This is a genomic window from Paraburkholderia sp. RL18-101-BIB-B (assembly GCF_046026985.1).
Classification (GTDB): domain Bacteria; phylum Pseudomonadota; class Gammaproteobacteria; order Burkholderiales; family Burkholderiaceae; genus Paraburkholderia.
The window spans coordinates 1-57,318 of record NZ_JARESV010000029.1 but is presented as its reverse complement, the minus strand read 5'-3'; the positions used below and the strand labels follow the sequence as shown (position 1 = coordinate 57,318).

At 63.6% G+C, this 57,318-nt stretch carries 48 protein-coding genes and 1 pseudogene; 34 read left to right on the top strand and 15 right to left on the bottom strand.

What is annotated here, in order from left to right; all coding sequences use genetic code 11:
- Window positions 1-225: 225 nt before the first annotated feature.
- Together P0D73_RS30845 and P0D73_RS30840 are read right to left on the bottom strand one after the other, a co-directional pair.
- Window positions 226-420 (bottom strand): zinc-finger domain-containing protein, encoded by a 195-nt coding sequence (locus tag P0D73_RS30845; RefSeq protein ID WP_042321180.1) that lies wholly within the window; start codon window positions 418-420, stop codon window positions 226-228.
- 62 nt (window positions 421-482) lie between these two features.
- Window positions 483-1,406 carry a branched-chain amino acid transaminase gene (locus P0D73_RS30840; protein ID WP_132373238.1) on the bottom strand — a complete coding sequence of 308 codons (924 nt, stop codon included), beginning with the start codon at window positions 1,404-1,406 and terminating at the stop codon, window positions 483-485.
- Between the two features lie 307 nt (window positions 1,407-1,713).
- Between P0D73_RS30840 and P0D73_RS30835 the strand changes: the two genes are divergently transcribed.
- The 9 genes from P0D73_RS30835 to P0D73_RS30795 all read left to right on the top strand — a co-directional run bounded on the left by P0D73_RS30835 (window position 1,714) and on the right by P0D73_RS30795 (window position 11,586).
- Window positions 1,714-2,460 carry an AzlC family ABC transporter permease gene (locus P0D73_RS30835; RefSeq protein ID WP_132373240.1) on the top strand — a complete coding sequence of 249 codons (747 nt, stop codon included), beginning with the start codon at window positions 1,714-1,716 and terminating at the stop codon, window positions 2,458-2,460.
- Window positions 2,457-2,780 (top strand): AzlD domain-containing protein, encoded by a 324-nt coding sequence (locus P0D73_RS30830; RefSeq protein ID WP_408287690.1) that lies wholly within the window; start codon window positions 2,457-2,459, stop codon window positions 2,778-2,780. Before P0D73_RS30835 ends, P0D73_RS30830 begins: the two co-directional genes overlap by 4 nt.
- Before the next feature lie 271 nt (window positions 2,781-3,051).
- Window positions 3,052-4,245: a phosphoglycerate kinase gene (locus P0D73_RS30825; RefSeq protein ID WP_408181851.1), complete on the top strand. Its 1,194-nt coding sequence runs from the start codon at window positions 3,052-3,054 to the stop codon at window positions 4,243-4,245.
- 454 nt (window positions 4,246-4,699) lie between these two features.
- The gene (gene pyk, locus P0D73_RS30820; protein WP_408181853.1) at window positions 4,700-6,136 is read left to right on the top strand and encodes a pyruvate kinase; all 1,437 of its coding nucleotides are present in this window, start codon (window positions 4,700-4,702) and stop codon (window positions 6,134-6,136) included.
- A gap of 326 nt (window positions 6,137-6,462) precedes the next feature.
- Window positions 6,463-7,527 (top strand): class II fructose-bisphosphate aldolase, encoded by a 1,065-nt coding sequence (gene fba, locus P0D73_RS30815; RefSeq protein WP_132373248.1) that lies wholly within the window; start codon window positions 6,463-6,465, stop codon window positions 7,525-7,527.
- Between the two features lie 132 nt (window positions 7,528-7,659).
- A complete protein-coding gene (locus P0D73_RS30810) occupies window positions 7,660-8,550 on the top strand; it encodes a phosphoribosylaminoimidazolesuccinocarboxamide synthase (protein ID WP_408287686.1) in 891 nt (296 codons plus the stop codon).
- A 156-nt stretch (window positions 8,551-8,706) separates the two neighbouring features.
- A complete protein-coding gene (gene purE / locus P0D73_RS30805; RefSeq protein ID WP_132373250.1) occupies window positions 8,707-9,225 on the top strand; it encodes a 5-(carboxyamino)imidazole ribonucleotide mutase in 519 nt (172 codons plus the stop codon).
- A gap of 113 nt (window positions 9,226-9,338) precedes the next feature.
- Window positions 9,339-10,535 carry a 5-(carboxyamino)imidazole ribonucleotide synthase gene (locus P0D73_RS30800; protein ID WP_408181859.1) on the top strand — a complete coding sequence of 399 codons (1,197 nt, stop codon included), beginning with the start codon at window positions 9,339-9,341 and terminating at the stop codon, window positions 10,533-10,535.
- 10 nt (window positions 10,536-10,545) lie between these two features.
- Window positions 10,546-11,586, top strand: coding sequence for an L-threonylcarbamoyladenylate synthase (locus P0D73_RS30795; protein WP_408181861.1), 1,041 nt, complete (start codon window positions 10,546-10,548; stop codon window positions 11,584-11,586).
- Between the two features lie 779 nt (window positions 11,587-12,365).
- On the opposite strand, the gene P0D73_RS30790 is transcribed toward P0D73_RS30795, so the two are convergent.
- From P0D73_RS30790 to dacB, 3 genes are all read right to left on the bottom strand, one after another.
- Window positions 12,366-13,616, bottom strand: coding sequence for an SGNH/GDSL hydrolase family protein (locus P0D73_RS30790; RefSeq protein WP_408434311.1), 1,251 nt, complete (start codon window positions 13,614-13,616; stop codon window positions 12,366-12,368).
- Between the two features lie 94 nt (window positions 13,617-13,710).
- Window positions 13,711-14,673 (bottom strand): sterol desaturase family protein, encoded by a 963-nt coding sequence (locus tag P0D73_RS30785; protein ID WP_408287678.1) that lies wholly within the window; start codon window positions 14,671-14,673, stop codon window positions 13,711-13,713.
- A 186-nt stretch (window positions 14,674-14,859) separates the two neighbouring features.
- Entirely contained in the window at window positions 14,860-16,614 is a 1,755-nt protein-coding gene (dacB, locus tag P0D73_RS30780; RefSeq protein WP_408434308.1) for a D-alanyl-D-alanine carboxypeptidase/D-alanyl-D-alanine endopeptidase, read from the bottom strand.
- Between the two features lie 221 nt (window positions 16,615-16,835).
- Here dacB and P0D73_RS30775 point away from each other — a divergent pair, with 221 nt between their 5' ends.
- From P0D73_RS30775 to P0D73_RS30750, 6 genes are all read left to right on the top strand, one after another.
- Window positions 16,836-17,498: a response regulator gene (locus tag P0D73_RS30775; RefSeq protein WP_132373262.1), complete on the top strand. Its 663-nt coding sequence runs from the start codon at window positions 16,836-16,838 to the stop codon at window positions 17,496-17,498.
- 4 nt (window positions 17,499-17,502) lie between these two features.
- Entirely contained in the window at window positions 17,503-18,804 is a 1,302-nt protein-coding gene (locus P0D73_RS30770) for an ATP-binding protein (protein WP_408287674.1), read from the top strand.
- Window positions 18,805-18,959: 155 nt separating this feature from the next.
- Window positions 18,960-20,480: a DegQ family serine endoprotease gene (locus P0D73_RS30765; protein ID WP_132373266.1), complete on the top strand. Its 1,521-nt coding sequence runs from the start codon at window positions 18,960-18,962 to the stop codon at window positions 20,478-20,480.
- Between the two features lie 302 nt (window positions 20,481-20,782).
- Window positions 20,783-21,277 (top strand): peptidase associated/transthyretin-like domain-containing protein, encoded by a 495-nt coding sequence (locus tag P0D73_RS30760; RefSeq protein WP_132373268.1) that lies wholly within the window; start codon window positions 20,783-20,785, stop codon window positions 21,275-21,277.
- A gap of 151 nt (window positions 21,278-21,428) precedes the next feature.
- Window positions 21,429-21,821: a DUF427 domain-containing protein gene (locus P0D73_RS30755; protein ID WP_132373270.1), complete on the top strand. Its 393-nt coding sequence runs from the start codon at window positions 21,429-21,431 to the stop codon at window positions 21,819-21,821.
- A 33-nt stretch (window positions 21,822-21,854) separates the two neighbouring features.
- The gene (locus tag P0D73_RS30750) at window positions 21,855-22,616 is read left to right on the top strand and encodes an SRPBCC family protein (protein WP_408287668.1); all 762 of its coding nucleotides are present in this window, start codon (window positions 21,855-21,857) and stop codon (window positions 22,614-22,616) included.
- Between the two features lie 136 nt (window positions 22,617-22,752).
- Here the strand turns inward: P0D73_RS30750 and P0D73_RS30745 are convergent, their stop codons facing one another.
- A complete protein-coding gene (locus P0D73_RS30745) occupies window positions 22,753-23,763 on the bottom strand; it encodes a helix-turn-helix domain-containing protein (RefSeq protein WP_408434305.1) in 1,011 nt (336 codons plus the stop codon).
- Window positions 23,764-23,930: 167 nt separating this feature from the next.
- Here P0D73_RS30745 and P0D73_RS30740 point away from each other — a divergent pair, with 167 nt between their 5' ends.
- Window positions 23,931-24,563 carry a cysteine hydrolase family protein gene (locus P0D73_RS30740; RefSeq protein ID WP_408287663.1) on the top strand — a complete coding sequence of 211 codons (633 nt, stop codon included), beginning with the start codon at window positions 23,931-23,933 and terminating at the stop codon, window positions 24,561-24,563.
- 137 nt (window positions 24,564-24,700) lie between these two features.
- Here P0D73_RS30740 and P0D73_RS30735 read toward each other — a convergent pair whose 3' ends face one another.
- A complete protein-coding gene (locus tag P0D73_RS30735; protein WP_408287820.1) occupies window positions 24,701-25,360 on the bottom strand; it encodes a TetR family transcriptional regulator in 660 nt (219 codons plus the stop codon).
- 430 nt (window positions 25,361-25,790) lie between these two features.
- Between P0D73_RS30735 and P0D73_RS30730 the strand changes: the two genes are divergently transcribed.
- Genes P0D73_RS30730 through P0D73_RS30720 form a run of 3 tightly spaced genes read left to right on the top strand, consistent with a single transcriptional unit; the run spans window position 25,791 to window position 31,827 of the window.
- Entirely contained in the window at window positions 25,791-27,023 is a 1,233-nt protein-coding gene (locus P0D73_RS30730) for an efflux RND transporter periplasmic adaptor subunit (protein ID WP_132373278.1), read from the top strand.
- An 18-nt stretch (window positions 27,024-27,041) separates the two neighbouring features.
- The gene (locus P0D73_RS30725; RefSeq protein WP_132373280.1) at window positions 27,042-30,263 is read left to right on the top strand and encodes an efflux RND transporter permease subunit; all 3,222 of its coding nucleotides are present in this window, start codon (window positions 27,042-27,044) and stop codon (window positions 30,261-30,263) included.
- 1 nt (window position 30,264) lies between these two features.
- On the top strand, window positions 30,265-31,827 hold the full coding sequence (locus tag P0D73_RS30720; protein WP_132373282.1) for an efflux transporter outer membrane subunit: 1,563 nt from the start codon (window positions 30,265-30,267) through the stop codon (window positions 31,825-31,827).
- 155 nt (window positions 31,828-31,982) lie between these two features.
- Here P0D73_RS30720 and P0D73_RS30715 read toward each other — a convergent pair whose 3' ends face one another.
- Window positions 31,983-33,392, bottom strand: a complete 1,410-nt coding sequence (locus P0D73_RS30715) for a nucleobase:cation symporter-2 family protein (RefSeq protein WP_132373284.1) — start codon at window positions 33,390-33,392, stop codon at window positions 31,983-31,985.
- Between the two features lie 426 nt (window positions 33,393-33,818).
- Here P0D73_RS30715 and P0D73_RS30710 point away from each other — a divergent pair, with 426 nt between their 5' ends.
- The 3 genes from P0D73_RS30710 to fghA all read left to right on the top strand — a co-directional run bounded on the left by P0D73_RS30710 (window position 33,819) and on the right by fghA (window position 37,449).
- On the top strand, window positions 33,819-35,249 hold the full coding sequence (locus P0D73_RS30710; protein WP_408434301.1) for a xylulokinase: 1,431 nt from the start codon (window positions 33,819-33,821) through the stop codon (window positions 35,247-35,249).
- Between the two features lie 226 nt (window positions 35,250-35,475).
- Window positions 35,476-36,582, top strand: coding sequence for an S-(hydroxymethyl)glutathione dehydrogenase/class III alcohol dehydrogenase (locus P0D73_RS30705; RefSeq protein WP_132373288.1), 1,107 nt, complete (start codon window positions 35,476-35,478; stop codon window positions 36,580-36,582).
- 15 nt (window positions 36,583-36,597) lie between these two features.
- A complete protein-coding gene (gene fghA, locus P0D73_RS30700; RefSeq protein ID WP_408317898.1) occupies window positions 36,598-37,449 on the top strand; it encodes an S-formylglutathione hydrolase in 852 nt (283 codons plus the stop codon).
- A 59-nt stretch (window positions 37,450-37,508) separates the two neighbouring features.
- Here fghA and P0D73_RS30695 read toward each other — a convergent pair whose 3' ends face one another.
- From P0D73_RS30695 to P0D73_RS30680, 4 genes are all read right to left on the bottom strand, one after another.
- Complete coding sequence (locus P0D73_RS30695) at window positions 37,509-38,291, bottom strand: metal ABC transporter permease (protein ID WP_408434298.1); 783 nt, start codon at window positions 38,289-38,291, stop codon at window positions 37,509-37,511.
- Window positions 38,284-39,225, bottom strand: coding sequence for an ABC transporter ATP-binding protein (locus P0D73_RS30690; protein ID WP_408287651.1), 942 nt, complete (start codon window positions 39,223-39,225; stop codon window positions 38,284-38,286). Before P0D73_RS30690 ends, P0D73_RS30695 begins: the two co-directional genes overlap by 8 nt.
- Window positions 39,222-40,187 carry a metal ABC transporter solute-binding protein gene (locus P0D73_RS30685; RefSeq protein WP_408182287.1) on the bottom strand — a complete coding sequence of 322 codons (966 nt, stop codon included), beginning with the start codon at window positions 40,185-40,187 and terminating at the stop codon, window positions 39,222-39,224. The genes P0D73_RS30690 and P0D73_RS30685 overlap by 4 nt, the downstream gene beginning before the upstream one ends.
- Before the next feature lie 61 nt (window positions 40,188-40,248).
- Complete coding sequence (locus tag P0D73_RS30680) at window positions 40,249-40,743, bottom strand: Fur family transcriptional regulator (protein ID WP_132373298.1); 495 nt, start codon at window positions 40,741-40,743, stop codon at window positions 40,249-40,251.
- 326 nt (window positions 40,744-41,069) lie between these two features.
- On the opposite strand from P0D73_RS30680, the gene P0D73_RS30675 reads away from it, so the two are divergent.
- From P0D73_RS30675 to P0D73_RS30645, 7 genes are all read left to right on the top strand, one after another.
- Window positions 41,070-41,852: an L-iditol 2-dehydrogenase gene (locus P0D73_RS30675; protein WP_408287646.1), complete on the top strand. Its 783-nt coding sequence runs from the start codon at window positions 41,070-41,072 to the stop codon at window positions 41,850-41,852.
- A 72-nt stretch (window positions 41,853-41,924) separates the two neighbouring features.
- Complete coding sequence (locus P0D73_RS30670; protein ID WP_132373302.1) at window positions 41,925-43,247, top strand: ABC transporter substrate-binding protein; 1,323 nt, start codon at window positions 41,925-41,927, stop codon at window positions 43,245-43,247.
- Window positions 43,248-43,411: 164 nt separating this feature from the next.
- Complete coding sequence (locus P0D73_RS30665) at window positions 43,412-44,347, top strand: carbohydrate ABC transporter permease (RefSeq protein WP_408182283.1); 936 nt, start codon at window positions 43,412-43,414, stop codon at window positions 44,345-44,347.
- A 38-nt stretch (window positions 44,348-44,385) separates the two neighbouring features.
- Window positions 44,386-45,219: a carbohydrate ABC transporter permease gene (locus P0D73_RS30660; RefSeq protein ID WP_085966707.1), complete on the top strand. Its 834-nt coding sequence runs from the start codon at window positions 44,386-44,388 to the stop codon at window positions 45,217-45,219.
- On the top strand, window positions 45,216-45,929 hold the full coding sequence (locus P0D73_RS30655) for an HAD family hydrolase (protein ID WP_408317893.1): 714 nt from the start codon (window positions 45,216-45,218) through the stop codon (window positions 45,927-45,929). The genes P0D73_RS30660 and P0D73_RS30655 overlap by 4 nt, the downstream gene beginning before the upstream one ends.
- 105 nt (window positions 45,930-46,034) lie before the next feature.
- A complete protein-coding gene (locus P0D73_RS30650) occupies window positions 46,035-47,144 on the top strand; it encodes an ABC transporter ATP-binding protein (protein WP_408434294.1) in 1,110 nt (369 codons plus the stop codon).
- 58 nt (window positions 47,145-47,202) lie between these two features.
- Complete coding sequence (locus tag P0D73_RS30645) at window positions 47,203-47,499, top strand: DUF1330 domain-containing protein (RefSeq protein ID WP_408182282.1); 297 nt, start codon at window positions 47,203-47,205, stop codon at window positions 47,497-47,499.
- A gap of 18 nt (window positions 47,500-47,517) precedes the next feature.
- Here P0D73_RS30645 and P0D73_RS30640 read toward each other — a convergent pair whose 3' ends face one another.
- The 3 genes from P0D73_RS30640 to dalD all read right to left on the bottom strand — a co-directional run bounded on the left by P0D73_RS30640 (window position 47,518) and on the right by dalD (window position 51,588).
- Window positions 47,518-48,465: a sugar-binding transcriptional regulator gene (locus P0D73_RS30640; protein ID WP_408317889.1), complete on the bottom strand. Its 948-nt coding sequence runs from the start codon at window positions 48,463-48,465 to the stop codon at window positions 47,518-47,520.
- 90 nt (window positions 48,466-48,555) lie between these two features.
- On the bottom strand, window positions 48,556-50,037 hold the full coding sequence (gene xylB / locus P0D73_RS30635) for a xylulokinase (RefSeq protein ID WP_408182280.1): 1,482 nt from the start codon (window positions 50,035-50,037) through the stop codon (window positions 48,556-48,558).
- A 138-nt stretch (window positions 50,038-50,175) separates the two neighbouring features.
- Window positions 50,176-51,588 (bottom strand): D-arabinitol 4-dehydrogenase, encoded by a 1,413-nt coding sequence (gene dalD / locus P0D73_RS30630; RefSeq protein WP_408434291.1) that lies wholly within the window; start codon window positions 51,586-51,588, stop codon window positions 50,176-50,178.
- 383 nt (window positions 51,589-51,971) lie between these two features.
- Here dalD and P0D73_RS30625 point away from each other — a divergent pair, with 383 nt between their 5' ends.
- From P0D73_RS30625 to P0D73_RS30605, 5 genes and pseudogenes are all read left to right on the top strand, one after another.
- Window positions 51,972-52,952: an AraC family transcriptional regulator gene (locus P0D73_RS30625; protein ID WP_408434288.1), complete on the top strand. Its 981-nt coding sequence runs from the start codon at window positions 51,972-51,974 to the stop codon at window positions 52,950-52,952.
- 52 nt (window positions 52,953-53,004) lie between these two features.
- A pseudogene (locus tag P0D73_RS30620) lies at window positions 53,005-53,760 on the top strand (ATP-binding cassette domain-containing protein); the annotation flags it as partial.
- Between the two features lie 50 nt (window positions 53,761-53,810).
- Window positions 53,811-54,899: an MDR/zinc-dependent alcohol dehydrogenase-like family protein gene (locus P0D73_RS30615; RefSeq protein WP_408434286.1), complete on the top strand. Its 1,089-nt coding sequence runs from the start codon at window positions 53,811-53,813 to the stop codon at window positions 54,897-54,899.
- A 46-nt stretch (window positions 54,900-54,945) separates the two neighbouring features.
- Entirely contained in the window at window positions 54,946-56,490 is a 1,545-nt protein-coding gene (locus P0D73_RS30610; protein ID WP_408182273.1) for an FGGY-family carbohydrate kinase, read from the top strand.
- Window positions 56,487-57,224: an SDR family oxidoreductase gene (locus P0D73_RS30605; RefSeq protein WP_408287630.1), complete on the top strand. Its 738-nt coding sequence runs from the start codon at window positions 56,487-56,489 to the stop codon at window positions 57,222-57,224. The genes P0D73_RS30610 and P0D73_RS30605 overlap by 4 nt, the downstream gene beginning before the upstream one ends.
- Window positions 57,225-57,318 lie beyond the last annotated feature (94 nt).

The window sequence follows — 57,318 nt, the reverse complement described above, 5'->3', positions numbered from 1 at the left end:
GCGGCGGCGGCGCTGCTGTGACGTGCCTGCTTTCGGATCGGGCGGCGAGTTCGCGTTGGTGTGATCACCGTTTGCTGCGCCACCGCCGCTGGTCCGTCGCACGACAAACCAGACCGCGCAACATGCAATCGATCACGAAGCGAACCCCGCAACGCAACCCGCAGCGAAGCGGGCAGCCGACCCGGCAAGCGTCGCCACACGCAACCAGTGCTCAATGCGCCGTGTTCAATGACCTCTGACCACTTCGCCGTCGCGCAGCTTGTAACGCGTGCTGCAGTACGGGCACTTGGCTTCGCCGTGCGTGACGTCGATAAAGACACGCGGATGCGCGCTCCAGCGCGGCATGGCCGGATTCGGGCAGTACGCCGGCAGGTCTTTTGCCGACAGTTCGACCAGCGGCATTTCCTTGATTTCGCTCATGAGACGTTCTCGTTGTATGCAGGGTGCGTGCGGTGCGCCGGTGAAGCCCGGCGCAGCGCGCGTTAGATCTTGGTCAGCCAGTGCGCGTACTTGTCGCTCTTGCCGTTCACGATGTCGAAGAAGCCTGTTTGCAGCTTCTCGGTGATCGGGCCGCGTGCGCCCGAGCCGATCGTGCGGTTGTCGAGTTCGCGGATCGGCGTGACTTCGGCGGCGGTGCCCGTGAAGAACGCTTCGTCGCAGGTATAGACCTCGTCGCGCGTGATGCGCTTTTCGATCACCTGGATGCCCGCGTCGCGCGCCAGCGTGATGACCGTGTCGCGCGTGATGCCGTCGAGGCACGACGACAGGTCCGGCGTGTACAGCTTGCCGTTGTTCACAAGGAAGAAGTTTTCGCCCGAGCCTTCCGACACGTAACCGTCCACGTCGAGCAGCAGCGCTTCGTCGTAGCCGTCGGCGATGGCTTCCTGGTTGGCGAGGATCGAGTTCACGTACCAGCCCGACGCCTTGGCGCGGACCATCGACACATTCACGTGATGGCGCGTGAACGACGAGGTCTTCACGCGGATGCCCTTGGCGATGCCGTCTTCACCGAGGTAAGCGCCCCACGGCCAGGCCGCGATCGCCACGTGGATGGTGTTGCCCTTGGCCGACACGCCGAGCTTTTCCGAGCCGACCCAGATGATCGGGCGCAGGTAGCAGGACTCGAGCTTGTTTTCGCGGACCACTTCGCATTGCGCGGCGGCGAGCGTTTCGTGGTCGAACGGCACGTCCATCTGAAAGATCTTGGCCGAGTTCAGCAGACGCTTGGTGTGTTCCTGCAGCCGGAAAATCGCGGTGCCGCCGTCCGCCGTCTTGTAGGCGCGTACGCCCTCGAAGACGCCCATGCCGTAATGCAGCGTGTGGGTAAGCACGTGGATCTTGGCATCGCGCCAGTCGATGAGCTTGCCATCCATCCAGATCTTGCCGTCGCGGTCGGCCATTGACATACGATTCTCCAACTGGTGCGTTATGAGTGCCCCACACCTGGCGCTTCGCGTCAGGCCCCGACGGGGCAGGAAAACCTGGGACGGTCCGGTGTTTTCCAGTGAGGTGTGCCCCAAGGGGACTTCCTTCGGGGCGTAGCGAGGACGTCATTTTAGCGTCTTTTGCACACGGAACGGGCATTTGGCCGTATTCCGGACGCTATAATCCGGCACACGCATAATTCAAATCCGAATGCGCCAGCGGGTGCTTGACGACCTGGCGCTGACTTCCCATCGTTGCAGCGCCCTTGCGCGCCCGCGTTTCGCCCCCATGCTCGCTCGCCTGTCAGATATCGATCGCCGTGCCTTCCGCGAAGGCGCGCGCGACTATTCGCCCACGCTGATGGCGATTTTCTCCTGGGGCCTCGTCACCGGCATTGCCATGAGCAAATCGGTGCTCACGTTGCCGCAGGCGCTCACCATGTCGCTGCTCTGCTACGCCGGGTCGTCGCAACTGGCGGTGCTGCCGCTGCTCGCCGCCAAGCTGCCGGTCTGGACCGTGCTGCTCACGGCAGCGATGGTCAATACGCGTTTCGTGATCTTCAGCGTTGGTCTCGCGCCGCATTTTTCCTATCTGTCGATGTGGCGGCGTATCGTGCTCGGCTACTTCAACGGCGACGTGATTTATTTGCTGTTCCAGAAGAAGAGCTTCCCGACCGGCTATGTGCCGGGCAAGGAAGCGTATTTCTGGGGCATGGCGATATGCAGCTGGCTGTCGTGGCAGGTGTCGTCGATTGCCGGCATTTTGCTGGCGAGCCTGATTCCCGATAACTGGGGCCTCGCGCTGGCGGGCACGCTGGCGTTGCTGCCCATCATGGTGTCGGCGATCGCGACGCGCTCCACGCTGGTCGCGGTCAGCGTCGCCGGCGTGGTGTCGCTGCTCGCATTCGACCTGCCGTACCGGCTCGCGCTGCCGCTCGCGGTGATCGCGGCGATCGTCGCCGGCAGCGCCGCCGACCTGATGGTCGAGCGCGCCGACTTGCGCCGCATCCGTAACAGCGCCGGAGATTCCCGATGACATCCACACAGATCTGGCTGGCCATTTTCGGCATGACAGTCGTCACCGCCCTGACACGCGCGATGTTTCTAATCGGCGGCGAGCGCACCGTTTTGCCGGCGCGGGTTCAGCGCATGCTCCGCTATGCGCCGGCCGCGGCGCTCGCCGCCGTGGTCCTGCCGGACGTGCTGGCAACGCCCGACGGCCTGTCCTTCGCGCCGTCGAACCATGAGTTCTACGCCGCGCTGTCAGGTCTTGCGTGGTTTTTGTGGCGGCGCACCATGCTCGGCACGATTGTCGTCGGAATGGTTGTGTTCACGTTGTTGCGCCTCTTCATGTGATTGAAGAAGCGGGAAATGTTGCGTTGCGGAATCGGCGCCGTATCCTCCAAATACGGGACATTCGCCCGGTCGCGGGTCAGAAGGCTGTGTGGATCAGTTAAAATGGTTGTTTCCGGGATGAGCGCGCCGCTGCAAGGCGCGCGGGCCGCGGCCCTGCCGCCGGCACCCGATTCAGTGGAGCCGCTGCCGTGCCTGAGCGCTGGAGTTCACCGCGCTTGAGTGCCGCGCGTCGTCCGCCACCGCCTTCTCATCAACTCGCACACACACGCCCATGAACAAGGTATTGCGTCTCTCCGATCTGATCGCCGAAGGCAAGCTATCCGGCAAACGCGTGTTCATCCGCGCCGATCTGAACGTGCCGCAGGACGATCAAGGCAACATCACCGAAGACACCCGTATCCGCGCCTCCGTGCCGGCCATCAAGGCTGCGCTCGACGCAGGCGCCGCCGTGATGGTCACGTCGCACCTGGGCCGTCCGACCGAGGGCGACTTCAAGCCGGAAGATTCGCTGGCGCCGGTTGCGAAGCGTCTGGCCGAACTGCTTGGCCGTGACGTGCCGCTGGTGGCGAACTGGGTCGAAAACGGCGTGAACGTCGCGCCGGGCTCGGTCGTGCTGCTGGAAAACTGCCGCGTCAACAAGGGCGAGAAGAAGGATTCCGACGAGCTCGCGCAAAAAATGGCGAAGCTCTGCGACATCTACGTGAACGACGCGTTCGGCACCGCGCACCGCGCCGAAGCGACCACGCATGGCATCGCCAAATACGCGCCCATCGCGTGCGCCGGCCCGTTGCTGGCCGCCGAGCTCGAAGCGCTCGGCAAGGCGCTGGGCGCGCCGAAGCGTCCGCTGGTGGCGATCGTCGCCGGCTCGAAGGTGTCGACCAAACTGACCATTCTGAAGTCGCTCGCCGACAAGGTCGATCAACTGATCGTGGGCGGCGGCATCGCCAACACGTTCATGCTGGCCGCCGGCCTGAAGATCGGCAAGTCGCTCGCCGAAGCCGATCTGCTGAACGAAGCCAAAGCCATTATCGACGCCGCGAAAGCGCGCGGCGCCTCTGTGCCGATCCCGACCGACGTGGTCACGGCCAAGGAGTTTTCGCCGACCGCCAAGGCCGAGGTCAAGGCCGTCGCCGACGTTCAAGACGACGACATGATTCTCGACATCGGACCGGAAACGGCCAAGGTGCTCGCGGCGCAACTGGAAAAGGCCGGCACGATCGTGTGGAACGGCCCGGTCGGCGTGTTCGAATTCGACCAGTTCGGCAACGGCACGAAGACGCTCGCGGACGCCATCGCCAAGTCGTCGGCGTTCTCGATTGCCGGCGGCGGCGATACGCTTGCGGCGATCGCCAAGTACGGCATCCACGACAAGGTCAGCTATATCTCGACGGGCGGCGGCGCCTTCCTCGAGTTCCTCGAAGGCAAGAAGCTGCCGGCCGTCGAAGTTCTGGAATCGCGGGCTTAACGTGGCGACGCGCTCCCCAACGGCAAAGTCTGCAAAAGCGCGTGGCGGCAAGCCGCGCAACACTGCAGCAGCAACGGCAGGGGAGCGCGCGGCGCGCTCCGCCGCCACTCCGGCAGCGGCCGAATCTGCGGTTGATGCCGCGGTCGGTTCAGTTAGCCAGCAGCAAGAAAAATCCGGGTCGCCCCTCGCGCTCGCGGAATTGACCACTGCCAGTGAGGCAGCGGAATTGTCCAGCGCAGATGCTGTGCAGACCGCCTCGCCATCCGCAGAACTCCCCGACGAAGAACTCGCCCCTCAACCGGCGCCCCCCGTGCTGGTATCGAATACCGCTTCACACTATAAAGCGACGCTGGTTTCAACCGGCGCGCAGCCCCCGGCAGCATCCTTCGGTGCGCAGCCTCCGCATCCGACTCGCAGCGCTCTTTCCAGCGATCTCACCCAGACGAGGAGACTCATGCATCGCGCCACCAAGATTGTCGCCACCATCGGCCCGGCTTCCAATACGCCGGAAATCCTGCTGCAAATGATTCAGGCGGGGCTGGACGTGGTGCGGCTCAATTTCTCGCACGGCACCGCCGACGACCATCGCCAGCGCGCCGATTTCGTGCGCGAGGCGGCCCGCCAGGCCGGCCGCGAAGTCGCCATCATGGCAGACCTGCAAGGCCCGAAAATCCGGGTCGGCAAATTTGAAAACGGCAAGATCATGCTCGTCGCCGGCGAGCCGTTCATCCTCGACGCCGACTGCGAACTCGGCAACGAGCAGCGCGCCGGTCTCGACTACAAAGACCTGCCGCGCGACCTGAAACCGGGCGACGTGCTGTTGCTTAACGACGGCCTGATCGTGCTGAACGTCTCGCGCGTGATCGGCAATGAGATCCACACGGTCGTCAAGATCGGCGGCGAGCTGTCGAACAACAAGGGTATCAACCGCCAGGGCGGCGGCTTGTCCGCGCCGGCGCTGACCGCCAAGGACATGGAAGACATTCGCACCGCCATGTCGCTCGGCGTCGATTATGTCGCGGTATCGTTCCCGAAGAACGCCACCGACATGGAAATGGCCCGCCAGCTGGCGAACATCGCCGGCGCGCCGTTCGGCATCAAGCCGAAGATGATCGCCAAAATCGAGCGCGCGGAAGCCATTCCGGCGCTGCAAGGCATCCTCGACGCATCGGACGGCATCATGGTCGCGCGCGGCGACTTGGCCGTGGAAGTGGGGAATGCCGCAGTCCCCGCGCTGCAAAAGCGGATGATCCGTATGGCGCGCGAATCGAACAAGTTCGTGATCACCGCCACGCAGATGATGGAGTCGATGATCCACGCGCCGGTGCCGACCCGCGCCGAAGTGTCGGACGTCGCCAACGCCGTGCTGGACGGCACGGACGCGGTGATGCTGTCGGCGGAATCGGCGGCGGGCAAGTATCCGGTGCAGACCATCGAGACCATGGCGGCGATCTGTATCGAAGCCGAGAAGTCGGAGCAGTCGGAACTGGACAAGGATTTCCTCGACCGCACGTTCACGCGGATCGACCAGTCGATCGCGATGGGTGCGCTGTTCACGGCGTTTCATCTCGGCGCGAAGGCGATCGTGGCGTTGACCGAATCCGGCTCGACCGCGCTGTGGATGTCGCGCCATTGGACCCACGTGCCGATTTTCGCACTCACGCCGCGGGTCGGCAGCGAGCGGGCCATGGCGCTGTACCGCAACGTGACTTCGCTGCATCTGGACACCAACACCGACCGCGACACCGCGTTGCAGCAGGCGTTGGAGACCGTGGTCAGCAAGGGTTACGCGTCGCGCGGCGACATGGTGGTGCTGACTGTCGGCGAGCCGATGGGTCAGGCCGGCGGCACGAATACGCTGAAGATCGTGCGGGTCGGCGAACCGTATTGACCATGCAGCAACCATTCTGCGTGGGATCGGAGCGCGCTGCGTGGGACCGGAGTCAGTGCTGAAGCACTCACTCCGGATCGACAAAGCGCTGAAGCGCTAGCTCCGATCGACACAGCAGACTGCTCGATCGGCACGGGTCTGATTGGGCGAAGCAGGCTGGCATGCTCCGCGAGAGGCGGCGCACAGGCTCAAATCGCGCGTTGCAGCGGCAAGGACCGCGCCGCGCTTTAGAGAATGTGTGAACGGGTATGCAGCTTGCTTCGCGATAAAATCGCCCAAAAGATGCCGACGGCACAAGAATTCGTTTCAATCTATGGAGTTACAGCATGCCTCTCGTATCAATGCGTCAACTGCTGGACCATGCCGCTGAAAACGGCTACGGCCTTCCGGCATTCAACGTGAACAATCTGGAGCAAGTGCAGGCAATCATGGCGGCGGCCGACAAGGTCAACGCTCCGGTTATCATGCAGGCGTCGGCCGGCGCGCGTAAGTACGCGGGCGAAGCGTTTCTGCGGCACCTGATCGAAGCCGCGGTCGAGTCGTATCCGCATATTCCGGTCGTGATGCACCAGGACCACGGGCAGTCGCCGGCGGTCTGCATGGCGGCAATCCGCAGCGGTTTCACCAGCGTGATGATGGACGGTTCGCTCGAAGCCGACGGCAAGACGGTCGCTTCGTACGAGTACAACGTGGACGTGTCGCGCAAGGTCGTGGAAGCGGCGCACTCGATCGGCATCACGGTGGAAGCGGAACTGGGCGTGCTCGGTTCGCTGGAAACCATGAAGGGCGACAAGGAAGACGGTCACGGCGCGGAAGGCACGATGACGCGCGAGCAGCTGTTGACCGATCCGGAGCAGGCTGCCGACTTCGTCAAGCTGACCCAGTGCGACGCGCTGGCCATCGCGATCGGTACGTCGCACGGCGCCTACAAGTTCAGCAAGAAGCCCACGGGCGACATTCTGTCGATCCAGCGCATCAAGGAAATCCACCAGCGCATTCCGAACACGCACCTGGTGATGCACGGTTCGTCGTCGGTGCCGCAGGAACTGCTGGCTGAAATCCGCGAATTCGGCGGCGACATGAAGGAAACTTACGGCGTGCCGGTCGAGGAAATCCAGGAAGGTATCAAGAACGGCGTGCGCAAGGTCAATATCGACACCGACCTGCGTCTGGCGATCACCGGTGCGATCCGCCGCTATATGGCGACCAACCCGGGTAAGTTCGATCCGCGCGATTACCTGAAGCCGGCGCGCGAAGCGGCGATGAAGATCTGTGTCGAGCGCTACATGCAATTCGGCTGCGAAGGCCAGGCCGGCAAGATCAAGCCGGTCACGCTTGATAAAATCGCGGAGAAGTACAAATCGGGCGAGCTCGCGCAAGTCGTCCGCTAAGCTATCAACATGCACTGCACCTGGCCGTTTGGCCAGGTTGTCGTTCGATCGCCGTTCCCGCATCATCCGGGGAACGGCGTTTCCCTTTTGTTCCGGTCACACTTTTTGCCTCACTTTTAGCGAACCACGACGATGTCTACCCTCTACGAATCCACGCTCCGCTCGCTGCCGCTGCTCGGCCGCGGTAAAGTCCGCGACAACTATGCGGTGGGCAACGACCAGTTGCTGATCGTCACGACCGACCGTCTGTCGGCGTTCGACGTCATCATGGGCGAGCCGATTCCGAATAAGGGACGCGTGCTCAATGAAATGGCGAACTTCTGGTTCGAGAAACTCAAGCACGTGGTGCCGAACCACCTCACGGGCGTCGCGCCCGAATCCGTGGTGGCGGCGGACGAAGTCGAGCAGGTCAAGGGCCGCGCGGTCGTCGTGACGCGCCTCGAGCCGATTCTCGTCGAAGCCGTGGTGCGCGGCTATCTGGCCGGCAGCGGCTGGAAAGACTACCAGGCAACCGGTTCGGTGTGCGGCGTGGAATTGCCGCCGGGTTTGCAGAACGCGCAGAAGCTGCCCGAGCCGATCTTCACGCCGGCAGCCAAGGCCGAAATGGGCCATCACGACGAAAACATCACCTACAACGAGATGGAGCGCCGCATCGGCACCGAACTGTCGGCTACGATCCGCGACATCTCGATCAAGCTGTACAAGGAAGCCGCTGATTACGCGGCCACGCGCGGCATCATCATCGCGGATACGAAGTTCGAATTCGGTCTGGACAACCACGGCAAGCTGTATCTGATGGACGAGGCGCTGACCGCGGATTCGTCGCGCTTCTGGCCGGCCGACCAGTATCAGGTCGGCACCAATCCGCCGTCGTTCGACAAGCAGTTCGTGCGCGACTGGCTCGAAACCCAGCCGTGGAAGAAAGAGCCGCCGGCGCCGAAGTTGCCGGACGACGTTGTCACGAAGACGGGCGAGAAGTACCAGGAAGCGCTCGAACGCCTGACCGGACATAAGCTCGCCTGATTACGCGCACCGGTTGGATCTGCTCCGCGTGAGAAAGCGCGGGGCCGCCCGCAAATTTTCCGCCGCGCAGTAAGTCCCCTTTGCGGGTCACCCGTTCGGGGCCGGGCGCGAAGGGACAGGTTCTGGGGCGCTCTCAAGAAACAAGGAAGCCGTAAGATGAGTGAAGCACAAACCGCCCATACGCATGGCGCGCCGGTTATCGGTGTGCTGATGGGCTCCAGTTCCGACTGGGAAGTCATGAAGAACGCCGTGGCCATTCTGCAGGAGTTCGGCGTGCCCTACGAAGCGAAGGTCGTGTCCGCGCACCGCATGCCCGACGAAATGTTCGCCTATGCTGAAAGCGCGCGTGAGCGTGGCATTCGCGCGATCATCGCCGGCGCGGGCGGCGCGGCGCATCTGCCGGGCATGCTGGCCGCCAAGACCACGGTGCCGGTGCTCGGCGTGCCGGTGGCAAGCAAGTACCTGAAGGGCGTCGATTCGTTGCATTCGATCGTGCAGATGCCCAAGGGCGTGCCGGTCGCCACGTTTGCGATCGGCGAAGCAGGCGCGGCGAACGCGGCGCTGTTCGCGGTGTCGTTGTTGAGCGGCACGAGCGACGAGTATGCGGAGAAACTGGCTGCGTTCCGCGTGCGCCAGAACGAAGCGGCCCACGCCATGGTGTTGCCGGCGCTGTAAGCGCACAGACTGATTGCTTGAAGACGTCCCCCTGTCCGACCCCCGGCCGGGTGCCTGCCATCGCATTGCACGCACGCATTGCACACAGCACCCGGCCGCGACCGACCACTAAGATGAACCCAGACAACACACCGGTTTCACCGATTCTGCCCGGCGCATGGCTTGGCATGGTCGGTGGCGGCCAGCTCGGCCGCATGTTCTGTTTCGCCGCTCAGGCCATGGGCTACCGCGTCGCCGTGCTCGATCCGGACGAAAACAGTCCGGCGGGCGCCGTTGCCGACCGCCATTTGCGCGCGGCCTACGACGACGAAACGTCGCTGACCGAACTCGCGCGGCTGTGCGCGGCGGTGTCGACCGAATTCGAGAACGTGCCGGCCGCGAGCCTCGACTTCCTCGCGCGGACTACCTTCGTGAGTCCGGCTGGGCGCTGCGTCGCCGTGGCCCAGGACCGCATTGCCGAGAAACGCTTCATCGCGTCATCGGGCGTGACGGTTGCGCCTCACGTGGTGATCGAATCGTCGGATGCGCTGGCCGCGCTCGACGACACGAAGCTCGAAGCCGTGCTGCCGGGCATTCTCAAGACTGCCCGCATGGGCTACGACGGCAAAGGCCAGATTCGCGTGCGCAACGCGGAGGAAGTACGTGAGGCGCATGCGTCGCTCGGCGGCGTGCCGTGCGTGCTGGAAAAGCGTTTGCCATTGAAGTTCGAAGTGTCCGCGCTGATCGCGCGGGCGGCGAGCGGCGCGTCGGTGGTCTATCCGCTCGCGCAGAACACGCATCGCGACGGCGTGCTGTCGCACACCATCGTCCCGGCACCCGACGCGAGTCCCACGTTGGTCCAGCAGGCGCAACAGGCCGCGCTGCAAATCGCCGACAAGCTCGGTTATGTGGGCGTGCTGTGCGTCGAGTTCTTCATTCTCGAAGATGGTTCGCTGGTGGCCAATGAAATGGCGCCGCGCCCGCACAATTCCGGCCACTACACGGTCGACGCCTGCGCGACCAGCCAGTTCGAGCAGCAGGTGCGCGCCATGACCGGCATGCCGCTCGGCGACACGCGCCAGCATTCACCGGCCGTCATGCTGAACATTCTCGGCGACGTGTGGTTTCCGGACGGCCCGAAGCGCGCGGCCGTCACGCCGCCGTGGCACGAAGTCGCCGCTATGCCGGCAGCGCGTCTGCATCTGTATGGCAAGGAAGAGGCGCGCTGCGGCCGCAAGATGGGTCACGTGAACTTCACGGCGGCCACGCTCGAAGAAGCCCGCACGGCCGGACGTGATTGCGCGCGGCTGCTGCACATCCTCACGAGCTGACACAAGCGCCATGCCGGATCAACAGAAAGCCGCCGAGGGCGCATTGCCTGTGAGCGCCGTGCAGATCGAACACGCGGCGGCGCTGCTCGACGCGGGAGGCCTGGTCGCGTTTCCTACGGAGACGGTGTACGGTCTCGGCGGCGACGCCGAGAGTCCCGACGCGGTTGCGCGCATTTACGCGGCGAAGGGCAGGCCGGCGAATCATCCGGTGATCGTGCATCTCGCGCCGCAAGGCGATCCGAACTACTGGGTCGAGCATTTGCCCGCGGAGGCGCAGCGATTGATCGACGCGTTTTGGCCGGGGCCGCTCACGCTGATCCTCAAGCGCGCCGCGCGCATTCCTGCGGCAGTTAGCGGCGGGCAGGATTCAGTGGGGCTGCGCTGCCCGTCGCATCCTGTCGCGCAAGCATTGCTCGAGGCGTTCAGCGCATTGCGCAACGGGCATGGCGGCGTGGCGGCGCCGTCGGCGAATCGGTTCGGACATGTGAGCCCGACGACGGCGCAACATGTGCGCGACGAGTTCGGCGACGCGATTCATGTGCTGGACGGCGGCGCGTCGGACGTCGGTATCGAATCGACCATTCTGGATTTGTCGCGCGGCTTTCCGGCGCTGTTGAGGCCGGGGCGTGTGACCCCGCAAGATATCGCCGACGTGCTTGGCGAGGCGCCGCGCCTGCCGGACGGCTCGGATGCGACCGCGCCGCGGGCTTCCGGCACGCTGAAGGCGCACTACGCGCCGCGCACGCCGTTGGCGCTATTGCCGTTCGTCGCGCTGGAGGCTTTGCTTGCCGCGCGGCAAGAGGATGAGCGCGTGGCGTTGGTGGCGCGCGCGTCGCGTGCTGGGCATTGGGCCGATGCTGAAGGCGTGCATTTCATTGCTGCACCTGAAGATCCGCATGTCTATGCGCGTGAACTGTATGGCTTGCTGAGGGCTCTCGATCGCGCGAATGTCACGCGGATTCTGATTGAGAAGCTGCCGGATACGATTGAGTGGATCGCTGTTAATGATCGGTTAGGGCGCGCTGCGGCTGCTTTTGAAGCGCAAGGGTGATGGGTTGGGGTTTTTGCTCGTCGGGCGCTTTTTGTCTGGTTGCTTGCGGTGTTGGCCTTTCCTTGATTTGTTATTGGTCTATTAGCGTTGCCCCTGTGCGGGGCGGCACTTACTTTCTTTGCTTGCCGCAAAGAAAGTAAGCAAAGAAAGCGGCCCAAACCGCTAATTCTTAAGCGGGTCTCTCGCGCAGTCGCGGTAGTGGTGCATCTGGAATCCGTGTTCTCGCATATTCACCGTGACTGACAATGCGCTCATCAGCTCCCACTCCGCACTACGTGCGTCGCGGATGGGTATGCATGGGAAAACAAGGCTTCGCTTTGCGTCGCGGGACGAACGGCTTCGCTTCGCCGAGTCGGTAGTGCGCTCATAGGCAAATCCCAACTCTGCGCGAGTCCGGTGTGACGAAATCGCAGCGGGCGCAATGACAGTCCCTGCCGCCGGGCAATACGCGAGAGCAAAAACCAGCAGACGGTTTATGAAGTGTCCATCGGCGCGCGCAGCGCCGCCGGAAGAATGACTGCCTTGTCACTTGGGTGGAAAGTGCGACACGACGGATTCCAGATGTGCCACTACCATGACTGTGCGAGGGATCCGCTTATGAGCTGGCGGTGTGAAGCCGCTTTCTTTGCTTACTTTCTTTGCGGCAAGCAAAGAAAGTAAGTGCCGCCCCGCACAGGGGTGACGCTAATAGACCAATAACAAATCAAGGAAAGGCCAAAATCCCAGATCAAGAAAAGGCCACGCCGCAAACCCCCACCCGCAGCGCGGCCCTCCTCAATTTACTTCCCCAACCCAGTCGCTGCGATCTGCTGCTGCACATACTGCGCGAACAACGCGTGTAGATGCGTGCTCGGATGAACCGTATCCGCAAACATATAAGTCTGGTCAGCACCAGCCACCGTATAAGTCTGCGGCGAGCAGAACAGCGACGAGCCGAACTGCGCGCCATACTGAGCCGGCGTCAGCCCATTCGTCGCGCTCGGATTAGCTGTAGCGTACGCAGTTGCGTTGTTCTGCATCGACGTCAGGTTACAAGCCGTGCCGGTGTTGGATACCGTGAAGCCCAGCGCCTGGTAGTTCGGCAACTGCTGATCAATCCACGTGAACGCATCGGCCACGATGACCTTGCCCGTACCCACCAGACCGAGTGCCGTCAGGTTCTGGACCAGCAGGTAGTTATACGCCGCGGTAATCCCTGACAGCAGTGCAGCCGTGCCAGGCGTGCTCACGTTGGTTGCAACGCCGAGCGGCGTATTGCCGATGTCCGGCACCGTCGACACCACCACGTGAGTCGCGCCCGAGTTGACGATTTTCTGGACTTGCGCGGCGAGCTGGGTGGCGGCCTGCGCGATCTGCGGGTTGGCCAACTGCTGCAGGTAGCCGACGATGAACGCCACCTGGCCTGCCTGCGAGTTCGGCAGTTTGCCGGCCTGCACGAGCAGCGGATATTGCGTCTGTAGCGCGGCGCCGAGCGCCGTCAGATTGGCGGTGGTCCCCGCGAACTGGAAGATGTCGTTCGCACCGCCGTTGATCAGCACGAGCTGGTTAGCGTTGAAGCTCGTGTGCGCGCCCAGGTAGTTGGCCACCTGCGTCACCACCGGTACGGTCGTCGCGGCCATGTTGTTGGGCGCCCAACCTTGGCCTTGAGCATTGACGACGTCCGAGCCGCCTTGCGCATAGCCCAAGCCACCCGTTGCGACCAGCGGCTTGCCGAAGCCGCCGAGGTACGCTGCGGTCAACGTGTCGCCGTAGTACTCAGCGACCTTCTGGGTCCACACTTCACCCGGGTTCGTCGTGAAGCGGCCGCCGCCGAAGCTCCCCTGAATCACCGGCGCGTACGTGCCGACATCCGACAAGCTGTCGCCGAACGACACGACCTGCAATTTGACGCCGCCCGCAGGCGTGCTGCTCGCATTGTTGTTGTTGTCGCTACCCCCGCCGCAAGCCGCGAGCAGGGCGAACGCCGTGCTGGCCATGGCGATCTGCGTCACGCGCAGCCAATGTTGTTTCCTCGATCCTGTTTGCTTCATGTTGACTACATCTCCTCGTATGTGTGGCCCTTATGCCATGTGTTGCAGGCAGCGCCCACCGCTTGAGCGGCGTGACGACAGCTTACAGAATCTTCTACGGCCTGCGTGGTGTTTGAAACGCGGCCGTATGGTCTTGCTTCACGCGAGTTGCCTCGCCTGAATTTTCACTTGAATCCACGCGCGATACCGATGAACCGGCGGCGCGCCGCGCGTGATAATCCGCAGCCCATGCGGGCGGCGCGAACAATGCGCGCAGCTTGTCGTGCCAGCCGCGCACGCTCGCGAAGTCGACGGCCATCGACGCCCATTCGTGAAACGTCGCCTTCAGCGGGTTGTAAGTGTGAAGCGGCTCGACGATGCCGTAGACCGGCGCATCGCGCGGATCTTCGTCGACGTAGCTGCCGAACAGGCGATCCCAGATCACCAGCACGCCGGCATAGTTGCGGTCGATATAGCGGTCGTTGCGCGCGTGATGCACGCGATGGATCGACGGTGTGTTGAACACGTATTCGAGCCAGCCGAGTTTGCCGATGGCTTGCGTATGCACGAAAAACTGAAAGCCGAGATTGATCAGCACGATCGCGACGATCTGCGTCGGCGGAAAACCGAGCACGGCAAGCGGCGTCCAGAAGAGCCACATGCCCGCGATCGGATACATCAGGCTCTGGCGGAACGCGGTCGAAAAATTCATGCGCTCCGACGAGTGATGCACGACATGCGCGGCCCACAGCCAGCGCACGCGATGGCTGCAACGATGGAACACGTAGTAGAGCAGATCCTGAGCGACAAACAGCACGACGAACGAGACCCAGCTCGCCTGCCACGTGTAGACGCGATAGTGATCGTAGAAAAACGCGTAGACAGGGATGATGGCGAGCCACGCGAGCTTGTCGGCGGCTTGCTGCATCAGTGCGAGCGCGGCGTTGCAGAGCGTGTCGCGCCAGCTATAGAGTTGCGCGCCCGGCTGCGTGCGCCGCAGGTGCCACGCCTCCCAGCCGATGCATGCGAGAAAGACTGGCGCCATGGCGAGCAGCAGCAATTCGGCATCGAATTGCATTGTGTCTTCCTCCGTGGTCCCTGGCCGCCGCGCTGTGCGCAGCGGGTGTTGTCGTTATTGTTCGAGCGGGACCGTAACCGATGCAGGCCCCGGCGCCACGTCCAGCGTTTTACGCGCGCCTCAAACACTGCCCGACAGCGTACACGCTTAGGACGTTGCCGCGCGCGGCTTCGCTAGAAGGAACACTCAGTGAGCGCCACGCTTGTGCGGGTTTTTCCTGGGCTTGCTGCTGCGCGGTTCGACGACGGGATCGGAAACCTTGGTGAAGCCCTGTGACGGCCCCTGATACACCCATTCGAGCAGCGCGTCGTGCGCGGCGCGCGCGGCTTCCGAATGCGGATCGTTGATCAGGCTGACGACCACGTAACTGTTACCGTCAGCCGACGCCACATAGCCCGCGATCGCCCGCACGTCGCGCAAGGTGCCGGTCTTGATATGCGCATTGCCTCCCGCGCCCTGGTTGGTCAAGCGGTTGCGCATGGTGCCGTCGACGCCCGCGATCGGCAGCGACTCCACGAACACTTGCGCGACCGGACTCGCGTTGGCCCGCTGCAGCAGATCGGCGAGCGCGAGCGCGGTGACGTGCTCGTCGCGTGAGAGGCCCGAGCCATTGTCGAGCGTCAGATACTCCATGTCGATGCTGTCGCGGCGCAGAAACGCCTGGATTGCACGCGCTGATTTGGCGGTCGTCGCGGGCCCTTTTTCCTCGGCCGCCCCGATCGTCAGGAACAGATTGCGCGCCATCGTGTTGTTGCTGAACTTGTTGATGTCGCGAACGATGTCGGACAGCATCGGCCCCTGGTGCGTCGCCACCAGTTTGGCGCCGACGGGCACGGCGCCTTCGCGCGTCGCGCCGCTGAACGTCCCGCCGGTTTGCTGCCACAGCGCGAGAAAACCGCCCGCGAAAAACGCCGAGTGATCGAGCACCGCGACGTTGATCGTGCGCGGGCCGCAGCGCATCGAATAGTCGCCGTTGAACGAGGCCACGACGGTGCCGTTCGGCTGCGGCGTGACGGTCGGCGACACGGATGCCGCATCGCCGCGGCACGGGCCGTTCACCGCATGCATCTGGTTGTCGATCTGCAATTGCGCAAGCGCGGGCAACACGTCGATCGCGACGCTGCCGTCCGGCGACGGCGTCAGCGTGAACGACAGCGATTTGAACGCGTACAGCAGCGGATCGGGGCCGACGTTGTACGGCGCGGTGGCGTCGTCGTCGAACGGCGGGAGGTCGCGCGTGGACGAATCGAAGTAGCGCTTGTCGAGCACCAGCGCGCCGTCGATACCGCTGATGCCCGCCTTGTGGATCTTCTGCACGAGGTCGATCAGTTCTTCCGGCACGAGCTTCGGATCGCCCGTGCCTTGAATGTAGAGATTGCCATGCAGCACGCCGTTGGCGTCGATGGTGCCGTCCGCGTAGGCGCTCGTGCGCCAGCGGTAGTCGGGGCCGAGTATCGACAGGCCCGAGTAGGTGGTGACGAGTTTCATCGTCGAGGCGGGCATCATCGGCTTGCCCGCGTTCAGTGCGAGGATCGGCGTGCGGTCGCCGACTTTCTCCACGACCACGCTGATCGACGACAAGGGCACGTGCGCGCGCTGCAAGCCGACCATCACCGATTGCGGCAAGACAGTGGTGACGTTGACGCTCGGACGCGTGGCCTTGACGCGAGCCTGCGCGGCAAGCGGCAGCGACGCGCCGCAGCCGAGCGCGGCGCAAGCGAGCAGCCAGGCGCTCGCGCGCGGCGCGAACCGGCGCGGCAGACGAGTGGTGGAAGAAGTGGAAGCGGTCAAAGCAGAAGCGGTCAAAGCAGAAGCGGTCAAAGCAGAAGCGGTCAAAGCAGAAGCAGTCAAAGCAGAAGCAGTCAAAGCAGAAGCGGAGCGCGGACGTAGGGCGACAGTGTTGAAGCGGCGTGCGAGAGAAGACAGAAAAGCGTGCGTCATGGACGGGCGAAAAAGCAAAATGTCAGGGCGTGGGGCACGCGGCAATCCCGGCGGCGCCGAAGGATCGCGTTGGCGCGCGGACAAAAATACCGGCCGCGCGAAGCAAAGCGCCCATTGTAGAGAGTTGCCGCCAGGCTGCGGTGGAAAATGCGCCACGCGGCGCGCATGGCGGGGGCGGGCGCTAGAATGCGGCATCATCGAACGATTCGGAACGGATAACCATGCGCATCTTGCTAGTCGAAGACGACCGGATGATCGCCGAAGGCGTGCGCAAGGCACTGCGCGGCGAAGGCTTCGCGGTCGACTGGGTGGAAGACGGGGAAGCCGCGCTCAGCGCGGCGGGCAGCCAGCCTTACGATCTCGTGCTGCTCGACCTGGGCCTGCCCAAACGCGACGGTCTCGACGTGCTGCGCACGCTGCGCGCGCGCGGCCATGCGCTGCCGGTGCTGATCGTGACCGCGCGCGACGCCGTGGCGGATCGCGTCAAAGGCCTCGACGCCGGCGCCGACGATTACCTGGTCAAACCTTTCGATCTCGACGAACTCGGCGCCCGCATGCGCGCACTGATCCGGCGTCAGTCGGGGCGCAGCGATTCGACCATCCGCCACGGCAACCTGACGCTCGATCCCGCGTCACATCAGGTGACGCTCGACGGCGCGCCGGTCGCGTTGTCGGCGCGTGAATTCGCGCTGCTCGAGGCGTTGCTCGCGCGGCCTGGCGCCGTGCTCTCGAAGAGCCAGCTCGAAGAAAAAATGTACGGCTGGGGCGAGGAGATCGGCAGCAATACCGTCGAGGTCTACATTCACGCGCTGCGCAAGAAACTCGGCGCGGACCTGATCCGCAACGTGCGCGGTCTGGGCTACATGATCGCGAAGGACGCCTGAGCCGATGCGTTCGATTCGCCGTCAATTGCTGGTCTGGCTGCTGGCGCTGGTGCTGCTCGGCGTCGGCATCGCGGGTTGGCTCATCTACCGGCAAGCGCTTGCCGAAGCCAACGAACTCTTCGATTACCAGTTGGAGCAGATCGCCGCCGCGCTGCCGTCGGAACCGTTCTCGCAAGTGCTCGGTTCGCGCGACACCGGCGACGAAGGCATCGTGCTGCAGATCTGGAATCGCAACGGCGTGCTGATGTACTACTCGCGTCCGCGTGCGCCGCTCGCGCCGCGCGCCGAACTCGGCTTTTCGACCGAGCACACGGAGCGCGGCGAGTGGCGCGTGTATGGCGCGATCGTCGGCGATAACGTGGTGCAGCTGGCGCAGCCGGTTTCCGTGCGCAACCGGCTCGCCGCGAATGTGGCGCTGCGTACGCTGTGGCCGTTGATCGTGCTGCTGCCGTTGCTGGGACTCGCGGTGTGGGTGGTTATCGGACGCGGACTCAGGCCATTGCGGCGCGTGACCAGCGCGCTCGACGCGCGTCACCCCGAGGCGCTCGATCCGTTGCCGGACCAGCGTCTGCCGCTCGAAGTGCAGCCGCTCGTGCGCGCGCTGAACGGTCTGCTCGAAAGACTCGCGACCGCGCTCGATATTCAGAAAGCATTTGTCGCCGACGCCGCGCATGAATTGCGTACGCCGCTCGCCGCCGTGCAGATTCAGGCGCAACTGGTGGCGCGCGCGAAGGACGACACCGGCCGCAGCGAAGCGCTCGCCGATCTGCAAGCCGGCGTGACGCGCGCCACGCGACTTGCCGAACAACTGTTGGCGCTCGCGCGTTCCGAACCGGACGGCCTCGCCGCCACCAACGCGATCGATCTGCGCGCGCTGCTGCAGGAGTGCGTGGTGGCTTACGCGCCGCTTGCGCTGAATCGCGGCGTCGATCTCGGCATCGAGGCGACCGAATCCGCCACCGTGATCGGCGATGCCGACGCGCTGCGCGTGATGTTCAACAATCTGGTGGATAACGCGACCAAATACACGCCACGCGGCGGACGCGTGGATGTCGGCCTGCATGTCGAAGAGGGCCACCCGGTCGTGCGGATCGCCGACAGCGGACCGGGGATCGAGCCGGCCGAACGCGATCGCGTGTTCGACCGTTTCTATCGCGCGGGTGCAGGCGCGAATCGCGTGCGTACCGACGTGGCGGGCAGCGGCCTGGGTCTGGCGATCGTGCGTCGCATCGCCGTGCAGCATCATGCTGCCGTGTCGCTCGACGAATCACCCGCGGGTGGTTTGCAAGTCACCGTGCGTTTCTGAAAGCAACGGGTTCTGTTCGTAAAGAGGCTTAAACGAGGCTTAAACAGGCCTCAAAACGGGATGAAAGCGATCTGTCGCTGCTTAAGACTCTTTTAAGCGATGCCACGTACGCTTCGAGACATCCAAAGTCTCTTTCTCCCAGTCAGGAGTACACGATGAACGCGAAAACCTTGTCCCGCAGCGCTGTTGCCGTAGCCGTCGCTGTAGCGCTTTCCGCCGGCTATGTGGCGGGGCATCGCGACGTGCCCGCGCCGCAGGTGATCTCGCCGGCGCAGGCCGCGATGATGCCCGCTGAAGCCGCCGCCAAAACCGGCATTCCCGATTTCTCGGGCCTCGTCGAAACCTACGGTCCGGCCGTGGTGAACATCAGCGCGAAGCACGTCGTCAAGCAGACGGCGCTGCGCGGCAATCCCGGCAATGGCAACGGCGGCGGCAATCAGTTGCCGATCGATCCGAGCGATCCGTTCTACCAGTTCTACAAGCACTTCTTCGGCGGCATGCCGGGCATGCAAGGCGGCGGCGACGGCGGCGATGCGCCCGATCAGCCGAGCGCGAGCCTGGGCTCGGGATTCATCGTCAGCAATGACGGTTACATCCTGACCAATGCGCACGTGGTGGACGGCGCCAACGTCGTCACCGTGAAGCTGACCGACAAGCGCGAATTCCGCGCGAAGGTGGTCGGCGCCGACAAGCAGTCCGACGTTGCCGTGCTGAAGATCGACGCAAGCAATCTGCCGACCGTGAAGATCGGCGATCCGCGTCAGAGCAAGGTCGGCCAGTGGGTCGTCGCGATCGGCTCGCCTTACGGTTTCGACAACACGGTGACCTCGGGCATCATCAGCGCGAAGTCGCGCTCGCTGCCTAACGAAAACTACACGCCGTTCATTCAGACCGACGTACCGGTGAACCCTGGCAATTCGGGTGGACCGCTGTTCAATCTGCAAGGCGAAGTGATCGGTATCAATTCGATGATCTATTCGCAGACGGGCGGCTTCCAGGGCCTTTCGTTCGCCATCCCGATCAATGAGGCGATCAAGGTCAAGGACGACATCGTCAAGACCGGTCACGTGAGCCGCGGCCGACTCGGCGTGGCGGTGCAGGGCATGAATCAGACGCTCGCCAATTCGTTCGGCATGCAGAAGCCGCAAGGCGCGCTGGTCAGCTCGGTCGATCCGGGCGGCCCGGCGGCCAAGGGCGGTTTGCAGCCGGGCGACGTGATCCTGTCGGTGAACGGCGAACCGGTCGGCGACTCGTCCGATCTGCCGTCGCAGGTCGCGGGTCTGGCGCCGGGCACTTCGGCGACCGTGCAGGTCTGGCGCGACAAGGCCACCAAGGACCTGAAGGTGACCATCGGCTCGTTGTCGGATGCGAAGGTCGCCTCGGACAAGGCCGATCAGCCGGCCCAGATGCAAGGCCGGCTCGGCGTGGCGGTGCGGCCGCTGACGCCGGAAGAGAAGAGCGGCGCGTCGGTCTCGCATGGTCTGCTGGTGCAGCAATCGGGCGGCGCGGCGGAAAGCGCCGGCATCCAGCCGGGCGACGTGATTCTCGCGGTCAACGGCCGCCCCATTTCGAGCGTCGATCAACTGAAGCAGGTGATCGCCAGTGCCGGCAACAGCATCGCGTTGCTGATCCAGCGGGACAACGCGCAGATCTTCGTGCCGGTCGATCTCGGCTGATGTGCCGCGCGGGCTGGATGGCCCGATCGCTCGTCCGGCTGACAGTTTGACCGACGCTCCGCCTCATCCGCCCGCGAATTGAAGTAATGCTTGCCGGTCCGTTGCAGTTACTGCCAGCGGATCGGCAATTTTCATTTATATCCTGGCATCGAAGTAAGGCGCTGCGCGCCACCCGGTGCGGCGCGCGGCGGTTTCCAGATGACGCGGCCGGCAGCTTGGCACGCAGGTTGCGTCTGCCCTGATCCGGGCCCATCGCGGGATCCCGGGGAAGCAGGGATAAGACCTCAACAAGGAGCAAACCGATGAAAACCCAACGCAATCAGCGAAGGATCGTAGCCGCTGCGGTTGCCGCAGCGCTCACGCTCGGTCTGGCGGGTGGCGCGTATGCACAGGCAAGCGATACGACCGGCGGCACGACCACCGATGAAACCAGCGCGGGCAACGCCAATGGCGGCGGCCTGCCGCAAATCCAGCAGCAGGGCGATGTCTCGTTCGTGTCGGGCGGCGTCGGTCTCGACGAATCGAAGGCATTGCAGCAGGCGCAAAGCCAGTGGCCGTTGTCGCTGCGCTTCACAGGGCCGGGCTCCGACTTTCTCGCCGACGTTCACGTGCGCGTGGTCGATGCGCACAACGGCGAAGTGCTGAGCACCACGTCGCGTGGGCCGTACATGCTGGTCAGACTGCGCCCGGGCCGCTACACGGTCCATGCGCAATACAAGGATCGCGACCAGTCCAAACCGGTGACGATCCCGGCCAAGGGCACCGCCAAGACCGCGTTCTACTGGAACACCCAATAAGCGCGACGCCGTTCTGCGCAGCGGTGTGGTCAGCGCCGCACGCCGTGCAGGAAGGCCGCGCAATCGGCCGGACTTTGGTCGATAATGAAGCCACGGGCGCACCCCGTGGCTTTACTGTTTGCACGACCGCACACCATCACGGAGCCGAGACATGAGCGATGCCTTGACACCTCACGGGAGCCCCGGCGCGAGCGCGGGCGGGCACACCATCGCGATCACCGGCAACAATCACCGGGTGCGCGTGATCCACGGCGGCGTGACCATGGCCGATACGCAGGCGGGGCTGACACTGTCGGAAACCGGTCTGCCGGACGTGTTCTATTTCCCGCGTTCGGACGTGAACATGGCCCGGCTCGAACGCTCGACGCACAGCTCCCACTGTCCGTTCAAAGGCGACGCGTCGTACTTCCATCTGCGCACGGAAGACGGCCTGATCGAGAACGCCGTGTGGAGTTATGAAACGCCGCTCGAGTCGGCGATGAAGATCAAAGGGTATCTTGCGTTTTACGCATCGCGCGTCGACCGCATCGATCAGACGTCTTGATCCCGCTGTCGCGCGTTCATCGGGGAGGCTGCCATGGAACTGAACGACGCGTTACGGATTCCGCTTGCGCCGTCCGACGTCTGGGACGCGTTGCAAGACCTTGCGCTACTGCGCGCCAGCCTCGACAACTGCGAGTCGTTCACACGCTTTGCGCACGGCGAATACGAACTGATCATGACCGTGCCGCTCGGCCCGCTGCGCGCGCGCTACCAGGCGCGTGCCCACGTGGCCGGCCAGGATTCCGGACCGGCGGACGCGCAGCGCCGCACCATCAACTTCAAGGCCCGGGCCGAAGGCATCGGCGCGTTACGCGGCCAGATCGAAGTGCGCTTGCGCGCGGATGAAAGCACGCACGGCGCCGACCGGGAGCGCGGCACGCGGATCGATTACACGATCTGGGCGACCTCCTCCGGCCCGCTCGCCGAACTGCCGACGCGGCAACTCGAAAACGCGCTGCATCAACTGGCCGACGACTTTTTCACCGAGTTCGACGCCGTCGTGCGCGCCAAGCATGGGCAAGGTCCGAATCGCGCGCGGGGTTCGGCGGTGCGCCGCCAGCATGTGTTTTTGCGGCCGATCGCGCTCGGCAGCATCGCGCGGCGCGTGCGGTCGGATCACGGCAATGCGCTGCCTGGGCGTGCGGCCAGCGCGTCACACGGAAGCGCACATGGTGTGTCGCATGGGGTCCCGCATCACGAGCCCAGTCCGCACGCGGTCCCGAACTGGGCCTGGGCTGCGATGATCTTTCTGGTCGCGCTGCTGTTGTATGTGGCGCGCTGGCTTAGCGAGCATTGATTTTCGAGCTTGCCGTAGTTGTGGCGCGCGCGGCGGGTTGCGCCGCTGTCGCGCCGATGCGACTACGAAATCCCGGTGGCTTGCTACGAAACGTCGTCGGCTGAGTAGCGTTGCAGTCGCGCACTCGCACTCGCACTCACACGCCGCGAAACTCCCTTCTCCATGCCGACGGCGACGTGCGGAACGCCTCCGCGAAATGTTGCCGTAGCGAAGCGGTCGAGCCGAAGCCCGCAATCCCCGCGATCGCTTCCACCGACTCGTCGGTGCTCTCCAGCAATTGCTGCGCGCGAGCGAGCCGCTGCGCTAGCAGCCATGCGCCGACGGTCGTGCCGGTGGCGAGCCGGAAGCGTCGCGTGAAGGTGCGGCGGCTCATCAGCGCGCGCCCGGCCAGCGTGTCGAGCGTATGCGGCAACGCCAGATTGCCGCTCACCCAATCGAGCAGGCCGGACAGCCGGTCTCCGCGCACGTTCGGCGGCATCGGCTGCTGAACGTATTGCGCCTGATTGCCTTGTCGATGCGGCGGCACGACCAGCCGGCGCGCCACGTGATTCGCGACGTCAGCGCCGCACATCTTGCGCATCACATGCAGGCAGCAGTCGAGGCCGGCGGCGGTGCCGGCCGAGGTCAGCACGTTGCCGTCGTCGACATACAGCACGTTGGGGTCCAGCCGCACGCGTGGGTAGCGGCGCGCGAAGTCGTCGGCCCACGCCCAGTGCGTCGACGCCGGACGGCCGTCGAGGATGCCGGCGGCCGCGAGTACGAACGCGCCCAGGCAAAGCCCGACCAGTTGCGCGCCGCGGGCATGGGCGGCGCGCAGCGCGTCGAGCAGCGCGGCGGGCGGCGTTTCGGCCGGGTCGCGCCAGCTCGGCACGATGATCGTGTCGGCGTCGGCGAGCGCTTCGAGTCCATGCGTGACGGCGATCGAAAAGCCGGCGGTCGTAGTGAGCGCGCCCGTTTCGGCGGCGCAGACGCGGAAGTCGAAGCCCGGCACGCCGCCGCCGCTGCGGTCCTCACCGAACACCACGCACGGGACCGAAAGATGGAACGGACTGATGCGGTCGAACGCGACCACCGCGACCACCGCGACAACGTGGCGGGCCGGTTCGCCGCGTGCCGCGGCAGAGGAAGCGGAAGCGGGCGTGGCCATCGATCACCTCGTGAAATCCGTCGATGGCCCGATTCTAGCGAATCTTGTCATTCGGGTCGCTGTCGTGAAGTGGGCCGTGGAGGAACAATGCAGTCATCGCCGCTGCTCTGCCGAGTCCAAACCGGAACCGTCCGCGCGGCCCCTTTACCCGACCGAGGAGTCTTGCCATGACCACACCGCGCCGCGCGCTAATCGTCATCGATGTACAGAACGAATACGTGACCGGCGATCTGCCGATCGAATACCCGGACGTGCATAGCTCGCTCGCCAACATCGGCCGCGCGATGGATGCGGCTCGGGCCGCCGGCGTGCCGGTGGTGGTCGTGCAGAACTTCGCGCCGGCCAGCTCGCCGTTGTTCGCGCGTGGCAGCAGCGCGGCGGAGCTGCATCCGGTGGTGGGCGAGCGGGCTCGCGATCATTACGTGGAGAAGTCGCTGCCAAGCGCTTTCACCGGCACCGATCTGGCCGATTGGCTCGCCGCGCGCCAGATCGACACGCTGACCGTGACCGGTTACATGACCCACAACTGCGACGCGTCGACCATCAACCACGCGGTTCACTCAGGGCTTGCTGTCGAATTCCTGCACGACGCGACGGGTTCGGTGCCGTATGAGAACAGCGCGGGTTTCGCCAGCGCGCAGGACATCCACCGGGTGTTCAGCGTAGTGCTGCAATCGCGCTTCGCGGCAGTGGCGAGCACGGAGGAGTGGATCGCGGCGGTGCACAGCGGGGCGCTGCTGGAGCGCGGCAATATCTATGCGTCGAACCAGAAGGCGCGGGCCACGCGGGCCGCGGCGTAAAAACGTCGCGGGCGGCGGCCGCTTCGAGCGGCTGCTATATAAGGATGCGGCACCACGCCGCTGCGCATGAAACGAAGGCAGCCGGGTTGCTCACCCGACCGCCTTTTTTGCATAGGCCCCGTGCGCCAGACAGATAACTAACCGCCGCCCGTCCGCTGTGCATGCCCGTTGCGCAACGCCGGGCTCAGCTTCAGCGCGTCGAACATCCCTTCGACCATCTGCACGGCATGGGCGCCGAAATCCGTGGCGTCGGGCAGAAACAGCATGTCGCGCAGCGAGCCGCTGACAAACGCATGCACCATCGCCGCGGCCAGCTTCGTATCCAGATCCATGGGCAGTTGCCCCTTGGAGATGGCGTTGCGCAGACCGCCCTCGATTTTCTTGAGCCCTTCGCGCATGTTGGTCTGATAGCGGACCATCACCGGGCCCATTTCCTCGACCAGCTCGCATTTCAGAAACAGGATGTCGAACACCCGCCGGCGACGCGGGTCATTGGCGGTGTCGCGCAGACAGACCGTGCAGATTTCCATCAGACGCCCAAGCGGATCGGGCTCGTTGGGATCTTGCGAAGCGGCTTTGAGTTCGTCCAGCGGCAAAAGCACGCGGTCGAACATTTCCGTGAACAGATCGCTCTTATGTGCGAAGTGCCAGTAGATGGCACCGCGTGTGACGCCGGCGGCCTGCGCGATGTCGGCAAGCGACGTGCGCGATACGCCTTTCTCGAAGAAAACCCGTTCGGCCGCGTCGAGAATGCTGTTGCGCGTCTCCTGCGCCTCTTCTTTGGTTCTTCTGACCATGTTGGAATGACCTGCCCTGATTGTGGGGTTTTCCCGAGCGTTTTTAAGTACGCCCGATGACAATCCGTCTACCGTTGAGCGAATTGTGAAGCGTTCTTGCAAGCCCCCCGCCAGCAAGAGATATAAACGCACTTTTACATGCATTCGTGAATGTATATATAATAGCATCCCACGATCGGATAGCCCAAGCCGTGACGAAACGTTAATATCCGTCACTGTTGCCTTTCAAAACGCTCTTCGCGCCGTGCCCAGACGGGCGGCGCCGTGCGGCATTTCCCCGGTATGGCGCATTTCGCTCAGGATGCCCTGCAGGTTCGGTGTGCTTCCGCGGGTGTCCGGTCAAGCGTCGCAAGACGCATGTGTGCGCTGTCGTCCCCGGGGTAGGGATGCGCGCACTTTTTCATTCTCAGTCTTTGACAGAGGTCGCTCCATGCGCGTCGAACGGGTTCCATTCCGCTTAATTAGTGCCGCGACGGCTGCCGTATTGCTGGCAGCGTGCGGACCAAAACAATCTGCTCCGCCGCAACAAACGCCCGAAGTTGGGGTCGTCACCGTCCAGCCGACGGCCGTGCCCGTCGTCACCGAATTGCCCGGCCGCACCAGTGCGTTCCTCGTCGCGCAAGTGCGCGCACGGGTCGACGGCATCGTGTTGCGCCGCGAGTTTACGGAAGGCAGCCAGGTCAAAGCAGGCCAACGTCTGTACAAGATCGATCCGGCACCGTACATCGCCACGCTGAATAACGCCAAGGCGACGCTGGCGAAGGCGCAGGCCAACCTCGTGTCGACCACCGCGCAGGCCAATCGCTTCAAGGTGCTGGTTGCCGCCAACGCGGTCAGCAAGCAGGACTACGACAATGCGGTGGCCTCGGAAGGCCAGGCCGCGGCTGACGTCGCCGCGGGCAAGGCGGCAGTCGACACGGCGCAGATCAATCTCGGCTATACGGATGTCGTGTCGCCGGTGAGCGGCCAGGTCGGCATCTCGCAGGTCACGCCCGGTGCTTACGTGCAAGCAAGCGCCGCTACGCTGATGGCCACCGTGCAGACGCTCGATCCGGTCTATGTGGACCTGACGCAATCGAGCCTCGACGGTCTGAAGCTGCGCCGCGACATGCAGGAAGGGCGCCTGAAGACCACGGGTCCGGACGCCGCCAAGGTGTCGCTGATTCTCGAAGACGGCCGCACCTATTCGGAGAAGGGCAAGCTGCAGTTCACCGACGTGACGGTCGACCAAGGCACCGGTTCGGTCACGGTGCGCGCGCTCTTCAAGAATGCGGACAACGTGCTGCTGCCGGGCATGTTCGTGCGCGCGCGCATTGAAGAGGGCGTCAACGACCACGCGCTCGTCGTGCCGCAAGTGGGCGTCACGCACGACCAGAAGGGTCAGCCGACCGCGCTGGTCGTCGGTAACGACAACAAGGTCGTGTTGCGTCAGCTGGTGACCTCGGGCACGTACGGTTCGAACTGGGTGGTCGAAAGCGGCCTGAATCCGGGCGACCGCGTGATCGTGCAGGGCACCGACAAGGCGAAACCCGGCATGCAGGTCAAGGCCGTTGCCGCGCAACTTCCCGCCACACCCGCTTCCGGCGCAGCTGTTCAGGGCGCGCCGGCCGCCAGCGGTGCTGCGCAGACGGCACAGCCTGCCTCCGCCGCATCGGGCGCGTAATAACAGGGAGCCCGCCTCATGGCAAAGTTCTTCATTGATCGCCCGATTTTTGCATGGGTGATCGCCATTATTCTGATGCTCGCGGGTATCGCGTCGGTCTTCACGTTGCCGATCGCGCAATATCCGACCATCGCGCCGCCGGCCGTGCAGATCAGCGCAACGTACCCGGGCGCATCGGCGAAGACGGTGGAAAACACCGTCACGCAGGTGATCGAGCAGCAGATGAGTGGTCTCGACCACTTGCTGTATCTGTCGTCCACCTCGGACGACTCGGGTACGGCAACCATCACGCTGACGTTCGCCGCCGGCACCAATCCTGACATCGCGCAGGTGCAGGTGCAGAACAAGCTGCAGCTCGCCACGCCGCTGTTGCCGCAAGCCGTGCAACAGTTGGGCACCAAGGTCACGAAGTCGAGCAGCAGCTTCCTGCTGGTCATGGCGTTCGTGTCCGAAGACGGCAGCATGAGCAAGTACGACCTGGCGAACTACGTCGCGTCGAACATTCAGGATCCGGTCAGCCGTATCGACGGCGTGGGCACGGTGACGCTGTTCGGTTCGCAGTACGCCATGCGGGTCTGGCTGGACGCGAACAAGCTGACCAACTTCGGCTTGACGCCGGTGGATGTGGAAGCCGCGCTGACGGCGCAGAACGTGCAGGTCGCGGGCGGTTCGCTCGGCGGCACGCCGTCGGTGCCGGGCCAGGTGCTGCAGGCCACTATCACGGAAGCCACGCTGCTCAACACGCCTGAACAGTTCGGCAACGTGCTGCTGAAGGTGAACCCGGACGGCTCGCAAGTCCGCATCAAGGACGTGGCGCGCATCGAGCTGGGTGGCGAAAACTACAACTTCGACACCAAGTACAACGGTCAGCCGACGGCAGGCTTCGGTATTCAGCTCGCTACCGGCGCGAACGCGCTGGCCACCGCCAAGGCGGTGCGCGCGAAGGTCGCCGAATTGTCGAAGTACTTCCCGCACGGTCTGGTGGTGCAGTATCCGTACGACACCACGCCGTTCGTGCGCCTGTCGATCGAAGAAGTGGTCAAGACGCTGCTCGAAGGTATCGTGCTGGTGTTCCTGGTCATGTACCTGTTCCTGCAGAACCTGCGCGCCACGCTGATCCCGACGATCGCCGTGCCGGTGGTGCTGCTGGGCACGTTCGCGATCATGGGTCTGGTGGGCTTCTCGATCAATACGCTGTCCATGTTCGGGCTGGTGCTCGCCATCGGCTTGCTGGTGGACGATGCGATCGTGGTGGTGGAAAACGTCGAGCGGGTGATGCAGGAGGAGGGCTTATCGCCTCGTGACGCAACCCGCAAGGCAATGGATCAGATTACCGGCGCGCTGGTCGGCGTGGCGCTCGTACTGTCGGCGGTGTTCGTGCCGGTGGCGTTCTCGGGCGGCTCGGTCGGCGCAATTTACCGGCAGTTCTCGCTGACGATCGTGGCGGCGATGGTGCTGTCCGTGCTGGTCGCGTTGATTCTGACGCCGGCATTGTGCGCGACGATCCTCAAGCCGATCGAAAAGGGTCACGAGGAAAAAACCACCGGCTTCTTCGGCTGGTTCAACCGCACCTTCAACAAGAGCCGCGACAAGTATCACTCGGGCGTGCACCACGTGATCAAGCGCTCGGGCCGTTGGCTGATCATCTATATGGTGGTGATCTTCGCGGTCGGCCTGCTGTTCGTGAAGTTGCCGAAGTCGTTCCTGCCTGACGAAGACCAGGGCACGATGTTCGTGCTGGTGCAAACGCCGTCGGGCTCGACGCAGGAAACCACGGCGCGCGCGCTCAAGGACGTGTCCGACTACCTGCTCAATACCGAGAAGAGCATCGTCGAATCGACCTTCACGGTGAACGGCTTCAGCTTCGCCGGTCGCGGTCAGAACGCGGGTCTCGTGTTCGTGCGGATGAAGGATTACTCGCAACGCCAGCACTCGGATCAGAAGGTGCAGGCGCTGGTGGGCCGTCTCTTCATGCACTTCGGCAGCTACAAGAACGCGCTGGTGTATCCGGTGAATCCGCCTTCGATTCCTGAACTCGGTACGGCCGCGGGCTTCGACTTCGAATTGCAGGATCGCGCGGGCGTCGGTCACGAAAAGCTGATGGAAGCACGCAACATGTTGCTGGGCATGGCGGCGAAAGATCCGACGCTGGCTCAGGTGCGTCCGAACGGCCTGAACGACACGCCGCAGTTCAAGGTGGACATCGACCACGAGAAGGCTTCGGCGCTCGGTGTGTCGCTGGCCGCGATCGACCAGACGTTCTCGATCGCGTGGGCGTCGCAGTACGTGAACAACTTCCTCGATACCGACGGCCGGATCAAGAAGGTGTATCTGCAAGGCGATGCTCCGTTCCGTATGAAGCCGGAAGACCTGAACGCGTGGTACGTGCGCAATACCGCGGGTGGCATGGTGCCGTTCTCGTCGTTCGCCAGCGGCACGTGGACCTACGGTTCGCCGAAGCTGGAACGCTACAACGGTATTTCCGCGGTGGAAATCCAGGGGGCGGCGGCACCGGGCAAGTCGACCGGTCAGGCCATGACCGCCATGGAAGCACTCGTGGCGAAGCTGCCGGCGGGTGTCGGCTACGAATGGACGGGCCTGTCGTTGCAGGAACGCCAGTCCGGTTCGCAGGCGCCGATTCTGTACGGCATCTCGATCCTGGTCGTGTTCCTGTGTCTCGCGGCGCTGTATGAAAGCTGGTCGATCCCGTTCTCGGTGATCATGGTGGTGCCGCTCGGCGTGATCGGTGCACTGCTGGCCGCCACGCTGCGCGGGCTCGAGAACGACGTGTTCTTCCAGGTGGGTCTCCTGACCACGGTGGGTCTGTCGGCGAAGAACGCGATTCTGATCGTGGAATTCGCCCGCGAGCTGCAGCAGGGTGAAGGCATGGGGCCGATCGAGGCCGCGCTTGAAGCAGCGCGTCTGCGGTTGCGTCCGATTCTGATGACCTCGCTCGCGTTCATTCTCGGCGTGATGCCTCTCGCGATCAGTAACGGCGCGGGTTCGGCCAGCCAGCACGCGATCGGTACCGGCGTGATCGGCGGGATGTTGACGGCGACCTTCCTCGCCATTTTCATGATCCCGATGTTCTTCGTCGTGATCCGCGCGAAATTCGGCGGTGAGAAGGAAGACCCGGATGAGGCGCTCGCACACTACAACCAGCATCATCCGCATGATCCGCAAAGCGGCGGTTCGGCTGGCGGGTCGGCTGATGAAGGCTCGGGCAAGGACGGACATTGAGATGCAAAAACACTCTCTGATTGCAGTGGCGGTCGCGCTGTTCGCCGCGGGTTGCACGATGGCGCCGAAGTACGAGCGCCCCCCCGTGCCCACGACGAGCACCTTCCCGACCGGCGGCGTGTACGACACGCAGCCGGGCGCGACCCAGCCCGACGCGACCCCGGCGGGCAACCAACAGCCCGGTGCGACAAATGCTGCGCGCAGCGCCAACGGCCAGGCCGCGGCGGATATCGGGTGGCGCGATTTCTTCGTCGATCCGCGCATGCAGCGGCTGATCGAGATCGCGCTGAAGAACAACCGCGATCTGCGCGTGTCGGTGCTGAACATGCAGGCGTCGGCGGCGCAGTTCCGGATCGTTCGCGCCGGTCTGCTGCCCACGCTCGACGCCGCGGCTTCGCAAAGCAAATCGCGTACGCCGAAAGACCTGTCGTTCTTCGACCAGACGATTTCCAACTCGTACTCGGTCGGTCTGAACGCGTCGTGGGAAATCGACTTCTTCGGGCGGATTCAGAGCCTGAAGGACCAGGCGTTGGCGCAGTACCTGGCCACGGCTCAGGCGCGCAAGGCGGCAGAAATCTCGCTGGTCTCGCAGGTGGCGAACCAGTACATGACGGTGCTCGAACTCGACGATCTGTTGAAGGTCACGCAGAACACGCTGAAGACCTCGCAGGAATCGTATCGAATCGCCAAGCTGCAGTTCGACAACGGTACGGGTTCGGAACTGGATCTGCGTCAGTCGCAAACCGTGGTCGAGCAGGCTTTGGCCAACCTGCAGCAGCAACAACGTCTGCGGGCTCAGGCGGATAACGCGCTCGTGCTGCTGATCGGCGAGCCGCTGCCGGACGATCTGCCGCCGGGCATGCCGCTGGACAACCAGAATCTCCTCACGGATATTCCGGCGGGTCTGCCGTCCGATCTGTTGACGCGTCGTCCGGACATCATGGAGGCCGAAGAGAATCTGCTGGCCGCCAACGCGAACATCGGCGCAGCGCGCGCGGCGTTTTTCCCGAAGGTCTCGCTGACCGGCAGCTTCGGTACGCTGAGCCCGTCGCTCGGCGGTCTGTTCAAGCCGGGTTCGGCGGCGTGGAGTTTCGCGCCGTCGATCACGTTGCCGATCTTCGAGGGCGGACAGAATCTCGCCAACCTCGATCTCGCCAACATCCAGAAGAAAGTCCAGATCGCCACGTATGAAAAGGCGATCCAGTCAGCCTTCCGCGATGTGGCAGACGGACTGGCGGCACGCGGTACGTACGATCAGCAGATCCAGGCGCTGGAGCGCAATACCTTTGCGGAACAGCGCCGGCTGGATCTGTCGAATCTGCGTTACACGAACGGCGTCGACAGTTATCTGGCGGTGCTGATCGCGCAGACCGATCTGTATCAGGCGCAGCAGTTGCTTGTGGTTGCCCGCATGGAACGTCTGCAGAACCTCGTGACGTTGTATCAGGCACTCGGCGGCGGCTGGATCGAACGCAACGGCGAGCAGCCGCGTCCGGCCGACGCACCGGTCGACTACGGTGCGGCGAGCGCGCCGGTGGCGGCTTCGGCGGCCACGGCGAGTTAAGACGTGTTGTAGCTTCGGGCGCGTAGGGCGGGTTTCAGTTTCAGGACAGCCGCCCTACGCAGCCGGTAATAAAAAACGCCACGGCATGCCGTGGCGTTTTCTTATGCAGCGACGCTCGCGCGATATCACTCGCGCGGCGGCTCATTGCGTGCCGCTCAGTGCACGTCGGCTGCGCGCAGCATGTCATCGCCTCGCGGTTCGTTGCCGCCGCGTCCGTCGAAATCATGCCCGGCACTGCGAATTTCGCACTGCGCCTTCTTCTCGCTCTTCACGCCGTTGAAGATCAGGTTCAGCACGACCGCCGACACCGAAGCCAGCAGAATCCCGCTGTGCAGCAGCGGCGAGAGCGCCGGCGGCAGCTTCGAGAAGAAGTGCGGCGACACCACCGGCACGAGACCCAGGCCGATACTGACCGCGACGATGAACAGGTTGTGGTGGTTCTTCACGAAGTCGACCTTCGACAGCACCTTGATGCCGTTCGCCGCGACCATGCCGAACATCACGATGCCCGCGCCGCCGAGCACGAAGGCCGGCACCGACGCGACCACTTGCGCCATCTTCGGGAACAGGCCCAGCAGCACCAGGATCACGCCGCCCATGGCGCAGACAAAGCGGCTCTTCACGCCGGTCACGCCGATCAGGCCGACGTTCTGCGAGAACGAGGTATGCGGGAACGAGTTGAAGATGCCGCCGATCAACGTGCCCAGGCCGTCGACGCGCAGACCGCGCACCAGCGTCTTCTGATCCACCGGACGGTCCACCATGTCGCCGACCGCGAGGAACATGCCGGTCGATTCGATGAAGGTGACGAACATCACGGTGACCATCGTCGCGATCGACAGCGGATCGAAGTGCGGCAGGCCGAAGTGGAACGGCATGACGAAGCCGACCCACGGCGCGTGCGTGACGCCTTCCATGTTGACGCGGCCGAGCGCCAGCGCAATCACGAAGCCCGCGACAATGCCGAGCAGCACCGAGATATTGGCGAGGAAGCCTTTGGCGAACTTGTTGATCAGCAGAATCAGCATCAGCACGATCAGCGAGAGGCCGAGATAGACCGGGTTGCCGTAATCGGGATTGCCCACGCCGCCGGCCGCCCAGTTGATGCCGACTTCCATCAGCGACAAACCGATTACCGAGATCACCACGCCGATCACGACCGGCGGGAAGAAGCGCAGCAATTTGCCGACCGCCGGCGCGAGCAGGATACCGACGACACCGGCCGCGATCGTCGAGCCGAAGATGTCGAGAATGCCGAGCGAGGGATTGGTGCCGATCGCGACCATCGGACCGACGGCCGCGAACGTGCAGCCCATGATGACCGGCAGACGGATGCCGAAAATCCACAGCCCGAGCGTCTGAATCAACGTGGCGATGCCGCACGAGAACAGATCGGCGCTGATAAGGAACGCGATCTGGTCTTTCGGCAACTTGAGTGCCGCGCCGATGATCAGCGGCACCGCGACTGCACCGGCATACATCACCAGAACGTGCTGAATGCCGAGCGTGAGCAACTGGCCTGCGGGCAGTCGTTCGTCGCACGGGTGAACCGTGTTCGATTGCATATCGTCTGTCTCCACCATCTGAGTTTTTGGGATGGCTCCAAGGTATCGGGGACTAAAAAGCACAACAAGACCACTGGGGCCTATTCCGGCATTCCCGGTGACGATATGCGTGGGGGCCGTTTGAAAGCCAAAAGAAATGTACGGACCTCGTCCATCGGCGGTCAGCCCCTTGCAGTGGCGATGCGAGGCCGCGAGTCGCTCGAGCCCCGCTTGACGCGATATGTGTGAGAATCAATGAGGTGTATCTCGCTCACCGCATAGTGCTGTTTTGATGCGGCTCGCGGCGCGGGCGGGTTAACCCGCGATTCGGGATTTTCGGCGTGCGTTTGCGTGCGTTTCCCAAGCGCTGCGCCGGCGCGGAAACATAGGCTTTTTGGGCAGCTTTCGCGTGCTCATATCCATCCTCAATTTGACGCTCTATCGCCCATGAGTTTTCTCGGCATCGACCTCGGCACCGGTTCCCTCAAAGTAGCAATCGTCGACGAGAACGGCCGCGAGCAGGCGGTGGCGAGCGTCGCTTATCCAATCGAAACGCCGCACGCGGGTTGGGCGGAAACCTCGGTGCAAACATGGTGGCGCGCGCTATGTGAAGCCGCCGCGCGTTTGCCTGATGGATTGCGACGCGATGTGCGCGCCGTCGGCTTTTCCGGACAGATGCACGGCGTCGTGCTGATCGACGCAGCGGGCGAGGCCGTGCGGCCCGCCATGCTATGGCCCGACACGCGCGCGCTGGCCTTGCTCGATGCGTGGCCCGAGCCGCAACCGAATCCGGTTGCGCCCGGCATGGCCGGTCCGCTTCTGCGCTGGATCGTGGTACACGAACCGCAGTCCGCGAGCCGCACGCGTTGGGCCCTGCAACCGAAAGACTGGCTGCGCGTCGCGTTGGGCGGCGCGGTGGCGACCGATCCGTCCGACGCCTGCGCGACCGCGCTTGCCGATCCAGCTGGCGTGTGGGACGCGGGACTGCTCGACCGGCTCGAGATTCCGCGTGAGTGGTTCGCGCCGTTGGCGCCATCTTATGCGGCGGGTGGCGTGCTGTCGGAGAGTGCGGCGCAGGCGCTGGGTTTGCGTGCCGGCATCGTGCTCGCGACCGGCGCGGCCGATACGCCTTGCGCCGCACTTGGCAGCGGATTGGCGCACGACGGCGACGCGTTGCTGACCACCGGCACTGGCGGACAGATCGTCGTGCTGGCCGAGCACGCGCCCGCGGCGGTCAAGGGCTTGCATCGTTATCGCGCGGCAAGCGATCACTGGTATCGGATGGCGGCGATGCAGAACGTCGGCATCGCGCTCGAACGAGCGCGCGGGTGGCTGTCGTATGAATGGACCGATGCGTATCGTGATGCGTTCGCCGATACGACGAGTGCATCGGGCCTCACGTTCTTGCCTTACCTCACAGGCGAACGCACGCCCTGGCTCAACCCGATGGCGCGCGGCGGCTGGCTCGGGCTCGCCCTCGATCACACGCGCGGCACGATGATGCGCGCCGCGTTCGAAGGCGTCGCGTTCTCGCTGCGCGCCGGGCTCGACGCGATTCGCGCGAGCGGCGCGACGGTGACGGCGTTGAAGCTCGCAGGAGGCGGTTCCGTCGACGCACGTTGGCGCCAGTTGCTCGCCGATGCACTGAATGTCGAACTGCACGCAGTGGATTGTCCGAACGCGGCGCCGCGTGGCGCGGCCATCCTGGGCGGCCTCGCGAGCGGGCACTGGCACGCGCGCGATCTCGCCGCGCTCGCGCCGGGTGCGACGCGTGTCGCGGGTCCGCAAGGCGACGCGGCGCTCGCCGAGCGCTATGCGCGCTTTCTCGATCTCTACGCACGAGTCGAAACATGGTTCACGGACAGGCCGTCGCGGTGAGCGAAAGTCATGTCAGGTTCAGACAATGCCGTGACGCACTTTGCAATACCATGACGTTTCTCGCGCGCTAAGGTATAGCCCGGCGCACTGCGCCGACTGGCCGCGACCACGTGCGCCCTTCGTGTGGCGCACAAATGAACCGCAGCACCGAATCGCAACACATGCGCGCCGCAACGTGGTCCGCCGCGGCGCGCCTAGCCTTGACAGACTCACAGGAGCATTCACGATGAAGACCAAAGCAGCAATCGCATGGAAAGCCGGCGCGCCGTTGACGATCGAGGAAGTCGATCTGGAAGGGCCGCGCGCCGGTGAAGTCCTGATCGAAGTGAAGGCCACGGGCATCTGCCACACCGATTACTACACGCTCTCCGGCGCGGACCCGGAAGGCATCTTCCCGGCGATTCTCGGCCACGAAGGCGCGGGCGTCATTGTCGATACCGGTCCCGGCGTCGGCACGCTGAAGAAGGGCGATCACGTCATTCCGCTCTACACGCCCGAGTGCCGCCAGTGCAAATTCTGTCTGTCGCGCAAGACCAATCTCTGTCAGGCGATTCGTTCGACGCAAGGCAAGGGTTTGATGCCGGACTCGACCTCACGCTTCTCGCTGGATGGCAAGCCGCTGTTTCACTACATGGGCACGTCCACGTTTTCGAACTACATCGTCGTGCCGGAAATCGCGGTCGCGAAAGTGCGTGAAGACGCGCCGTTCGACAAGATCTGCTACATCGGTTGCGGTGTGACGACAGGTGTCGGTGCTGTCGTGTATTCGGCGAAGGTCGAGGCGGGCGCAAACGTGGTGGTGTTCGGTCTCGGCGGCATCGGGTTGAATGTGATCCAGGGCGCGAAGATGGTCGGCGCGGACAAGATTATCGGCGTCGACATCAATCCGGGCCGCGTCGAACTCGCGAAGAAGTTCGGCATGACGCACTTCATCAACCCGAATGAAGTCGAGAACGTGGTCGATCACATCGTGCAACTCACCGATGGCGGCGCCGACTACTCGTTCGAATGCATCGGCAACACCAAGGTGATGCGTCAGGCGCTCGAATGCACGCACAAGGGCTGGGGCCAGTCGTTCATCATCGGCGTGGCGGCGGCGGGCGAGGAGATCAGCACGCGTCCGTTCCAGCTGGTGACGGGCCGCGAGTGGAAAGGCTCGGCGTTCGGCGGCGCACGCGGCCGCACCGACGTGCCGAAGATCGTCGACTGGTACATGGAAGGCAAGATCAATATCGACGATCTGATCACGCACCGTTTGCCGCTCGAACGCATCAACGAGGGCTTCGATCTGATGAAGAAGGGCGAGTCGATCCGCTCGGTCGTGCTGTACTAAACGGGGAGCTTCGCCATGCTTGAACTCTTATCGTCGCATGCCTGTCATGGCGGCGAGCAGCGCATCTATCGGCACGACTCGCAGACCATCGGTCTGCCGATGCGCTTCTCCATCTATCTGCCGCCGCAGGCCTTGCAAGCCAACGCGAACGTACCCGCGCTGTTCTATCTCGCGGGACTCACGAGTACAGAAGAGACCTTCCCGGTCAAAGCCGGAGCGCAGCGCTTCGCGGCGCAGCACGGCATCGCGCTGATCGCGCCGGATACCAGTCCGCGCGGTGCGGGTGTGCCGGGCGAAAGCGCGGCGTGGGACTTCGGCGTGGGCGCGGGCTTTTACGTCGACGCCACGCAGCAGCCGTGGGCGCAGCACTACCGGATGTACTCGTACGTGCGGGACGAGCTGCGCGAAACGGTGCTTGCGAATCTGCCGGTGGACGGCGCGCGTCTGGGCATCTTCGGGCATTCGATGGGCGGTCACGGTGCGTTGATGCTGGCGCTGCGCAATCCGGAGATTTATCGGTCGGTGTCGGCGTTCGCGCCGATTGCCGCGCCTTCACTGTGCCCGTGGGGGGTGAAGGCGTTCACCGGCTATCTGGGCGAAGACCGGGAAGCGTGGAAGCAGTACGACGCGAGTGAACTGGTCGCGCATGTGTCGCGCAAGTTTTCGGCGGGGATTCTGGTCGATCAGGGGCTCGCGGATCAGTTCCTTGCCGAGCAACTGAATCCGGATGTGTTCGAAGCCGCTTGCCAGGCCGCGGGTCAGCCGCTGACGTTGCGCCGTCACGCGGGCTATGACCACGGCTACTACTTCATCTCGACGTTCATCGAGGATCATCTCGCGCATCACGCGAAGGTGCTGCTCGGCTGAAGTCTCACAGGACGACGATGGTGGTGTGCAGATGCGACGCCGTCATCGTCCCTGGAGATTCAATGCCGTCTCAACAAACTCGCGCCGTACACCACCGCCGAGAGTACGGTGATCCAGAAGCTCGTCGGCCAATCGGTGTAGAACGCAAGCGTCAAACCGAGCCACGCTTGCAGCAACGCAAACACAGCGGCCAGCACGAGGCCCGCTGATAACCGCGTCGTCATGTTTTGCGCGGCGGCAGCCGGGCCGACCATCAGCGTGAACACCAGCAGCACGCCGACGATCTGCGTACACGCCGCCACGGCCAGCGCGGCAATCGCGAGAAACAGCACGGACACGAGACGCAACGACAGGCCCTTGGCTTCGGCCAGTTCCGGCTGCAACGAAGCGAACAGCAGCGGCCGCATGATCGCCGCGAGCGCCAGCAAACTCACGACGCCGAGACCCGCCAGCACGCCGAGCGTCGACGCATTCACGCCGAGCACGTTGCCGAACAGCAGCGCGGTGACCTGGGTCGCGTACGCGGTGAAGAAGTGCAGGAACAACAAGCCGAAGCCGAGCGACAGCGAGAGGATCACGCCGATCGCCACATCGCGTCCGGCAAGACGTTCGCCGAGCGCGCCCATGCCGACGCCCGCCGCGAGCGTGAAGCCGATCATCCCCCAGATCGGCGAGATGCCGATCAGCACCGCGCCGGTCGCGCCGGTGAAGCCGACGTGCGAGAGCGCGTGGCCCGCGAAGGTCTGTCCGCGCATCACCAGAAAATAACCCACCACGCCGGCCAGCACCGCGACGATCCCCGACGCCGCGAATGCGTTGACCATGAAATCGTATTCAAACATCGTGCGTGTGTCCGTCGTGCGAGTCGTGCTGATGTGAGTGGCCGTGCGAGTGGCCATGCGAATGTGAATGCGAGTGGCTGTGGCCGCCGCTCTCGTCGTGTTCGTGCTCGTGATCGTGCTTTTCCACTTCGACGTCGCCCGACATCACGAAGATGCGGCCGTTCACACGCATCACGTCGATCGGCGAGCCGTAGAGACGCGACAGGACCGGCCGGGTGATCACTTCGTCGACGGTGCCGAGCGCCGCCACGCCGCTGCCGAGATACAGCACGCGATCGAGCGCGTGCAGCAGCGGGTTCAGTTCATGCGCCGAAAACAGCACGGCGATGCCGAGTTCCTGCTGCACGCGCCGCACCAGTTCGACCACGCTCTTCTGATGATGCGGGTCGAGGCTGATCAGCGGTTCGTCGAGCAACAGCAGCTTCGGGTTGCCGAGCAGGCATTGCGCGAGCAGGAGCCGCTGACGCTCGCCGCCCGACAGTTCCGACAACGGCCGCTCGGCCAGCTTGCGGCCGCCCACCAGATCCAGCACGCGCTCGACATCGGCGCGAGTGGCGGCGTCCGCATGCGGCAAACCCCAGCGATGGCCGTCGGCGGCCATCGCGACGAAATCGCGGCCACGCACGCGACGTCCGGCGAGCGCACTGCGCGTCTGCGGCATATAGCCGATCGACGCGTTGCCGCGCTCGACCGGTTGTCCCAGCACGCGGATCGCGCCTTGGGCAGCGGGCACGAGACCGAGCACGGCGCGCATCAGCGTCGTCTTGCCCGCGCCGTTCGGCCCGAGCACGCCGATGAATTCGCCCTGGTTCACCACGAAGCCGGTGTCGCGCAGAATCGTGCGGTCGCCGAGTTCGAGCGTCACCTGCTCGAGTTCGAGCACGGGCGCGGTGCTGGGGGGATGCGCAGGCGCGCTGCGGCCAGTCTCAGTCATGGGGTTTTTCCTTTCGCGCCTGAAGCCGCGGCGTTCGCGCCATTCGCGTCGCCCGCGGCCAGCGCCGTGCCCAACGCGTCGAGCTGCGTCAGCATCCACGTCTGATAGGTCTTGCCGGCCGGTTCGGTCTCGGTGACGCTCATGGTCGGCACCTTCGATTGCTGCGCGAGCTTCAACATGCGTTTGGTCAGGGCCTCGGTTGCCTGGCTGTTATAGATCAGAACACGGACGCGCTTCTCACGCAGATCGCGTTCGAATGCGGCGATATCGGCCGCACTGGCTTCGGTGTCGTTCATGGTGGCGAGCTGGAAGCGCAGATTGCGCATGGACAGGCCCACCGCGTCGGACATGTAGCCAAACACCGGCTCGGTCGCCGTGACCGGCACGCCCGCGTAGCGGCCATGCAACTCGGCGACCTTGGCGTCGACCGGTTTCAGCGAATCGAGAAACTTCGCGAGGTTCGCATCGTACGCCGACTTGTGCGCCGGGTCAGCCGCGACGAGCGCCTCACTCACGGCGCGCGCCACTTTCGGCATGGTCGCCGGGTCGTACCAGAGGTGCGGATTGTCGCCGCCCTTCTTGCCGGTGAGATCGGCTGCGACGATCGTGACGCGCTTCGAGCCCTTCGACGCCGCGAGCAATTTTGCCATCCACGGATCGTAGTCGGCGCCGTTGTAGACCACAAGGCTCGCGTGCTGCAACGCACGCGCCGTCTTCGGACTGGCTTCGAACAGATGCGGATCCTGGTCCGGATTGCTGAGGATGCTCGTCACGTCGACGCGATCGCCGCCGAGTTGCTGCACCACGTCGCCGTAAAAATTTTCCGCCGCGACGACCGGAATTTTTGCATCCGCGGCCATCGCGACGTGGCCAAATGCGAGCACGGCGGCGCTCACGGCGAGGTACTTCGACAGCTTCAGCGCACGCTGCGCGCCGTTCAACATCGAGCCAAAATTCTTCATTGTTGTGTCCTGCTGCGTGAGAGTTGAATGAATCACAGACGTTAGGAAGGGCGCGCCGGTGCTACGCCGGTTTTGTGCCGGCGCAAGCACCCGCGGGCCGCGCCGCGCGGGCACACAGCGCGCACAGACCGCTCAGTTCGACCACCTGCCGGTGCACTTCGAAGCCGTGCGCCGGCGCGCTATGCGACAACTGTTCGGCGAGGTCGTCGCCGGGAATCTCGACGGTCGCGCCGCAGCCGTCGCACATTAGAAACTGGCTGCGATGCGGCACGCCGACTTCGCAGCAGGCTACGAACGCGTTCTTCGATTCGATCCGATGGACGAAGCCATGCGCGAGCAGAAAATCCAGCGCGCGATAAACGGTCGTGGGCGGCACGCGACCGCGTGCCGGCTCGAGCGCGTCAAGCAGTTCGTAAGCGCCGATTGGCCGCTCGCTGGCGACGATCGCCGCATACACCTGACGACGCAGCGGCGTGAGCGCAAGCCCGTGCAGCGCGGCATGCGCTTCGGCATGCGCGAGCCGCACGGCGTGGTGTTCTGCAATCGATGTGGCCATCGGCGGATGCTCCTGACGAAATAGCAATCAAGCGAAACAGCGATCAAGCGGCTTCGAAGCGAGGTCGCAATGATATAACGTATCTCGAATTTTTGTCAGCAAGGCGAGCAGAAAGCAGATTGGCTGTCCTCGATTTCTCGTATTAGTGTTGTTCGAGGCGGATGAGTGGGGCGCATGTCCTGCCGCGCTGCACCATCGAAATCTGCTCGGGCGCCTTGACATGGCCCTGTGCGTATCCGATCATTCGATCACCAACAGAGCAATTGTTCGCGCAATGAGCGTTCGCTCACCGCGCCTCAAGAAGCGAAACGAACCGGAGACGAGCAGTGGCGGCACGATTGCAAGACAAGGTGGCCATTCTGACCGGCGCGGCAAGCGGAATCGGTGAAGCCGTCGCCCGCCGGTATCTGGACGAAGGCGCGCGCTGCGTGCTGGTCGATGTGAAGCCGGCGGACAGTTTCGGCGACACATTGCGCGCCGCTTACGGCGAGCGCGTGCTGACCGTGAGCGCCGACGTCACGCGCCGCGACGATATCCAGCGCATCGTGGCGAGCACGCTGGAGCGCTTCGGGCAAATCGACATTCTCTTCAACAACGCGGCGCTCTTCGACATGCGCCCGATCCTCGACGAATCCTGGGACGTGTTCGACCGTCTCTTCGCGGTCAACGTGAAGGGCATGTTCTTCCTGATGCAGGCCGTTGCACAAAAGATGGTCGAGCAAGGCCGCGGCGGCAAGATCATCAATATGTCGTCGCAAGCCGGACGGCGCGGCGAGGCGCTCGTGTCGCACTACTGCGCGACCAAGGCGGCCGTGCTGAGCTACACGCAATCCGCGGCATTGGCGCTCGCGACGCACAAGATCAATGTGAACGGCATCGCGCCGGGTGTCGTCGATACGCCGATGTGGAACGAAGTCGACGCGCTCTTCGCCCGCTATGAAAACCGGCCGCTCGGCGAGAAGAAACGCCTCGTTGGTGAAGCGGTGCCGCTCGGCCGCATGGGCGTGCCGGACGATCTGACCGGCGCCGCCCTGTTTCTCGCGTCGGCCGACGCCGACTACATCACCGCGCAAACCCTGAACGTCGACGGCGGCAACTGGATGAGCTGAGTCCGCGCCGTTCATCGTCATTTTCGTAGAACAAACGCTGCACTACATAACGTACGAGAAAGGAGACAACACATGAAGCCAGCTCTCAAATCCACGCTAAAGGCGGTCAGTGCCGGCGCTGTCGCATGCTTTGCATTGAACGCGTCGGCGGCCACGGTGACGATCGCCACGCTGAACAATCCAGACATGATCGAGCTGAAGAAGCTCTCGCCCGAATTCGAAAAGGCGAATCCGGACATCAAGCTGAACTGGGTGATTCTCGAAGAAAACGTGCTGCGTCAGCGCGCCACCACCGACATCACGACCGGCAGCGGCCAGTTCGACGTGATGACGATCGGCGCGTACGAAACGCCGCAATGGGGCAAGCGCGGCTGGCTCACGCCGCTCACCAATCTGCCCGCCGACTACGATCTGAACGACGTCGTGAAGACGGCCCGCGACGGCCTCTCGAGCGGCGGCCAGTTGTACGCGCTGCCGTTCTATGTAGAAAGCTCGATGACGTATTACCGCAAGGATTTGTTCGCGGCCAAGGGTCTGAAGATGCCCGATCAGCCGACCTACGAACAGATCGCGCAATTCGCCGACAAGCTCACCGACAAGGCCAACGGCATTTACGGCATCTGTCTGCGCGGCAAGGCGGGCTGGGGCGAGAACATGGCCTACGGCACGACGGTGGTGAACACCTTCGGCGGCCGCTGGTTCGACGAGAAGTGGAACGCGCAGCTCACCTCGCCGGAATGGAAGAAGGCGATGACTTTCTACGTTGATCTGCTGAAGAAGGACGGCCCTCCGGGAGCGAGTTCGAACGGCTTCAACGAGAACCTCACGCTGATGTCCTCCGGCAAGTGCGGCATGTGGATCGACGCCACGGTTGCCGCTGGCATGCTCTACAACAAGCAGCAATCGCAGATCGCGGACAAGGTCGGTTTCGCCGCGGCGCCGATCGCGGTCACGCCGAAGGGTTCGCATTGGCTGTGGGCTTGGGCGCTGGCGATTCCGAAGTCGTCGAAGCAGCCTGACGCGGCGAAGAAGTTCATCACGTGGGCCACGTCGAAGCAATACATCGAACTGGTCGCGAAGGACGAAGGCTGGGCCTCGGTGCCGCCGGGAACGCGCAGGTCCACGTACGCGCGACCGGAGTACAAGCAGGCAGCTCCGTTCGGCGACTTCGTGCTGAAGGCGATCGAAACGGCGGATCCGGAGCATCCGACGCTCAAGCCGGTGCCGTACACCGGTGTGCAGTTCGTCGGGATTCCTGAGTTCCAGTCGTTCGGTACCGTGGTCGGTCAGAGCATCTCCGGCGCGATTGCCGGTCAGATGACGATCGATCAGGCGCTGGCAGCCGGCAACGCCACCGCGGATCGCGCGGTGAAGCAGGCCGGCTACCAGAAGTAAGCCACGGTAGTCATGTGGCACGCGCCGGCTGACGCCCGTCAGCCGGCCCACGCAGCACAGCGGGCCGTCCCCGCCGCGCATGCGCCGCGACATCGCAAAGTGTCGCCGCGGCGTTCATGCGGTTTCGGGCGGCGGTCCGCGCATTACCGAACAGGTGGTCAATCATGCGTCCTCTGCGCCTACCTATCATGCATGCCCATCCCCAGACAGAAAAAGAACGTGAAATCCGCAAGGCCAATTCCGCCCGCTGGCTAGTCTCGCCGTCGGTCGCGGTCCTGGTGCTGTGGATGGCGATTCCGCTCGCGATGACGATCTGGTTTTCGTTCTCGCGCTACAACCTGTTGAACCCGGATCTGAAAGGCTTCGCGGGTTTCGACAACTATAAATACCTGGCCAGCGATCCGTCGTTCGGCCCTTCGATCGGTCACACGCTCGAACTGATCATCTCGGTCCTCGTGATCACGGTGGTCGGTGGCGTGCTGATGGCGATCCTGTTCGACCGCAAGTTCTACGGCCAGGGCATCGCGCGGCTGCTCGCCATCGCGCCGTTCTTCGTGATGCCGACCGTGAGCGCGCTGATCTGGAAGAACATGATTCTGCATCCGGTGTATGGCCTGATCGCGCAGGGCATGCGCGCCATGGGCATGACGCCGATCGACTGGTTCGCGGAATATCCGCTGACAGCCGTGATCATGATCGTCGCGTGGCAGTGGCTGCCGTTCGCTTTCCTGATTCTGTTCACGGCGATCCAGTCGCTCGATCAGGAGCAGAAGGAGGCGGCGCGCATCGACGGCGCGGGTCCGTTCTCGATGTTCTTCTACATCACGCTGCCTCACCTGAAACGGGCGATCGCGGTGGTGGTGATGATGGAGACGATTTTCCTGCTGTCGATCTTCGCCGAAATCTATACGACCACGGGCGGCGGTCCGGGCACTGCGACCACCAACCTGTCGTACCTGATCTATTCGCTGGGCCTGCAACAGTTCGACGTCGGTCTCGCGTCGGCGGGCGGCATTCTCGCTGTCGTGCTGGCCAATATCGTGTCGTTCTTCCTCGTGCGGATGCTCGCGAAGAACCTGAAAGGGGAGTACGAAAAATGAGCCAAGTTGCCTCTACCCCGGTGTCGAACTCGACTGCCATGACCGTGCCGGCGAAGTCGCCGTTCGCCGCGATTCGCCGCGGCATTCCCGGCGTGATCGCCTGGCTCGTCGCCTTGCTGCTGTTCTTTCCGATCTTCTGGATGACGATCACCGCATTCAAGACGGAGCAGCAAGCCTATGCGTCGTCGCTGTTTTTCATCCCGACGCTCGATAGCTTCCGCGAGGTGTTCGCGCGCAGCAATTACTTTTCGTTCGCGTGGAATTCGATACTGATCTCCGCGGGCGTGACGATTCTGTGCCTGATTCTCGCGGTGCCAGCTGCATATGCGATGGCGTTCTTCCCGACCCGTCGCACGCAAAAAGTGCTGCTGTGGATGCTGTCGACCAAGATGATGCCGTCGGTCGGCGTGCTGGTGCCGATCTATCTGTTGTGGAAAAACAGCGGGTTGCTGGATTCGGTATCGGGTCTCGTGATCGTCTACACGCTGATCAATCTGCCGATCGCGGTGTGGATGTCGTTCACGTACTTCGCCGAAATACCACGCGACATTCTCGAGGCCGGGCGGATCGACGGTGCCGCGACGTGGCAGGAAATCGTCTATCTGCTGATGCCGATGTCGCTGCCCGGGCTCGCATCGACGGCGCTGCTGCTCGTGATCCTGTCGTGGAACGAAGCGTTCTGGAGCATCAACCTGTCGAGTTCGAACGCCGCGCCGCTGACTGTGTTCATCGCCTCGTATTCGAGTCCTGAAGGTCTGTTCTGGGCCAAGCTGTCGGCCGCTTCGCTGCTGGCGGTCGCGCCGATCCTGATCGTCGGCTGGCTGTCGCAGAAGCAACTGGTGCGCGGCCTTACCTTCGGGGCGGTCAAATGACGGCAGGCACGAGTGGAAGCACGCTCGCCGGCAATTTCGCACTGATCTGCGATTGCGACGGCGTGCTGATCGACAGCGAAGCCGTGGCGGCGCGCATGCTGGTGCACGAACTCGAAGCGCGCTGGCCCGACACCGACGTCGAACCGGTCGTGCTGCCGCTGCTTGGACTACGCATCGAGAAAGTGCTGCAGGGCACCGCGGCGCAACTCGGCAAAAGTCTCAGCGTCGACGATATCGATGCGATCCGCAGCGCGGTGGAAGCAGCGGCGATGCAGGCGCCGACGGTCGAAGGCATCGAAGCCGCGCTGGCTCAGGTGCCGATCGCCAAGGGCTGCGCGAGCAACAGCTATCGCCCGTATGTGGAAACGGTGCTGACGCGCACGGGCCTCGTGAGGTTTTTCGGCGACCGCCTGTTCTGCGCCGATGCGGTGCCGAATCCGAAGCCCGCGCCCGACGTCTATCTGGCGGCGGCCAAGGGCCTCGGACTCGCACCCTCGGCGTGCCTCGTGGTGGAGGACAGCGTCACCGGCGTGACGGCGGCGAGCGCGGCGGGCATGACGGTGCTCGGCTTCATCGGCGGCGGTCATGCGAGCGATGCGCAGATCGACAGGCTGCATGCAGCCGGCGCGCGTCACGTATTCGACGACATGCAGCAGTTGCCGGAACTGGTCGCGCAATGGACGCTGAGCGCGACGGCAGCGGCACCGTAGGCACGGCAGCGAAAAGCAAATCAACGTAGCAGCCTGGGCGTGCCAAACAGTTCAGGCAACCGAAACATCGGACAAGCAACACATAGCATTACACGGAGACACATCATGGCAAGCGTAACTCTGCGCAACATCAGGAAGGCGTACGACGAAAACGAAGTGATGCGCGACATCAACCTCGATATCGCGGACGGCGAGTTCGTCGTGTTCGTGGGCCCGAGCGGTTGCGGTAAATCGACGCTGATGCGGATGATCGCCGGCCTCGAAGATATCAGCGGCGGCGATCTGACCATCGACGGCATGCGTGTGAACGACGTTGCACCCGCCAAGCGCGGCATCGCGATGGTGTTCCAGTCGTACGCGCTGTATCCGCACATGACCCTGTACGACAACATGGCGTTCGGCCTGAAACTCGCCGGCACCAAGAAGCCGGAAATCGATTCGGCCGTGCGCAACGCGGCGAAGATCCTGCATATCGACCATCTGCTCGATCGCAAGCCGAAGCAGTTGTCCGGCGGCCAGCGTCAGCGCGTGGCGATCGGCCGCGCGATTACGCGCAAGCCGAAGGTGTTCCTGTTCGACGAACCGCTGTCGAATCTCGACGCCGCCTTGCGGGTGAAAATGCGCCTCGAATTCGCGCGTCTGCATGACGAACTGAAGACCACGATGATCTACGTGACGCACGATCAGGTCGAGGCGATGACGCTGGCGGACAAGATCGTAGTGCTGTCGGCGGGCAATCTGGAACAGGTCGGCAGCCCGACCATGCTGTATCACGCGCCGGCCAACCGTTTCGTCGCAGGATTCATCGGTTCGCCGAAGATGAACTTCATGGAAGGCGTGGTGCAGTCGGTCACGCACGACGGCGTCACGGTGCGCTACGAAACCGGCGAGACGCAGCGCGTCGCGGTGGAACCGGCCGCGGTGAAGCAGGGCGACAAGGTGACGGTCGGCATTCGCCCCGAGCATCTGCATGTCGGCTTGGCCGACGACGGCATAACGGCCCGCACGATGGCGGTCGAATCGCTCGGCGACGCGGCGTATCTGTATGCGGAATCGAGCGTCGCGCCGGACGGACTGATCGCGCGGATTCCGCCGCTCGAACGTCATACCAAAGGCGAGACGCAAAAACTCGGCGCCACGCCGGAGCATTGCCATTTGTTCGACAGCGCAGGGAAAGCATTCCAGCGTAAGATCGTCGAAGTGCTGGCCGCGTGATGATTTGGGAAAGCGGCGGGCGCGCCGCTTTCCTTTCAATCACGCTCCGGAAACGCTCATGGCTGCCTACGTCGTCATTACGCGCGAGAAAACGCTCGACCCCGCGAAGCTGGACGAATACAAACAGGTTGCGCCTGCAACCTTCGAGCGGCATCCGGTCATGATGCTGGCGAGCCACGGGCGCAAGGAAGTGGTGGAGGGTCCGCCGATCGACGAAATCCTGATCCTCGAATTCGCCAGTTACGACGAAGCGCTCACCTGGTATCGCAGTCCGGAGTATCAGGCCGTCAGCGAGACGCGTCTGCAGGGCGGGGAATATCGGATCATCATCACCGAGGGGCTGACGGCGATGTAGCGCGGCAAGGCCGCCGGCTCACGCCTCGAGCGCGGCCCTTGCGCACGATTCGTCAGTCACGAGTCCCGACAGCCAGCCGCCTTTGAGCACCGCGATCAGCGCCTCATGCTTGCGTTGGCCGCCGGCGAAACCGATGGTCGGGCGCCGCGGCGGCGAGTCGAGCGCGATGCTCGTCACGCGCCGGCCGGTCGGCGATTCGACGTGCGCGCCGGCTGAATCGATCGGCAGGCCGAGCATTTCAGCCACGGCGCCGTTCTGCATCAACTCTTTCACTTCCGCCGACGTAATGAAGCCGTCTTCGTGCAGCGGACATTTCGGCCCGATATTGCCGATGCCGACGAACGCCACGTCGGCCTGCGCCGACAGCGATTCGACGATCCGGTAAAGCCGGTGATTGCACCACTGCGCGCGTTCCGCTTCGCTATCGGCGAGCAGCGGCGCGGGCAGCAGAAAATGCTTGCCACCCGTCTTCTCCGAAATGTGCAGCGCGACGTCATAGCGGTTCGAGGAGCCGTCCTGGGCGATCGCTCCGACCATCGATACCAGCCGGTGCTGCGGACGGTCCAGTTGCGCGATCTGATCGACTGCGGCCTTCAGCGTCCGGCCGCTGCTCACCGCGACCACCATGGGTTTTTCCTCGCTGAGATAGCGCTCCATCACCTGCGCGCCGGCCACCGCCAGCTTACGGTCGACTTCTTCGGACGTATCGCTGTCGATCGGCACCACTTCGCACATGCTGAGGCCATAGCGTTTCGACAGTTGATCGGCGAGCGCGAGGCAGTCCGCCAGTTTGTGATCGACGCGCACGCGAATCAGATTCTTTTCCACCGCGAAGGCGACCAACCGTTGCGCGACCGGGCGCGACACCTGGAGCTTCTCGGCGATCTCGTTCTGGGTGTTGCCGGCGACGTAGTAAAGCCACGCGGCGCGGGTAGCAAGATCTAATTTTTCTGTGGACTTGGGCACGGTGACGGTTCGCTTGAAGTGCGCCGATGATAGCAGCCGGTCCCGGCGCCTTAACTCAACCCGGCGCTGAAACAGGCCGCGGATTGCCGGTCAGGCAAGCAGTTGCCGCGCGGGGTCGAACAACGGCCGCACGTGGCGGTAGAGCGCGCGATACGCTTCGAGCCGCGCGCGCAGTTCGGCATGGCGGCGTGGGTTCGGCGTGAACTCCTTGGCGATGGGCGGCTTGGTCAGCACCGTGGCCGGATCGCCGCCCGCGGCCAGCCAGCCGAGGCGTGCCGCGCCGAGCGCCGCGCCGGTCTCGCCGCCGCCGTGCTTGCGGGTGGCGGTGTCGAGTGCGTCGGCGAGCAACTGGGCCCAGTAGTCGCTGCGGGCGCCGCCCCCGAGCAGGGACAGCGCCTTCGCTTCGGTGCCGGCCGCGCGCAGCGCATCGAGGCCGTCGGTTAGCGCGAGCGTGACGCCTTCGAGCACCGCGTAGCCGAGCAGCGCGCGATCGGTTGCGTGAGTCATGCCGAAGAACACGCCTTGCGCGTACGGGTCGTTGTGCGGCGTACGTTCGCCGGACAGATAGGGCAGGAAGAGCGGCGCGGTGTTCAACGCGTCCGCGGGCAGCGCCTCGATTTCGGCGAGCAGGGTCGGCTCGTCGGTGGAGGTGAGCTTGCAGACCCAGCGCAGACAGCTTGCAGCGGAGAGCACCACGCTCATCTGGTGCCAGCGATCCGGAATCGCGTGACAGAACGCGTGCACGGCCGAAGCCGGATTCGGCCGGAAGCTGTCGCCGACCACGCACAGCACGCCCGACGTGCCGAGCGAGACGAAGCCGTCGCCGGGTTGCGTCGCGCCGATGCCGATTGCGCTGGTGGCGTTATCGCCGCCACCGGCCGCGACGATCACACCATCGCTCAAACCGAATTCGCGCGCCACTTCGGGCAGCAGCGTGCCGGACGGCTCGCTGCCTTCGCACAGGCTCGGCATCTGCGCGCGCGACATGTTGCAGGCCGCGAGCAGCGAGTCCGACCAGTCGCGTTTGGCGACATCGAGCCACAGCGTGCCGGCCGCATCCGATGGATCGGACACCTTGCCGCCGGTCAGTTGCAGGCGCAAGTAATCTTTCGGCAGCAATACGCAGGCGGTCTGCGCAAAAATCTCGGGTTCGTGGCGCGCGACCCACAGCAGCTTCGGCGCGGTGAAGCCGGGCATGGCGAGATTGCCGGCGACGCTGTGCAACTCCGGCGCGCGCTCGGTCAGTTCCGCGCATTCCTTGTCGCTGCGCATGTCGTTCCACAAAATCGCCGGACGCAGCACGCGGTCCTGCGCATCCAGCAGCACGGCGCCGTGCATCTGACCCGACAGGCCGATGCCGCGAATCTGCGCGAACTCGTCGGGATGTTTGGCGCGCAATGCGGCGAGCGCGGTGCGCGTGCCGGCCCACCAATCTTCGGGATTCTGCTCGGCCCAGCGCTGATGCGGGCGCGAAACGGTAAACGGTGAGCCTGCGGTCCCGATCACGCGTCCGTCGGAGGCGAGCAGCAGAACTTTTACTTCGGACGTGCCGAGGTCGATGCCGAGATACATGGGCGCGGAACCTTCGTCGTTGGAGATGCGCTACTTTAGCCGCACATGGCGCGCGGTGCCATGCGCATTAAGCCTGGCACCGACGCGCTTCGATGCCGCGCGGTGCGCGGCCCTTCTTAATCGTGAAGTCTGCGGCGCTCAAACCGCGCCGCGTTTGGCGAGCCATACATCGACGCGCGCCAGTGCGCCTTCCAGCGCCGATTCGAGTTCCGGCGTTTGGGCCATGCTGCCCCACAGCAGCCGGTCGGCGGCGAACGCTTTCAACGGATCGGGCGCCTCGAAGAAAGCGCGCGCGGCGCGCTCATCCATCACACCGTCCTGATACGCGTAGGGCAGTTCGCCGGTATTCCAGCGCTCGAGAAAGCGGAAGAAGAGGGCAGGCAGCATCGCCGTCGCCGCGGGCGTGACGCCGCGCTCGAAACACTCGGACATCGTCGGCGCGATAAAGCCGGGCAGCTTCGAAAAGCCGTCCGCCGCGACGCGCTGGTTCGTGTCCTGGATATAAGGATTGCTGAAGCGCTCGAGCACCACGTCGCGATAGCGTTCGAGATCGAGCGGACTCGGCGTGAGACACGGAATCACGTCTTCGGTCACGTATTCGTAGGCGAATTTGTTGATGTCGGCGTCGAGCGTGCCTTCGTGAATGTAGTTCAGTCCGACCAGCGTACCCGCCCACGCGATGCAGCTATGCGTCGCGTTGAGGATGCGGATCTTCGCTTCTTCATACGGCATCACCGAGTCGACCAGTTCCGCGCCGACGTTTTCCCATGCCGGGCGTCCCGCAATGAAGCGGTCTTCGATCACCCATTGGATGAACGCTTCGCCCATCACCGGAGCGGCGTCGTCGACGCCGGTGGCGGCCTTGACGCGCTCACGCACGTCCGGCGTGGGACGCGGCGTGATGCGGTCGACCATCGAACTCGGACAGGCGGTGTTGTCGTCGAACCATTGCGCGAGGTCCGCAGCGCCGCGCCGTTCGAGAAACTCGCTCATGCCCGCATGGAAGCGTTCACCGTTGCGGCGCAGGTTGTCGCAAGTCTGCAGCGTGACCGGGCCCGCGTCGCCTTTCATGCGCGCGTCGAGAATCGCAGCCAGCGCGCCATAAATGGTGGTGTGGCCGCCTTTGAGGTCGGCCGCGAGGTCGGGGTTGGCGGTGTCGAGTTCGTCCTGCTCGTCGAGGTAATAGCCGCCTTCGGTGACGGTGAACGCGATGATCTTGCAGGCCGGATCGGCGCCGGCTTCGATCAGCGCGTCGAGGCTCTCGGTCCACGGTACGACGCGCTCGATCGAACGAATCGTCTCGTAGGCGCGCTCACCTTGAGGCGTGACGGTCTCGAGCGTATAGACGCCGTTTTGCGCGGCGAGCGCTTCGAGCACCGCATTCATGTCGCTGCGGATATTGCCGACCGTTAGCGACCAATGCGGCTCGCCCGGCACCTTGGCCTCGTTCAATCGGTGGAGATACCACGCCTGATGGGCGCGATGAAACGATCCCGCGCCGATGTGCAGGATCACGTGTGCGGCCGCGCCGCTGTCTTGCCCGCTGTTCATGTGCGTCTCCTGAATGTCCTTGCTCGCACGGCTGGTAGCGTGCGTTTCTTCTAGAGTTGGAGCATTTGCTCTGCATGTGAGCGAATGATCGTACCCGGCGAAACGAAAGTCAAGGCGACCGCGAACGGTTTTCGTGGCGCAGCGCGGCGTGGCGGGGCTTTTCGGCGTGGCTCACGGTGCGTCTTAGCGTGATGGAGGCGCGTTGCCAAGCGTATTGCATTGCACCAAATTTGACATTGAGCGCGCCAGGACTAACCCGAATGCAAAAAAGTATCGGTCCGCGGTTTCATTTTTAGTGGTGAATAGCGCGCCGGAAGGCTACTTTTCGCTATACAAGACGAAGACCAGCGGCGCTCCAAACGGCCGCTTCATGGAGGCAGACAGTGCAACCCGATCTCGAACTCGTGGCCGTACGCCGTGACGAATCGTTCAAAGTATGGTCGCACGGCTATCCGTACCGCACGGTGCGCTGGCACTTTCATCCGGAATACGAAATTCACCTGATCGTGGCGACGACCGGCAAGATGTTCGTCGGCGATCACATCAGCAGCTACACGCCTGGCAACCTCGTGTTGATGGGGCCGAACCTGCCGCACAACTGGGTGAGCGACGTGCCGGAAGGCGAGACGATTGCGCAGCGCAATCTGGTCGTGCAGTTTGGGCAGGAGTTCGTATCGAGCTGCATCGACAGTTTTCCTGAGTGGCGTCAGGTCGAAGCGCTGCTCGCCGATTCGCGTCGAGGCATCTCGTTCGGCGCGCAAACGAGCGCGGCGATCCAGCCGCTGTTCCTCGAATTGCTGGTGGCGCGCGGACTGCGCCGGCTGGTGCTGTTCATGTCGATGCTCGAAATCCTGATGAACGCGGAGGATCGCGAGACGCTCGCGAGTCCCGCTTATCAGGCCGACCCGACCAGCTTCGCGTCGACGCGCATCAATCACGTGCTGTCGTATATCGGCAAAAACCTCGCGAACGAGTTGCGCGAATCGGATCTGGCGCAACTCGCGGGCCAGAGCGTCAGCGCGTTCTCGCGGTATTTCCGCCGCCACACGGGGCTGCCGTTCGTGCAGTACGTGAACCGCATGCGTATCAACCTAGCGTGCCAGTTGCTCACCGACGACGATCTGAGCGTCACCGATATCTGTTTCAAGGCGGGCTTCAACAACCTGTCGAATTTCAACCGGCAGTTCCTCGCGGTGAAGGGCATGGCGCCTTCGAAATTCCGCCACTATCAGCAACTGAACGACGCAAGCCGCGACGCCTCCGAAGAAGCCGCGGCGCGCGGCGTGGGTATCGACGACGCGCCGGCCATCGTGCTCGCGCCGGGTCTGCCGCGCAGCGCCGCCGCCGCTTATCCACCGACGTAGTCCCAGCCCACGCTTCCAGCCGAAGCGTTTTATTTCACCCGCGTTTCAACACGTGACGATCGATTTGTCGGTGCCGATTCGCGAACTCTCGGTGGCGCAGCAGCAGTTCGTCGCGATGATTTTCATCTCGCACCACCTCGAAGAGATTTCCGAAGTGTGCGACCGCATTACCCTGCTGCGTGATGGTCAGTACGTCGGCATGACCGAGGTATCGCAATCCGACGTAGGGCATCTCGTGGAGATGATAGTGGGACGCCGCATCGAAAACAGCCTTCCGCCGAAGCCACCGCTGCGCGCGGATGCGAAGATCGTGCTCGAAGTCGACAAGCTACAGTTGCTCAAGGACAGTCCGATGTTGAGCTTCAGGCTGCGTGAAGGCGAGATTCTCGGCTTCACGGGACTGGTCGGCTCGGGGCGCACGGAAACCGCGCTTGCCGTGATCGGCGCGGATCCGGCGCACGTCAAGGAGATTCGCATCAACGGCGCGGCGGCCAAGCTGTCCGATCCCGCCGATGCGTTGCGCGCCGGTGTCGACATTCTGCCGGAGAGCCGCAAGACCGAAGGCCTGATCACCGACTTCTCGATCAAGCAGAACATCTCGATCAACAACCTCGGCAAATATCGCTCGTGGAGTTTTTTCATCGACCAGCGCAGCGAAGCGCGTGCGACCGCCGACATCATGAAGCGCGTGGGCGTCAAAGCGCCGACCATGCACACCGAAGTCGCGACGCTCTCCGGCGGCAATCTGATCTTGTCCGAACTGCCGGAGATCGTCGGCATGTGCGACCGCGTCGCCGTGTTCCGGCGACCGCAGAAAGTAACTCTCCACTGACTTCCTTTTTTTAGCAGGACCATGCAATGACGACTCAATCCGACAAGCAGAACATGACAGCCATCGTCTGTCATGCACCGAAAGACTATCGCGTCGAACAGGTGTCGAAGCCTCGCGCGGGCGCCCACGAACTGGTGATCCGCATTGCCGCGTGCGGCATTTGCGCGAGCGACTGCAAATGCCACTCGGGCGCGAAGATGTTCTGGGGCGGCCCGAGCCCCTGGGTGAAAGCGCCGGTGATTCCGGGCCACGAGTTCTTCGGATTCGTCGAGGAAATCGGCGAAGGCGCGGCCGATCAGTTCGGCGTGAAGATGGGCGACCGCGTGATCGCCGAACAGATCGTGCCGTGCGGCAAATGCCGCTATTGCAAATCCGGTCAGTACTGGATGTGCGAAGTGCACAACATCTTCGGCTTCCAGCGCGAAGTCGCCGATGGCGGCATGGCCGAATACATGCGCATTCCGCCGACGGCGATTGTTCACAAGATTCCCGACGGCATTTCGCTGGAAGATGCCGCGATCATCGAGCCGCTTGCCTGCGCGATCCATACGGTCAACCGTGGCGACGTGCAGCTCGACGACGTAGTGGTGATCGCGGGCGCCGGTCCGCTCGGTCTGATGATGACGCAAGTCGCGCGCCTGAAAACGCCGAAGAAGCTGGTGGTGATCGATCTCGTCGAAGAGCGCCTCGCACTCGCCCGCGAATACGGCGCCGACGTGACGATCAACCCAAAACAGGACGACGCGCTTGCGATCATTCGCTCGCTCACGGACGGTTACGGCTGCGATGTGTATATTGAAACCACCGGCGCGCCGACCGGCGTGAATCAGGGCATGGACCTGATTCGCAAGCTCGGGCGGTTTGTCGAGTTTTCGGTGTTCGGCGCGGATACGACACTGGATTGGTCCGTGATCGGCGACCGCAAGGAACTCGACGTGCGCGGCGCGCATCTTGGACCGTACTGCTACCCGATCGCGATCGATCTGCTGGCCCGCGGGTTGGTGACGTCGAAAGGCATTGTCACGCACGGCTTTTCGCTGGAAGAATGGGACGAGGCGATCGAGATCGCCAACTCGCTCGATTCGATCAAGGTGTTGCTGAAGCCGCGCGCCTGAACGTCGAACGTGGGCGGAGAATGAGCGGCATACAAACGGAGACAGTATGGATTACGTCATCGGCGTCGATATCGGCACGCAGAGCACCAAAGCGCTGCTGGTCGATCAGCACGGCGCGATCGTCGCGCAGCATGCGTCGAGTTATCAGCCGGATACGCCCAAGCCGCTGTGGGCCGAACAATGGCCCGCGGTCTGGTTGAAGGCGGTGGTGGAGTGCATCGCCGCATGCGTCGCTAAAGCGAAGGAGGCGGGCGTCGCGTCGAATTCGATCAAAGCCGTGTGCGTAAGCAGCCTGTACGGCGGCTCCGGTATTCCGGTGGATAGCGACATGCGTCCGCTTTATCCGTGTTTGATCTGGATGGATCGGCGCGCCACCGAACAGGTCGAATGGGTGCGCAACAACGTCGATCTCGAACGGCTTTATACGATCACCGGCAACGGCGTGGATAGCTATTACGGCTACACGAAGATGCTGTGGCTGCGCGATCACGAGCCGGATGTGTGGTCGCATACGCGCTACTTTCTGCCGCCGAATGCTTACGTGATCTACATGCTGACCGGCGAGGTGGCGGTGGATCATAGTTCGGCGGGCAATATCGGCGGCATCTACGACATTGCCAAACGTGATTGGTCCGATGAAGCGCTCGACATGCTCGGCATTCCCGCGACGATGATGCCCGAGCGGTTGGTCGAATCATCGGAAGTGGTGGGCGGCTTGCTGTCGCAGTGGGTCGAGCAGCTTGGCCTAGATGCGGGTACGGCGATCGTCGCGGGTGGCGTTGACGCAGCGGTGGCGACGTTCGCGGCCGGTGTCACGCGTGCTGGCCAGCATGTCGCGATGATCGGCACGAGTATGTGCTGGGGCTATATCAACCAGTCCGTCGACGCGCGGCACGGGTTGATCAGCATGCCGCATGTGTTCAACGGGCAGCACGATATCTATGTGTTCGGCGGCGCGATTACGGCGGGCGCGTCGGTGACGTGGTATCGCGAGCAGTTCTGTCAGGCGGAAATCGAGGCCGCGCGCGCGACACCGCATGGCGATCCGCATCGCTTGCTGGAAGAGAGCGCTTCTCGGATTCCGGCTGGTTCTGACGGTGTGATGTTCCTTCCGTATCTGATGGGCGAACGTAGTCCGGTGTGGGACGCGAAAGCGAGCGGGGCGTTCGTCGGGTTGAGCCTGTTTCATACGCGCGCACATTTGTACCGCGCGGTGTTGGAGGGCGTGTCGTTCGCGCTGAAGCACAACATCGAAGCGGGACGCAAAGGCGCGCAGTCGCTGGATGACAAGTTGATCGTGGTGGGCGGCGCCGCGCATTCGGATTTGTGGATGCAGATCATCGCGGACATTACCGGCTATCCGGTCTATACCATCGAGCAGGACGTGGAGGCGGCAATGGGGGCGGCGTTGCTGGCGGGCGTCGGTGTCGGCCTGGTATCGCGTGAAGAGGCGAGGAGCGGATGGGTTACGCTGGTTGAACGTGCGGAGCCGAACGCGCAACGGATGGCGTTGTATGAGCAACGGTTCGGCGTTTATACGGATTTGTATCCGGCGTTGAAGCCGGTCATGCATCGGTTGCAGACATCATGAATGCTACTTTTGATTTTTCTGGCCGCTCGATTCTCGTGACGGGGGCTTCGAGTGGAATTGGGCGCGCCACGGTTGAAGCGTTGTGTGCGTCTGGTGCGAATGTGGTTGCTGCGGCGCGGAATGTGAATGAGCTTGCGCGGTTGGCTGAGGAGACGGGCTGTGAGCCGTTGGTACTTGATGTTAGCGATGAGGCTGCTATTGATGACGCGTTGGGGTCGCTCGATGTGTTCGATGGGCTCGTGAATTGCGCGGGGATTGCGTTGCTTGAGCGGGCGGTGGATACGACTGGTGCGAGTTTTGATCGTGTGATGGCTGTGAATGCGCGTGGCGCGGTGTTGGTTGCCAAGCATGTGGCGCGTGGGATGATCGATGCTCAACGGGCTGGCAGTATCGTGAATGTTTCCAGTCAGGCTGCGCTCGTTGCGTTGGATGATCATTTGAGTTATTCGGCTTCCAAGGCTGCGCTTGATGCTGTCACGCGGGCTTTGTGTGTTGAGTTGGGGCCGTTTGGGATTCGGGTTAATAGCGTGAATCCTACGGTTACGTTGACGCCTATGGCAGTGATGGCCTGGAGCGATCCGGTTAAGCGGGAGCCGGCGCTTAAGGCTATTCCTTTGCAGCGGTTTGCTGAGTCTGCTGAAGTCGCTGCGCCGATTTTGTTCTTGTTGAGTGATGCGGCTTCTATGATTAGTGGGGTTTGTTTGGCTATTGATGGGGGGTATACGGCTAGGTAAGGTTCTTTGCCTGTGCGGCTGCTGATTTGTCTGTGATCCTAAGGTGTTGGCCTTTTCTTGATTTCTTATCGGTCTATTAGCGTTGCCCCGCACA

What these genes read in the sequence shown, in the direction of transcription:
- P0D73_RS30665 (WP_408182283.1), top strand. Translation starts at nt 43,412, where the DNA reads ATGCGTCCTCTGCGCCTACCTATCATGCATGCCCATCCCCAGACAGAA.
- P0D73_RS30715 (WP_132373284.1), bottom strand. Translation starts at nt 33,392, where the DNA reads ATGCAATCGAACACGGTTCACCCGTGCGACGAACGACTGCCCGCAGGC.
- purE (WP_132373250.1), top strand. Translation starts at nt 8,707, where the DNA reads ATGAGTGAAGCACAAACCGCCCATACGCATGGCGCGCCGGTTATCGGT.
- P0D73_RS30770 (WP_408287674.1), top strand. Translation starts at nt 17,503, where the DNA reads ATGCGTTCGATTCGCCGTCAATTGCTGGTCTGGCTGCTGGCGCTGGTG.
- P0D73_RS30670 (WP_132373302.1), top strand. Translation starts at nt 41,925, where the DNA reads ATGAAGCCAGCTCTCAAATCCACGCTAAAGGCGGTCAGTGCCGGCGCT.
- fghA (WP_408317898.1), top strand. Translation starts at nt 36,598, where the DNA reads ATGCTTGAACTCTTATCGTCGCATGCCTGTCATGGCGGCGAGCAGCGC.
- P0D73_RS30735 (WP_408287820.1), bottom strand. Translation starts at nt 25,360, where the DNA reads ATGGTCAGAAGAACCAAAGAAGAGGCGCAGGAGACGCGCAACAGCATT.
- P0D73_RS30745 (WP_408434305.1), bottom strand. Translation starts at nt 23,763, where the DNA reads ATGGCCACGCCCGCTTCCGCTTCCTCTGCCGCGGCACGCGGCGAACCG.
- P0D73_RS30660 (WP_085966707.1), top strand. Translation starts at nt 44,386, where the DNA reads ATGACCGTGCCGGCGAAGTCGCCGTTCGCCGCGATTCGCCGCGGCATT.
- P0D73_RS30710 (WP_408434301.1), top strand. Translation starts at nt 33,819, where the DNA reads ATGAGTTTTCTCGGCATCGACCTCGGCACCGGTTCCCTCAAAGTAGCA.
- P0D73_RS30730 (WP_132373278.1), top strand. Translation starts at nt 25,791, where the DNA reads ATGCGCGTCGAACGGGTTCCATTCCGCTTAATTAGTGCCGCGACGGCT.
- P0D73_RS30785 (WP_408287678.1), bottom strand. Translation starts at nt 14,673, where the DNA reads ATGCAATTCGATGCCGAATTGCTGCTGCTCGCCATGGCGCCAGTCTTT.
- xylB (WP_408182280.1), bottom strand. Translation starts at nt 50,037, where the DNA reads ATGTATCTCGGCATCGACCTCGGCACGTCCGAAGTAAAAGTTCTGCTG.
- P0D73_RS30825 (WP_408181851.1), top strand. Translation starts at nt 3,052, where the DNA reads ATGAACAAGGTATTGCGTCTCTCCGATCTGATCGCCGAAGGCAAGCTA.
- dalD (WP_408434291.1), bottom strand. Translation starts at nt 51,588, where the DNA reads ATGAACAGCGGGCAAGACAGCGGCGCGGCCGCACACGTGATCCTGCAC.
- P0D73_RS30615 (WP_408434286.1), top strand. Translation starts at nt 53,811, where the DNA reads ATGACGACTCAATCCGACAAGCAGAACATGACAGCCATCGTCTGTCAT.
- P0D73_RS30795 (WP_408181861.1), top strand. Translation starts at nt 10,546, where the DNA reads ATGCCGGATCAACAGAAAGCCGCCGAGGGCGCATTGCCTGTGAGCGCC.
- P0D73_RS30685 (WP_408182287.1), bottom strand. Translation starts at nt 40,187, where the DNA reads ATGAAGAATTTTGGCTCGATGTTGAACGGCGCGCAGCGTGCGCTGAAG.
- P0D73_RS30755 (WP_132373270.1), top strand. Translation starts at nt 21,429, where the DNA reads ATGAGCGATGCCTTGACACCTCACGGGAGCCCCGGCGCGAGCGCGGGC.
- P0D73_RS30835 (WP_132373240.1), top strand. Translation starts at nt 1,714, where the DNA reads ATGCTCGCTCGCCTGTCAGATATCGATCGCCGTGCCTTCCGCGAAGGC.
- P0D73_RS30760 (WP_132373268.1), top strand. Translation starts at nt 20,783, where the DNA reads ATGAAAACCCAACGCAATCAGCGAAGGATCGTAGCCGCTGCGGTTGCC.
- P0D73_RS30610 (WP_408182273.1), top strand. Translation starts at nt 54,946, where the DNA reads ATGGATTACGTCATCGGCGTCGATATCGGCACGCAGAGCACCAAAGCG.
- P0D73_RS30790 (WP_408434311.1), bottom strand. Translation starts at nt 13,616, where the DNA reads ATGAAGCAAACAGGATCGAGGAAACAACATTGGCTGCGCGTGACGCAG.
- P0D73_RS30655 (WP_408317893.1), top strand. Translation starts at nt 45,216, where the DNA reads ATGACGGCAGGCACGAGTGGAAGCACGCTCGCCGGCAATTTCGCACTG.
- P0D73_RS30725 (WP_132373280.1), top strand. Translation starts at nt 27,042, where the DNA reads ATGGCAAAGTTCTTCATTGATCGCCCGATTTTTGCATGGGTGATCGCC.
- P0D73_RS30705 (WP_132373288.1), top strand. Translation starts at nt 35,476, where the DNA reads ATGAAGACCAAAGCAGCAATCGCATGGAAAGCCGGCGCGCCGTTGACG.
- P0D73_RS30605 (WP_408287630.1), top strand. Translation starts at nt 56,487, where the DNA reads ATGAATGCTACTTTTGATTTTTCTGGCCGCTCGATTCTCGTGACGGGG.
- P0D73_RS30695 (WP_408434298.1), bottom strand. Translation starts at nt 38,291, where the DNA reads ATGTTTGAATACGATTTCATGGTCAACGCATTCGCGGCGTCGGGGATC.
- P0D73_RS30775 (WP_132373262.1), top strand. Translation starts at nt 16,836, where the DNA reads ATGCGCATCTTGCTAGTCGAAGACGACCGGATGATCGCCGAAGGCGTG.
- P0D73_RS30720 (WP_132373282.1), top strand. Translation starts at nt 30,265, where the DNA reads ATGCAAAAACACTCTCTGATTGCAGTGGCGGTCGCGCTGTTCGCCGCG.
- P0D73_RS30810 (WP_408287686.1), top strand. Translation starts at nt 7,660, where the DNA reads ATGTCTACCCTCTACGAATCCACGCTCCGCTCGCTGCCGCTGCTCGGC.
- P0D73_RS30845 (WP_042321180.1), bottom strand. Translation starts at nt 420, where the DNA reads ATGAGCGAAATCAAGGAAATGCCGCTGGTCGAACTGTCGGCAAAAGAC.
- P0D73_RS30800 (WP_408181859.1), top strand. Translation starts at nt 9,339, where the DNA reads ATGAACCCAGACAACACACCGGTTTCACCGATTCTGCCCGGCGCATGG.
- P0D73_RS30765 (WP_132373266.1), top strand. Translation starts at nt 18,960, where the DNA reads ATGAACGCGAAAACCTTGTCCCGCAGCGCTGTTGCCGTAGCCGTCGCT.
- P0D73_RS30750 (WP_408287668.1), top strand. Translation starts at nt 21,855, where the DNA reads ATGGAACTGAACGACGCGTTACGGATTCCGCTTGCGCCGTCCGACGTC.
- pyk (WP_408181853.1), top strand. Translation starts at nt 4,700, where the DNA reads ATGCATCGCGCCACCAAGATTGTCGCCACCATCGGCCCGGCTTCCAAT.
- P0D73_RS30690 (WP_408287651.1), bottom strand. Translation starts at nt 39,225, where the DNA reads ATGACTGAGACTGGCCGCAGCGCGCCTGCGCATCCCCCCAGCACCGCG.
- P0D73_RS30650 (WP_408434294.1), top strand. Translation starts at nt 46,035, where the DNA reads ATGGCAAGCGTAACTCTGCGCAACATCAGGAAGGCGTACGACGAAAAC.
- P0D73_RS30740 (WP_408287663.1), top strand. Translation starts at nt 23,931, where the DNA reads ATGACCACACCGCGCCGCGCGCTAATCGTCATCGATGTACAGAACGAA.
- P0D73_RS30840 (WP_132373238.1), bottom strand. Translation starts at nt 1,406, where the DNA reads ATGTCAATGGCCGACCGCGACGGCAAGATCTGGATGGATGGCAAGCTC.
- P0D73_RS30645 (WP_408182282.1), top strand. Translation starts at nt 47,203, where the DNA reads ATGGCTGCCTACGTCGTCATTACGCGCGAGAAAACGCTCGACCCCGCG.
- P0D73_RS30680 (WP_132373298.1), bottom strand. Translation starts at nt 40,743, where the DNA reads ATGGCCACATCGATTGCAGAACACCACGCCGTGCGGCTCGCGCATGCC.
- fba (WP_132373248.1), top strand. Translation starts at nt 6,463, where the DNA reads ATGCCTCTCGTATCAATGCGTCAACTGCTGGACCATGCCGCTGAAAAC.
- dacB (WP_408434308.1), bottom strand. Translation starts at nt 16,614, where the DNA reads ATGACGCACGCTTTTCTGTCTTCTCTCGCACGCCGCTTCAACACTGTC.
- P0D73_RS30830 (WP_408287690.1), top strand. Translation starts at nt 2,457, where the DNA reads ATGACATCCACACAGATCTGGCTGGCCATTTTCGGCATGACAGTCGTC.